Annotated in this window: 40 protein-coding genes, 2 tRNA genes and 1 pseudogene; 18 read left to right on the forward strand and 25 right to left on the reverse strand. The window is 45.2% G+C overall.

Features of this window, described 5'->3' with window-relative positions; translation table 11 throughout:
- Nucleotides 1-878, reverse strand: an 878-nt coding sequence (locus IGQ44_00655; GenBank protein HIK36492.1) for a PRC-barrel domain-containing protein, incomplete at its 3' end; no start/stop codon positions are given.
- A 198-nt stretch (nt 879-1,076) separates the two neighbouring features.
- Here IGQ44_00655 and IGQ44_00660 point away from each other — a divergent pair.
- The 4 genes from IGQ44_00660 (at nt 1,077) to IGQ44_00675 (ending at nt 2,788) form a co-directional block, all read left to right on the forward strand.
- A tRNA-Leu gene (locus IGQ44_00660) sits at nt 1,077-1,157 on the forward strand.
- Nucleotides 1,158-1,478: 321 nt separating this feature from the next.
- Nucleotides 1,479-1,715 carry a hypothetical protein gene (locus tag IGQ44_00665; protein ID HIK36493.1) on the forward strand — a complete coding sequence of 79 codons (237 nt, stop codon included), beginning with the start codon at nt 1,479-1,481 and terminating at the stop codon, nt 1,713-1,715.
- Between the two features lie 571 nt (nt 1,716-2,286).
- A complete protein-coding gene (locus IGQ44_00670; protein ID HIK36494.1) occupies nt 2,287-2,541 on the forward strand; it encodes a hypothetical protein in 255 nt (84 codons plus the stop codon).
- Nucleotides 2,528-2,788, forward strand: coding sequence for a hypothetical protein (locus tag IGQ44_00675; GenBank protein ID HIK36495.1), 261 nt, complete (start codon nt 2,528-2,530; stop codon nt 2,786-2,788). The genes IGQ44_00670 and IGQ44_00675 overlap by 14 nt, the downstream gene beginning before the upstream one ends.
- A gap of 272 nt (nt 2,789-3,060) precedes the next feature.
- On the opposite strand, the gene IGQ44_00680 is transcribed toward IGQ44_00675, so the two are convergent.
- Nucleotides 3,061-4,107, reverse strand: coding sequence for a GTP-binding protein (locus IGQ44_00680; protein HIK36496.1), 1,047 nt, complete (start codon nt 4,105-4,107; stop codon nt 3,061-3,063).
- Between the two features lie 333 nt (nt 4,108-4,440).
- Between IGQ44_00680 and IGQ44_00685 the strand changes: the two genes are divergently transcribed.
- The 3 genes from IGQ44_00685 (at nt 4,441) to IGQ44_00695 (ending at nt 6,608) form a co-directional block, all read left to right on the forward strand.
- A complete protein-coding gene (locus IGQ44_00685; protein ID HIK36497.1) occupies nt 4,441-4,578 on the forward strand; it encodes a hypothetical protein in 138 nt (45 codons plus the stop codon).
- A 168-nt stretch (nt 4,579-4,746) separates the two neighbouring features.
- Nucleotides 4,747-5,115, forward strand: a complete 369-nt coding sequence (locus IGQ44_00690) for a hypothetical protein (protein ID HIK36498.1) — start codon at nt 4,747-4,749, stop codon at nt 5,113-5,115.
- Nucleotides 5,116-6,494: 1,379 nt separating this feature from the next.
- Complete coding sequence (locus IGQ44_00695; protein ID HIK36499.1) at nt 6,495-6,608, forward strand: transposase; 114 nt, start codon at nt 6,495-6,497, stop codon at nt 6,606-6,608.
- Between the two features lie 668 nt (nt 6,609-7,276).
- On the opposite strand, the gene IGQ44_00700 is transcribed toward IGQ44_00695, so the two are convergent.
- From IGQ44_00700 to IGQ44_00730, 7 genes are all read right to left on the reverse strand, one after another.
- Nucleotides 7,277-9,202: a protein kinase gene (locus tag IGQ44_00700; protein HIK36500.1), complete on the reverse strand. Its 1,926-nt coding sequence runs from the start codon at nt 9,200-9,202 to the stop codon at nt 7,277-7,279.
- 121 nt (nt 9,203-9,323) lie between these two features.
- The gene (locus IGQ44_00705; GenBank protein HIK36501.1) at nt 9,324-10,082 is read right to left on the reverse strand and encodes an isoprenyl transferase; all 759 of its coding nucleotides are present in this window, start codon (nt 10,080-10,082) and stop codon (nt 9,324-9,326) included.
- Nucleotides 10,083-10,330: 248 nt separating this feature from the next.
- A tRNA-Glu gene (locus IGQ44_00710) sits at nt 10,331-10,403 on the reverse strand.
- A 125-nt stretch (nt 10,404-10,528) separates the two neighbouring features.
- A complete protein-coding gene (gene glgB, locus IGQ44_00715; protein HIK36502.1) occupies nt 10,529-12,478 on the reverse strand; it encodes a 1,4-alpha-glucan branching protein GlgB in 1,950 nt (649 codons plus the stop codon).
- 138 nt (nt 12,479-12,616) lie between these two features.
- Complete coding sequence (locus IGQ44_00720) at nt 12,617-13,324, reverse strand: hypothetical protein (protein HIK36503.1); 708 nt, start codon at nt 13,322-13,324, stop codon at nt 12,617-12,619.
- Between the two features lie 134 nt (nt 13,325-13,458).
- Nucleotides 13,459-14,796, reverse strand: coding sequence for an AMP-binding protein (locus tag IGQ44_00725; GenBank protein ID HIK36504.1), 1,338 nt, complete (start codon nt 14,794-14,796; stop codon nt 13,459-13,461).
- Between the two features lie 99 nt (nt 14,797-14,895).
- Nucleotides 14,896-15,939 (reverse strand): rod shape-determining protein, encoded by a 1,044-nt coding sequence (locus IGQ44_00730; GenBank protein ID HIK36505.1) that lies wholly within the window; start codon nt 15,937-15,939, stop codon nt 14,896-14,898.
- A gap of 202 nt (nt 15,940-16,141) precedes the next feature.
- On the opposite strand from IGQ44_00730, the gene IGQ44_00735 reads away from it, so the two are divergent.
- Nucleotides 16,142-16,843 (forward strand): magnesium protoporphyrin IX methyltransferase, encoded by a 702-nt coding sequence (locus IGQ44_00735; GenBank protein ID HIK36506.1) that lies wholly within the window; start codon nt 16,142-16,144, stop codon nt 16,841-16,843.
- A 338-nt stretch (nt 16,844-17,181) separates the two neighbouring features.
- Here IGQ44_00735 and IGQ44_00740 read toward each other — a convergent pair whose 3' ends face one another.
- A complete protein-coding gene (locus IGQ44_00740; protein ID HIK36507.1) occupies nt 17,182-18,522 on the reverse strand; it encodes a Mur ligase family protein in 1,341 nt (446 codons plus the stop codon).
- A 63-nt stretch (nt 18,523-18,585) separates the two neighbouring features.
- Nucleotides 18,586-19,575, reverse strand: a complete 990-nt coding sequence (locus IGQ44_00745) for a diguanylate cyclase (GenBank protein HIK36508.1) — start codon at nt 19,573-19,575, stop codon at nt 18,586-18,588.
- A 98-nt stretch (nt 19,576-19,673) separates the two neighbouring features.
- On the opposite strand from IGQ44_00745, the gene IGQ44_00750 reads away from it, so the two are divergent.
- Together IGQ44_00750 and gloA are read left to right on the forward strand one after the other, a co-directional pair.
- Nucleotides 19,674-21,059 carry a recombinase family protein gene (locus IGQ44_00750; GenBank protein ID HIK36509.1) on the forward strand — a complete coding sequence of 462 codons (1,386 nt, stop codon included), beginning with the start codon at nt 19,674-19,676 and terminating at the stop codon, nt 21,057-21,059.
- Nucleotides 21,060-21,113: 54 nt separating this feature from the next.
- Entirely contained in the window at nt 21,114-21,551 is a 438-nt protein-coding gene (gene gloA / locus IGQ44_00755; GenBank protein HIK36510.1) for a lactoylglutathione lyase, read from the forward strand.
- Nucleotides 21,552-21,656: 105 nt separating this feature from the next.
- On the opposite strand, the gene IGQ44_00760 is transcribed toward gloA, so the two are convergent.
- Together IGQ44_00760 and IGQ44_00765 are read right to left on the reverse strand one after the other, a co-directional pair.
- Entirely contained in the window at nt 21,657-22,883 is a 1,227-nt protein-coding gene (locus tag IGQ44_00760; GenBank protein HIK36511.1) for a bifunctional sterol desaturase/short chain dehydrogenase, read from the reverse strand.
- Nucleotides 22,884-23,048: 165 nt separating this feature from the next.
- Nucleotides 23,049-23,984, reverse strand: a complete 936-nt coding sequence (locus tag IGQ44_00765) for a glutathione S-transferase C-terminal domain-containing protein (protein ID HIK36512.1) — start codon at nt 23,982-23,984, stop codon at nt 23,049-23,051.
- 211 nt (nt 23,985-24,195) lie between these two features.
- On the opposite strand from IGQ44_00765, the gene hisA reads away from it, so the two are divergent.
- Nucleotides 24,196-24,960: a 1-(5-phosphoribosyl)-5-[(5-phosphoribosylamino)methylideneamino]imidazole-4-carboxamide isomerase gene (hisA, locus tag IGQ44_00770; GenBank protein ID HIK36513.1), complete on the forward strand. Its 765-nt coding sequence runs from the start codon at nt 24,196-24,198 to the stop codon at nt 24,958-24,960.
- A 9-nt stretch (nt 24,961-24,969) separates the two neighbouring features.
- Here the strand turns inward: hisA and IGQ44_00775 are convergent, their stop codons facing one another.
- Nucleotides 24,970-25,881: a branched-chain amino acid transaminase gene (locus tag IGQ44_00775; protein HIK36514.1), complete on the reverse strand. Its 912-nt coding sequence runs from the start codon at nt 25,879-25,881 to the stop codon at nt 24,970-24,972.
- A gap of 193 nt (nt 25,882-26,074) precedes the next feature.
- Between IGQ44_00775 and IGQ44_00780 the strand changes: the two genes are divergently transcribed.
- Nucleotides 26,075-26,557, forward strand: a complete 483-nt coding sequence (locus IGQ44_00780; GenBank protein HIK36515.1) for a hypothetical protein — start codon at nt 26,075-26,077, stop codon at nt 26,555-26,557.
- A 107-nt stretch (nt 26,558-26,664) separates the two neighbouring features.
- Here the strand turns inward: IGQ44_00780 and IGQ44_00785 are convergent, their stop codons facing one another.
- Both IGQ44_00785 and IGQ44_00790 read right to left on the reverse strand, forming a co-directional pair.
- Entirely contained in the window at nt 26,665-27,903 is a 1,239-nt protein-coding gene (locus IGQ44_00785) for an LL-diaminopimelate aminotransferase (protein ID HIK36516.1), read from the reverse strand.
- On the reverse strand, nt 27,812-28,198 hold the full coding sequence (locus IGQ44_00790) for a hypothetical protein (protein HIK36517.1): 387 nt from the start codon (nt 28,196-28,198) through the stop codon (nt 27,812-27,814). Before IGQ44_00790 ends, IGQ44_00785 begins: the two co-directional genes overlap by 92 nt.
- Nucleotides 28,199-28,493: 295 nt before the next feature.
- Between IGQ44_00790 and IGQ44_00795 the strand changes: the two genes are divergently transcribed.
- Entirely contained in the window at nt 28,494-29,282 is a 789-nt protein-coding gene (locus IGQ44_00795) for an ABC transporter ATP-binding protein (protein ID HIK36518.1), read from the forward strand.
- A gap of 91 nt (nt 29,283-29,373) precedes the next feature.
- Complete coding sequence (locus tag IGQ44_00800; protein ID HIK36519.1) at nt 29,374-29,769, forward strand: hypothetical protein; 396 nt, start codon at nt 29,374-29,376, stop codon at nt 29,767-29,769.
- 63 nt (nt 29,770-29,832) lie between these two features.
- Here IGQ44_00800 and rpiA read toward each other — a convergent pair whose 3' ends face one another.
- Nucleotides 29,833-30,540, reverse strand: coding sequence for a ribose-5-phosphate isomerase RpiA (gene rpiA, locus IGQ44_00805; protein ID HIK36520.1), 708 nt, complete (start codon nt 30,538-30,540; stop codon nt 29,833-29,835).
- 147 nt (nt 30,541-30,687) lie between these two features.
- On the opposite strand from rpiA, the pseudogene recG reads away from it, so the two are divergent.
- Nucleotides 30,688-33,184: pseudogene (gene recG / locus IGQ44_00810) on the forward strand (ATP-dependent DNA helicase RecG).
- Nucleotides 33,185-33,192: 8 nt separating this feature from the next.
- On the opposite strand, the gene clpP reads toward recG, so the two are convergent.
- The 3 genes from clpP to IGQ44_00825 all read right to left on the reverse strand — a co-directional run bounded on the left by clpP (nt 33,193) and on the right by IGQ44_00825 (nt 36,560).
- Nucleotides 33,193-33,786, reverse strand: a complete 594-nt coding sequence (gene clpP / locus IGQ44_00815) for an ATP-dependent Clp endopeptidase proteolytic subunit ClpP (protein HIK36521.1) — start codon at nt 33,784-33,786, stop codon at nt 33,193-33,195.
- 80 nt (nt 33,787-33,866) lie between these two features.
- Nucleotides 33,867-34,181, reverse strand: a complete 315-nt coding sequence (locus tag IGQ44_00820) for a hypothetical protein (GenBank protein ID HIK36522.1) — start codon at nt 34,179-34,181, stop codon at nt 33,867-33,869.
- 1,230 nt (nt 34,182-35,411) lie between these two features.
- A complete protein-coding gene (locus IGQ44_00825) occupies nt 35,412-36,560 on the reverse strand; it encodes an iron-containing alcohol dehydrogenase family protein (GenBank protein HIK36523.1) in 1,149 nt (382 codons plus the stop codon).
- Nucleotides 36,561-36,866: 306 nt separating this feature from the next.
- Here IGQ44_00825 and IGQ44_00830 point away from each other — a divergent pair, with 306 nt between their 5' ends.
- Entirely contained in the window at nt 36,867-38,894 is a 2,028-nt protein-coding gene (locus IGQ44_00830) for a type II/IV secretion system protein (GenBank protein HIK36524.1), read from the forward strand.
- A gap of 111 nt (nt 38,895-39,005) precedes the next feature.
- Nucleotides 39,006-40,634, forward strand: coding sequence for a Ppx/GppA family phosphatase (locus tag IGQ44_00835; protein ID HIK36525.1), 1,629 nt, complete (start codon nt 39,006-39,008; stop codon nt 40,632-40,634).
- Nucleotides 40,635-40,641: 7 nt separating this feature from the next.
- On the opposite strand, the gene IGQ44_00840 is transcribed toward IGQ44_00835, so the two are convergent.
- From IGQ44_00840 to mgtE (IGQ44_00860), 5 genes are all read right to left on the reverse strand, one after another.
- Nucleotides 40,642-42,801: a polyribonucleotide nucleotidyltransferase gene (locus tag IGQ44_00840; protein HIK36526.1), complete on the reverse strand. Its 2,160-nt coding sequence runs from the start codon at nt 42,799-42,801 to the stop codon at nt 40,642-40,644.
- Nucleotides 42,802-42,896: 95 nt separating this feature from the next.
- On the reverse strand, nt 42,897-44,237 hold the full coding sequence (gene dnaB, locus IGQ44_00845; protein HIK36527.1) for a replicative DNA helicase: 1,341 nt from the start codon (nt 44,235-44,237) through the stop codon (nt 42,897-42,899).
- 15 nt (nt 44,238-44,252) lie between these two features.
- The gene (locus tag IGQ44_00850) at nt 44,253-45,728 is read right to left on the reverse strand and encodes a WD40 repeat domain-containing protein (GenBank protein ID HIK36528.1); all 1,476 of its coding nucleotides are present in this window, start codon (nt 45,726-45,728) and stop codon (nt 44,253-44,255) included.
- Between the two features lie 10 nt (nt 45,729-45,738).
- The gene (mgtE, locus tag IGQ44_00855; GenBank protein ID HIK36529.1) at nt 45,739-47,136 is read right to left on the reverse strand and encodes a magnesium transporter; all 1,398 of its coding nucleotides are present in this window, start codon (nt 47,134-47,136) and stop codon (nt 45,739-45,741) included.
- Nucleotides 47,137-47,190: 54 nt separating this feature from the next.
- Entirely contained in the window at nt 47,191-48,588 is a 1,398-nt protein-coding gene (mgtE, locus tag IGQ44_00860) for a magnesium transporter (GenBank protein ID HIK36530.1), read from the reverse strand.
- 244 nt (nt 48,589-48,832) lie between these two features.
- On the opposite strand from mgtE (IGQ44_00860), the gene IGQ44_00865 reads away from it, so the two are divergent.
- A partial coding sequence (locus tag IGQ44_00865) for a glycogen phosphorylase (protein ID HIK36531.1) occupies nt 48,833-49,155 on the forward strand: 323 nt, incomplete at its 3' end.

Consider the following 49,155-nt stretch of genomic DNA (forward strand, 5'->3'; position numbering starts at 1 on the left):
TCCTCCCATACATCATAGGAGTAATCATCATCGTTACGAGGGCGAGACTGGGGGGCGGGGGGGGTATAATCCCGGCTTGATTCCCTTTCTATCCTTTCTGCGCCCCAGTTTTCCTCCTCTGTTTCCTCCTCGTAGGATACGGCTTTGGCTACCTGACGGGGGGGGGGCGTATTAACCACTTCTTCCTCTTCCCACTCCTCCTCTGCCCAATTTTCCTCAATAGCGGGTTTTGGGACTGGCTTAGCCACAGGTTTTACTGGGATAGGGGCAGGCAATTGATTTTCAGGGGGTGTAGTGGGGGCATAGTAGGTTTCCTCCTCGTCCTTTTCCCATGGTGGTCTACCAATCCCCAGTTTCTCCAAAATCCCCACCGTAAGTTGTGTAACACGCTCCTGTGCTCCCTCGAACACAATGATGCGATTGGGGCCACTGCTTACTATTTCATCTACCGAGATTTCATAGGTGCTAATCAACTGCTCGGGTATTTGTGGGTAGCCTATGGCGGCAATAATCAGAGAATGTAATTCTCCCGTTTTCGGGTCAAACTGGAAGTCTCTTACTCTCCCCAGGGGCTCACCGGTTTCTGTTACCACCTCCGAGTTTATAAGAGGCGTGTACAAATCTATATCTATGTCCTCAATCACATCCTCATTTTCCACTAGGATCACATCCCCCATCTGGGCAATACTGTCAAGGTACATATATTTGGGAATTCCTGACAGGGCGAAACGACTACTCCTCAACCCCAGTGCCACTACTTCCCTCCTATCTATGTCTACTAATACTTCCTTGACAACCCCTAATTTCTTGCCCGTATCCCTTGTGATTACTTCTGTGTTAAGTAATTCGTTTCTCAGGCGAGTTTTTGCATCTATCATAATATCTTAAGGCCCTAGCAAGTTTAGCAAAAGCGAAAGTTTCCTCTTTTTTCCCTTAGTCTTTATGATAATAACTTATAATCCGTAACCCGTGAGAGGTCATCCCTTAGTCCCATTCTAACTAATCCCTTTTCCATAGGCCAAAACTATTTTTGCTTGATTGACCCCCCAAAATCTGTTATAATGTAACTGACGTTCGCGGATGTGGCGGAACTGGTAGACGCGCACGTTTGAGGGGCGTGTGGCTTGTCCGTGCGAGTTCGAGTCTCGCCATCCGCATGGCCTAGCCCTAAGGTCGAGACCCCCGGGGTGAAATCTGGAGACTCGGGTGTGGTTGGACTAACTGTTCTACTTCTTCTGCCCCCGGGATTGTGTGTTTTAATTTCTGTCTTATACCCCCTCAGAAGTATTATAAGAGAACAGTATCAGGTAGAATATCCTTTAACTGGTGTAAGAAGGCCTCATTGGAAAGATAGGGATGACTTGACTATAGAGAGCCACAAGAGGCAAATAGGATTTTTTTCAAAGAAATGTCAGAAACAGTGCTCGGCCTCATGGGGGTTTATGGGGGAGATAACATGGCTGCTATAGGCTTTCTCCATGGGAAACACCATCAGAAAAGGGCCTCCACTCAAGGGGTGTGGTCTTAAGGTAAGGAAGAATACAGACAAATACAGGCTTGTTGATGAGAAATCTTTAACCTTTACAGAGGATGCCAGTCCCCAGAGCTATGGCAAGGCATTGGAAGATATAAGGCGGCTCAATGGGGATAAAAAAGTTATAGTGGTAATACTTGATAGTTTCAGGTCCCCCTATAAGGGGTACAGGGGGACTTGATATAGGACTTGTGTGTCTACTACAGCCCCAGTGGGGGGTGATACAGAGATATTTGTCTTTGGTGTTTGTGGCTAGAGTTCACCAGGCCTGTTGCTGATTATGAGCTTTTGTAGAGCCTGAGCCTACAGGCCTCCGCTTGTCGGGACAGTTTTGGTTTAGCCACACCGCCATGGGCTCTTAGGTTGGTTAGGTTTTTTCTTCAAGCCTGTGGTATATGGTTCTTTCTGGCATGTCAGTCAGTTTATACAGTTTACTTACACTACCCATTCCACGAGCTTGACCATGAGAGTTTTGAAGTCCTGGCTTTTTTCCCCCTGCAGCTACTTTCTCTCAAGTTCGTCAATGTCCTTAACCCTTATCCTTTTTGGCATGCTTAACAATCCTTTAATGTACTATACTCGACACCCTCAAAGAAAAAGACTACTGGACTACTAGAGAAGTCAAGGCTCTCATAAATTCAATTAAGAATACTCTCAAGAGGACCACCTTGAGTTTTGGTATTCTGTATATCAGGCCTTATCCACTTGATTACAGAAAACCGGAAAAGGCAAAAAAAAGGGCATAGTATTGTTTGAGGAAACGCCTCCACGGGTGTGGGCTTTCAGGGAAGATAAGCAGGAATACAGACGGGCATGGGCTTAATGCTCTTGGTTATTACTTTACTGAAAAGGCCACCAGAGATATATGTAGAGCTCTTGAGGGCATAAAGAAAACGAACAAGGACAAAAAGACAATGCCACCATACAATCCTGTGAGTTTTGTAAGGTGGATAGCGCAACCAGAGAAAGAGCTTCCTTTTCTCAAACAAGTGGATGGTTTGGCATAAAAATAAACACAACGTTAACAATCCCCTCAGGGTGGATTTTGAGGGAGTAATAATTAGACTGCCGGTTGGGCAGGTGAAGTGCAAGTTCTACCGGAAACAACTATCAGGAAAAAAAAGACTGGTGAGTATTTTGTATTCAGTGCTGGTGGAAGGGGAGGTCGGGGTCTGTGATATGCTACCAGGATGGGTGGAAAGAGTGGAAAATCCAAAGGATTTACGGGCTACCCTTAGAAAGGTCAAAAAATAACGGAGGTCTAAAAACTGGAAAAAAGGCTACATGAAAGGGCACTTTCTGCATAAGCCGTCCAAGAGAATACCAGAAAACCTATCTGTGTCGGCCCTTGTTTCTAACGGTTATCCCCCGACACATGTCAGTGCCTTGCCCACAGGGCTTTGTGGAATGGTTGGGAAGTTATTTTCTTTCATCAAAGCTCTCAGAAAGGGAATGGACATGTATCATGTGTAATTTAAGAAATGTCAATGCCGGCAGAAACCCGCCGAACCCCCCCTCAAGGGAAACTAGTCTACCAAACACTCTTGTAGGTGCTTGATGATACTATCCCCCTCTAGATTTTGCCCGATGAATACTAGTTTGTTCTGTTTGGGTTGGTTAGGTTTCCAAACGTCGTCCTCTATGGTAAACCTTCTGCCACTCAGGTGAAAGATGTGTCTGTCTGGAGATTCTTTAAACCAAAGTATCCCCTTTGCCCTAAACACATTGGCAGGAAGCTGATTATCCAAAAAGTATTGAAGCTTTCGAATGGCAAAGGGCCTGTCAGAAACGAAAGAAACGGAAACAAAACCATCATTTTCTAAGTGGCGAGAATGGTGGTGGTTGTGCTCATGGGCGTGAGCCTGCTCATGGTTATGCTCATGGTGATGGTCATGGCCGTGATGGTGGTGGGTGGTATTATCACCTGCATAGTACTTGTCTGACTCGAACAGGCCAACACTCAAAATTAGCGGCAGGGGTACCTGCCCCCTTGTGGTGCGGAGAAGTCTTGCCCCCGGTTTGATGTTTCTAATTCTCGCCTCCAACAGATCTACATCGGCCTCATCCACTAAGTCTATCTTGTTGAGGAGGATGATGTCACCATAGGCAATCTGGTTGTAGGCGGCCTCACTGTTGAACAAGTCTAGACTAAAATTGGCACAGTCCACTACAGTTATAATCGAGTCTAGTCTTGTCATGTCCCGTAGCTCAGTGCCCAGAAAGGTCAAGGCCACCGGCAGAGGGTCAGCCAATCCTGTAGTCTCCACCACTAGATAGTCTACTTTGTCTTCCCTCTCAAGAATCCTATATACCGCATCCACCAGGTCGGCATTGATATTACAACAGATACAACCATTACTCAACTCTATCATTGAATCATTTGCCGCCACAATCAGCTCATTGTCAATCCCTATCTCCCCAAACTCGTTTACCAACACCGCCGTTTTTAAACCCTGTTGATTAGTTAAGATGTGGTTGAGAAGGGTTGTTTTCCCACTGCCCAGAAACCCAGTAATTATTGTCACAGGCATCCCCCTCTTGGGGGCATCCATTAGAAACTCTACACTAGTCATATCTATTCTACTTGAAATTCATTTTCAACTCCCTAGTATAACCCATCACTCCCATCCTTCCCCACTTCACCCATCACTCCCATCCATTTCTTCTGTGAATTTCCTCCAAAATTTCCCTGGTTCAAAAATTACTTTCCCCCCCCATCATCCCGGGTTTTTTGTATAAAGTTTGCGGTCGCAAGTGGAGAAATTTTGCATTGGGTGAATAGCCTTATGTCTTACTACTTTCTTCCCGGATGTTGTCTTGTTTATATATTAAAATTTATTAAAATGGTTGCCAAAATTTTCTGAAATGGATTACAATGGTGACAGGGTTTAATAAGGGTGAAATTTATGGTTTACACAGAAATTAAAAAAATAGAAAAGAATTACCTAGCAATGGGCGAAAGAAATGGGCAAGGAGGCGTGGGGGCGGAAACAGAAAGAGACGACAGTTATTTTAGATACCAAGATGAGGGGAGCAGGCGATGAGAATAAGACCCGGAAAGTTGCAAAAAAATAAAGGTAGCCGCTCTGCTGTCGGGGGCGATTTTATGGAAGCGTGATAGGGGGAGAGAACGCCTATCATAAATGATGGAATAAATTAGAAAAAAAAACTGCTTAGCACATAAAGTATTATAAGTAAAGAGGAGTAGGAAGATGGCAAAGAAAATATATGAAGGTCTGGACTACAGACAATATCAAAGAAGAAATTCCAGAATCTTCTTCAGTCTGAGCAAACGAGAACAAAAAAAACTGAGGGCAAAAGGGTACTGGAATGTGGGCTGGGATAAGGTTAGGATGTCCTGGGTTATTCTGCAAGAATACCTGGCCTCCTCGCCAGCAAAGTTCGAGGATTGTGAGCTCCAAAAAGAAGCAGAGAGAAATTTTCCACGGGCACGGATGAAAAAGCTAGAATACCTAGTGGCAGTTTTGGGGATGGAGAGAGAGGGTCCACTGGCCGACCTCATAACACTACAATGCTGCCTATTTTTGTTGTCCGAAATTCTATTGAGGCCATTTCTTTGAGTCATCAGGGTTATGAAGGGTTGTCGACTCTCTCAGTCCCCCCTTCTGGCCACAGGGACAATTAGTGCTCATTAAGGTGTAAATGGGACTGGCTCCGAGCTTAGTCTTAAAGGGGCATCCTGTTTCTGACAAAAGAGCAACTAGGGCAGTAGGTTAGTACAGGAAAGATAACCCTGTCGACTCAACAATTCGTCGGAATTCAAGAGTGCGACCGGATAGCGGCCACCAATATGGAACGGGAGAGTTTTTTGGCGAAGCATGGAAGAATTGCAAAGATAGCACTTGAGATTGTTCCTCCAGGGCTCCAGCTCAGGCAAATAACATTGCCAAGCCCCCAACCGTAGGCTCATTTTACAACAGTGCCTGGCATCCCCATCAGTGAATTTTGTGGTTCGTGCCGTCAAAAAGGCAGAAGCAAAGCGGGATAAGAGATGGTATTACACTGGGGAAGGATGAGATGCACCAAGGGGCGAAAGTAAGAATTGTTATGCCAAAGAAAAAGAATCGGATTTGGACAAGTTTATTGCTGACTGCCCCCAGTCACAGCAACACCCCAGGGCGAGTATGTTATACTCTCTCTGTGCCTGTAGCTATCTGATATAGGGGGGTGGGGTGTAGTTGGACTAATTGTTCTACTTCTGCTGTCTTAACCTTATCAGGTAGAATATGGTATGAAACATAACCTCATGTAAAAAGTTCTAAAGCTCTATTGAAGTTCTCAGCAACGGCATCTCCATAAACCTTCTTTAAGGCCTCCCTATCCGCTTTAGCTCTTCGCCTTGCCTTCTTGCTTCTGTGGGACTTAAAATTGTCCTTTTATATTTCTTTGTTTGCTTTATACTTTCAGGGGCTCTACATATCTAGTGACCTTTTCAGAAAAACACATTATATTACAGAGAGGGCAGAAAGAAGGGAAGAAGTATATACGAGGTAAAAAGAGCCCTCATAGTAAAACTGGTAGAAAAAGTCGGCTTCGTGCCAAAGGTGTCAAAACTTACCGATGTTCCAGAATTGAAGACTGGAGTAAAAAACAAACCTAAAAGGTCGTGGTGGTGGTACTAAACCAAAGCTGTCTGAGCAAGACAAAGAACAACCACTGAGCATGTTCAAAGAAAAAGACTAATGGAGTACAACAAATGTTGAATACTCTCAAGTGCACATAAGAAGACCACTAAGGGCTTTTGGTATGCTGTATATCAAGCCCCACCCACTTGACTACAGAAGACCCCAGAAAAGAAGGTAAAGATAAGCAAGAATACAGACAGGCACAGGATAAACGCTTTTGGCTATTATGCATACACAGGGGACAGCCGTTTGACTTTTAGCGAAGATGCTACTGCAGATAGTGTATGTAATACACTTTAAGAGATAAGAAGGTTGTGGTTGTTATTCTTGACAATTTTGCCTCTCACAGGAGTAGTAAGGTGAGGGAGAGGGCTAATGCTCTTGGAATAGTGCTTGTATATTTACCGCCCTATAGTCCTGACCTATAGAGCAGGTGTGGAGGGTGGTCAAGAAAGCTTTGTCTGTGAGTTTTGTCAAGTGCTTGTCTGAGATATGGGAGTGCTGTGAGAAGCTTGGGCTTTTGCCGAGCTTTCTCTAAGAGTTTGGAGTATGCCCTCCGGTTTTCTGCATGAGGTTGTGTTCTATAATAACTGGTGTAAGAAGGCTTCAGTCGAAAGCTCTTCGACCACAACAGACAAGTGAGGTTTTTTTTTTTCAAAGAAATATCAGAAACAGTGCTCGGCCTCGTGCAGGTTTATGGGGGGGTAACATAGCTGTGGGCTTTTTTGATGGGAAACATCTCCAGAAAAGAGCCTCCACTCAAAGGGGTCTGGTATTACAGAAAAATACAGGCTTGTTGATGAGAAATCTTCAACCCCTATAGAGAATACCAGTTCAGCAGGGCGTAGGGAGACATGGGGCGAGAAAACTTCAGGTTCCAGGCCAGGGGCGTCAGAAAGTTTAAAAGAGGGCAGAGGAACTTGGTACAAGGGTTGTGTATTTATCGCCAAAAAGTCCTGAGCCCGAGAAGTGGATAATGTTCACCATGAGGTTGCTTTTAGTCCGACTTCTGCTATCTTTCTGCACGTCTGCCCAGCAGGAGGGTAAAAAAAATGACCCCCCAAAAGGGCTACTCCTAAGGACAACTGTAATTGTATTATCTTCTGGGTTCCAGGACTCGGCGGAATCTGGAATTGACAATCTTGGGCACCCCATCAATGATTTTCATGGTAAAGTCTCTTTCTTCTATTTGTTTTGTGCCATCCGGATAATAGTAAGTATTTGTACCTAGGAGGGTAATGGTATCGCTACCCTCGTAAACCACCCTCAGATTCTCTACCGTAACCCGGGAGAAGCGTTGGAAAAAGCCTGGATCTAAATTGTTGGGGTTAGCGAAGAATATTCTAGCTTGGGGGAATTGTTTTTGGGACACCAGATTATAGAATTGTACCAGTGCCTCCATGGCCTGGGATGGAGCAATGACACTGGTGTTGGCATCAGCGGGGGGGTTGGTGTTACTGTTGGCGGAGTTGGAATTGTCTAGCGTCTCGGCGGCATTGTCAGTGGGGGTGTTATCCTCGGGATTGGCAGAGTCGGTGGGATTGTCAGGCGGAAAAGTTTCTTGATTGTCCTGGGAAACTTCTGGTGGTGAGGAAGGCATGGGGTTATTATTCTCCTGGGCTGGGGGGGTGGGCTGTACTATTATAGTCCTGGTCTGCTCTTTTTGCTGTCTACGCAAAGCCTCTGCCCTAATTCTTTCCAATTCCGCCTGTTGTTGTTGACGCAGTCTTTCTGCCTCCTCTCGTTTCCTGGCCTCTTCTTCCCGTTTTCTTTGTTCCTCTGCCAGACGGGCTTCCATTTCAGCCCGTTGTTGTTCAATGGCCGCCAATTCTGCCCTAGTTTGTTTTACATATTCTAGGACAACGAGACCGCCCCCTACCATTACCCCGGCAACAATGGCAGAGGCAATTATCAGGGGCCAGTTGTTGGAAGGCGTCTCCACCTCAGAGGGGGAGTTAGGAGTTGGCATGGAGGGATGGGGAGGGGTTGGAGATGTATTTGTGTTCTCCTGGGCGTTTGGTGGGGGGGGAGGGGGGGCATAGGATGGTGCGGCACTGGGGATTGTAGAGGGATTATGCTCATAAGTTCGTCTGGCAGAGGGAGTGCTGATGGGGGGCAAGGTTACGGTGGGGGTGGGAACGGTAGAATCGGGGACAGGTTTAGTATTTTCAATATCTCTTTTTGGGGGTACAACCGCAACGGTTTTAATTTCCGAAAGGGTCAGGTCATACAACATCTCCTGGGCGGTTTTGTAGCGTTGACCCAGGTCCACTTTGCTGGCTTTAGTCAAGACTGCCATCAGTTGTGGATCCGTTTGGGGAGCCATAGCTTGCCATTGTAAATCTCCGGTGAGGGTATCCACGGGGAATTCTATAGGGTATTTGCCTGTAATACTGTAAATCATGGTTAGGGCCAGGGCATACAAGTCACTGGCATAAACGGTACGCCCCGCACTTTGTTCTGGTGGCATAAAGCCTTTGGTGCCCACTATCACTGAACTTATCATGCTTCCAGAACTAAGGACCACTGTGCCCATGGCCTCTTTTACTGCCCCAAAGTCGATGAGGATGGGCAGTCTATCCCTCTCCCTGATGATGATATTTTCTGGTTTAATATCCCTGTGGATGATTTTACGACCATGGATATACTCCAGCACCTTCAAAAGGGAACACAGGATTCGCCGGCATTCAAGGGTGTCAATTTTTCCCAAATCTGCCAGACTACAACCTTCTATATACTCTTGTACTAAGTAGTATTGTTCGTTTTCGACAAAATAGGCATATAGGGTAGGAATTTGCGGGCAATTTTGACCCAACTCTTCTAAAACCTGGGCTTCTTTTTTGAACAAATCGGCAATGATTTCCGGGGAAACACGATTGCTGGGGTTGACTTGACGTAGACGTTTGACTACAACAAGTCTTTGGGAGGGCAAATGAGTATCCCTTGCCAAGAAAGTCTCGCCAAAGCCCCCCTTGCCCAAAGTCTTAACGATATGATACCGTCCCGCAATCAATAAGTCCATGTTGGTAGTCATGACACAGGCCAATCCCTCATTCAATATAGCTCAAATCAATATAGCTCAGAGTTTAGTGTAACCTTCCCCGGCGCGGTTTATGGGACTGTCTTTTCCGCCGCAAGTTCCCCTAGTGCTCCTCCTTTATTCTACCAAAGCGTCTTTCTCGTTGTTGATAGCTGAGGAGGGCTTGGTGGAATTCTTCCCTGTCAAAATCTGGCCATAGAGTTGGAGTTACATAGATTTCGCTGTAGGCCACTTGCCAGAGGAGGAAGTTACTGAGTCGCATTTCGCCACTGGTGCGGATGAGTAAATCGGGAGGGCTTATCCCCTGAGTGTAGAGGTGGTTTTCAAACAACTGTTCGTCTATGTCTTCCACATCTATTTCCCCTTGTTTCACCTTAAGGGCGATTTTTTTGCATGCTTGGAGGATTTCCTGACGACTACCATAATTGGTTGCCACATTGAATTGAATCCCCTGATTGTTGCGGGTTTCTTCCATGGCGTGGGCTATTTCTGCCTGTAAAGACTGTGGCAGGGCAGTCAAGTCGCCTATGAAGCGGATTCTGACATTTTTACCCATCATCTCCGCCAACTCCCGCCGCAAAACTCTTTCAAAGAGGGTGAGGAGAAATTCCACCTCATGACTTGGCCTTCCCCAATTTTCTGTGGAAAAGGCATAGGCAGTTAAGACTTTTATCCCCCAGTCATCACAACAACGCAGTAACTCCCTAAGGGCATCCACACCTCTCTGATGGCCGACAATGCGGGGTAAACCACGACGCCTCGCCCAACGCCCATTGCCATCCATAATCACCGCCACATGATGGGGCATTTTTTGGGGGCATAGATCCGAAGGCAACCCTATCAGTGTTTCGTTTGCATTCATTTGAACTACCGACCAGCGCTCACAATTAAAACAACCTTCCTCTGGATTCCACAAATAGAACGGCCACAGCCACAGCCCCACCCTCTCCCACCCTACACCAGCAGTCCACTATTATAATTCTACCGTCAACCTACCGAATCTGCTGCAGTAATTTTAGCCCCCTTAACCCCTGCCCTTTTAAAACTTGCCACACCCCCGGGGGCGGGGGATTATTTGGATGTCCCTCCATACCACTAAAAAAACAAAAGTACCCCCAAGGGAATTCGAATCCCTGTTTCCTCCGTGAAAGGGAGGTGTCCTAGGCCTCTAGACGATGGGGGCTTGTTTATTGGTTTTTGCCTTGAACCGGATTGTTTTTATTGCCTTGGTTCAACGCACATGTATCAGTTTAACGAATCTTTTTTGTCCTGTCAAGGGAGAGGGGGAAAATTTTTGAGAAAGGGGGCTTATTGGATTTTTTTGAACATTACCATGGCCAGGGGGGGCACTGTGATTTCCAGGGCGTGGGGCCAAGGACAAGAATTCCACTGACGGCTGTGCACCTTGCCGTTTACTACCCCACTGCCTCCATATTTCAGGTCATCGGTATTAATGATTTCTTCATATAGGCCGGGTTCGTTGATGCCCAACCAGTAGTGGTGGTAGACATGGGGTTTAAAGTTGCAGGCTATAACCAGTACTTCTTTGCCACTTTTATCCCTACGCATGTAAGTTATTAAACTACGACCAGCATCATGGCAGTCAATCCACTGGAAGCCGTTGGGGGTGAAGTCATCGGTGTAAAGGGCAGGTTCACTCCGGTAGAGGCGGTTTAAGTCTTTGACCAGCTGTTGTAGTTGTTGATGGGGTTGCCATTGTAACAGCCACCAGTCCAAGTCGAGAAAATACTTCCATTCCCGTCGTTGCCCCAATTCCATCCCCATAAAAAGGGTTTTCTTGCCGGGGTGGGTAAACATATAACCGAACAAAACCCGCAGGTTGGCCATTTTTTGCCATTCATCTCCGGGCATTTTCTGCCAAAGATGTCCCTTGCCATGGACTACTTCGTCGTGGGAGAGGGCTAACATGAAGTGTTCGGTGTAGGCATACCACATGCTGAAGGTGAGTTTGTTGTGGCAGTTGGGCCTTTGTTCATGGGGGGTTAGAAGGTATTTTAGGGTGTCATTCATCCAACCCATATTCCACTTGTAGTCAAAGCCTAGGCCTCCATATTGGGTGGGGTGGGACACCTTCTCCCAGGTAGTGGATTCTTCGGCAATGGTAATCACTCCCGGATAGTACTTCTTGATGGCATTGTTTAGTTGACGCAAAAAGTCAATACCTTCTAAGTTTTCCCTCCCCCCGTACTTGTTTCTAACCCACACCTGTCTTTCATAGTCCAGATACAGGATGGCCGCCACTGCATCCACCCTTAAACCGTCGATATGATACTTATCTAGCCAAAACATGGCGCTAGAGATCAGGAAATTACGGACTTCGTTACGCTCGTAGTTGAATACAAGGGTGCCCCATTCTAAGTGTTCCCCTTTACGCCAGTCGGAATACTCGTACAGGTGAGTGCCGTCAAAACGGGCTAAACCGTGTTCGTCTTTGGGGAAGTGTCCTGGCACCCAGTCTAGTATTACACCAATCCCCTCCTGGTGACAACGGTCTACAAAATACATGAAATCCTGGGGGGTGCCATAACGGGAGGTGGGGGCGAAAAAGCCTACAACTTGGTATCCCCATGAGCCATCAAAGGGGTGTTCAGTGATGGGCATTAGCTCGATGTGGGTGTAGCCCATTTCTTTAACGTAGGGGATGAGACGGTCTGCCAATTCCCTGTAGGTTAGAAAACGGGCCCCCGGTTTGTCTGGTACTGGTAAAAGGGGGCCGCTGGTGGGTGGGTTTTCTATGCTATCATGTAACCATGAGCCTAAGTGTACCTCATAGACGGAGATGGGCTTGTCATAAGCTTGTATTTCCTGTCGTTTACTCATCCACTCCTGGTCATGCCATTCATAAGATAAGTCCCAGACGATAGAGGCATTGGCGGGGCGGATTTCTTGTTCAAAGCCATAAGGATCTGTTTTAAAACAGGTATGTCCGTAACAATTCTTAACAGCATACTTGTATTTCTCTCCCTGTTTGAGCCCGGGGATAAATAATTCCCAAATCCCCATAAAATTGCGGCTCATGTTGTGTCTTTCTGGCTGCCAACCGTTGAAATCGCCCACTACGGAGACATTCTGGGCATGAGGCGCCCAAACCGCGAAGTGTACGCCCTTCTCGCCATTTCTTTCTGTAATATGAGCCCCTAGCTGTTCATAAATACGGTAGTGGGTACCTTCCCCAAACAAATATAAATCTACTTCACTAAACCAGCTTTCTTGTTTTGCCTGTTGTGCCTGAGTCATAGTCCCTTTTTATAACAAATTCTTATATGTGGCAGATAGATTCTTTTAGAATTTATTAATAATATTATTCTCCTGTTTTTTTCCCGTGTCTGGTATCCCCTGTTACTTTTTATCACAGGGGGTTAGTCCAAAAATGACTTACAGTTCAATTCCTGTTTCTTTAAATAAAGCTACCAAATCTTGGCTCATGAATTTATCCTGTAACAAGAGGGCAAGACAACGTTTGGCGAAGTAGTCGTCTTGTTTTATTTTCTTGATGAGAAACTCTTTTACGGTGTCGGTGGTTATTTTCGGGGGTATGTATAGTTTTTGTACTTCTTCGTATGAGCGAGCGAGAAAGATATTTGTCTCATCCACCTCATCCTCGTATACTACCTCCTTACTCATCCACTCCCAATCCACCCTCTGAATCCACATCTTCTCGTGGGTGTAGATGGAGTTAATGTTGATTGTCATGTCGTCGGTGACATACCAGTATGTTTCTGGATCATCAAATATGCTTCCTTCTACACTGTTAGGGAGGGTTATATTTCGCCCTGAAAAGGTACGTATGTTTACATTCGCGTTCTCAGTTGTTCGATAGGCCAGTTTGAGACGTAGATACAATCCCTCTTTCTCATATTTGTTTTTACGGGGTAGCAGATGACGGAAACAGATAGCCGCGCCGGCGCCATAGATTTCTACCAAGCCTGACTCCCTATCCAAATACCAGTTATCCCCAAAAATTGCCGCATCCACTGCCCAAGCGGTGCCACTTTGCCCCAATACGTCTGTCTCTTCTAAGGAGTACGGCCGCGGCATTATGGTTTTTCGCACCAGGGGGAAAAATTCTCTTTTTAGCTCCATTTTCCATCTATTATTTTTTAGTCTGGTGTCATATATAATCCCTTAGGGTATTGGTGTCAAGTTATTTTTTCCCCTCAGCCTGTTGTTCAATTCCCTTACCCCATTATGTTACTTTAATCCTGTGGCCCGGCTTTCTAGTTACTGCCATAATACACAGTCAGACTGGGGTGATTATAGTTTATTTTCCCCTGGTCATTTCTGGGAATAAATTCTCTTTTTTCCCAGATTTTTGGAATTTTATAACTGCTAATTTCCCCCTGGATTCTCAGACGTATTTGCTCTGCCGTTATCGTTTCATTTTTTGGCACATAAAAACAGGCTACAATCTCTCCCCAATAGGGGTGTTTTACTCCCCTTACCGCCACATCCTCCACCAAATTCGTAGCCAATATTACTTCTTCTACCTCTTGGGGAAAAATATTCTCTCCCCCGCTAATTATTTTGAAACTATTCCTCCCTAAAACATGTAAATAGCCCTCAGAGTCAAGATGGCCCACATCGTCAGTTACAAATACATGCTGGGGTTTATAGTGAGGATAATATCCCTTAAAAAGGGAAGTTGACTCAACCTTTATCACGCCATTTTCTGTCGTTATTTTAGCATGGGGTAACGGCTTGCCACTGCTTTTATTGTTGCTGGCAAATTCTTCCGGTTTAAGGATTGTAATTCCCCCGGCGGTTTCAGTCATGCCATAGGTTGGGGCTAGGGGTAAAGCATGTTTTCTTGCCAGAAACATTTGCTCGTTTGTGAGTGGAGCCCCCCCCACTAGTATAGCTTTAAACTGCTTTAAAAAATCGGGATTATTCTCCAGGAAAAAATTGAGCTGGGTTGGCACCAAAGAAATGTAAAAACCGGAAAAATTCTCCCGGGGATATTCTCCTTTCTTCAGAAGGCCAAAGGGGTAGAAAAACAGCCTACCTCCAGTAGTGAAACTCCGGATAAAAGGCATTAATCCACTGACATGATAGAGGGGGAGACAAACAAAATAGTTAATGGTTTTACAACCAAAATAATGATAAAAAGCCAGGGCAGAATTCACCAGGGTATCCCAGGTATGGATGGCAAATTTAATCCTACCAGAAGTACCCCCAGTGGGAATCATAACCCCGGCAATTCTAGGACAATTTTCTTCCGGCATGTCGCCCTGGTCAAAGTTTTGTGGTATAGTTCCCAAAACTATATCAGGTTTAGCAATAGTCTTCAGCTGTTGCCATTCTTGTTTTTGCCACAGAGGGTTTATCAAAAATAGACAACCTCTGCCGGCTATGGATGCCAAAAAGGCGCTGACAAATTTTTCTGTTTTTTTTTCCCCCAGGAATATTATTGGGCTTTTGCCTTCTTTATATCTTTCGTTTACTAGGTCTAAATATACCTTAAATAGTTCCAATATCTCGCCATTATCTCTGCCAAAAAAAAACCACCTATCCCGCAGCTCAGACAAGCGCTGGTATATAAAATCAAAAGCTAACATAGCCAAATAAAGGGCATAACTATAGGACTCCAGCATTTGCCAAAGTACAAAAAAGCCGGAAAGGCCAAAGACTCAAACAACAACAAAAGAGGGATATTACTATCTACTAAATCTCTTACGACTAGCCCTTCCTAGACGCTCATATTCTTCTAAAACCTTACCTGTGCCATAGACAACACATTTGAGGGGTTCAGGCGCTACGTGGGTAATAATACCGGTTTTCTCAGAAATAAGTATATCTAAACCCCGCAAAAGGGCACCACCCCCCGCAAGAGTAATTCCCCTGTCGATGATGTCTCCTGCTATTTCCGGGGGAGTTTGTTCTAGAATCCTCTTGATAGACTCTACAATCAAACCAATAGTATCAGTAATACACTCCCGGATTTCCTCGGCAGTGATGGTAATGGTTTTGGGTAAACCGGAAACTACATTCAAACCACGAATTTCCATACTGGGAATCAGGTTTTCTACCGGATAGGCCGAACCAATTTCAATTTTTATCCTTTCTGCGGTACAATCGCCAATAATCAGGTTATACTTGCGTTTAAGATAGAATTTAATGGCCTCACTGATTTCGTCTCCCGCAATCCGAATAGAATCACTCAACACTATACCGTGGAGGCTCAACACTGCTACCTCTGTAGTACCACCACCAATATCTACAATCATACTACCGACAGGCTCGTCCACCGGTAATCCGGCGCCTATGGCAGCGGCGACGGGCTCGTCAATAAATTCTATATTATCAATAGCCCCAGAAGTCTCCATGGCTTCTTCTACTGCCCTTCTCTCCACCGCAGTGATACCACTGGGCACCCCTATGACAATACGAGAGGATTTGGTAAGATTGTTATTGCCCCTTACCTTTCTGATAAACTCTCTTAGCATCATCTCTGTGAGTCTCACATCAGTTATAACCCCGTCTTTGAGGGGGCGGAAGGTTTTGACATTCCTCGGCGCGCGCCCCAGCATTCTTTGTGCCTCCTTCCCCACTGCAATTGCCTCTTGTCTCTCCTCGTCAATGGCAATTACCGAAGGCTCGTCTAATACTATACCTTTGCCGGGCATATAAATGAGAGTATTGGCAGTGCCCAAGTCAATCCCCATGTCTTGAGATTCCGAAGAAAACCCAAACAGGCCCATTTTTTGTATCCTCTTAGAAAATAACAGAAATACGATTGATTGTTTTATAATCCCATTATCTTAATCCACTTCTCCTATTTTGGAAACAGTTGTAGATTTAACCGCCGGTTTTTTCCCCAAAAGAGGGAGAAAGATAAGGAAAGAGGTAAAATCTAAAAGTTGTATTGTCTAATAGTATCCAGTCAATTGAGGCAGAATCCACATGACAAACAGTCTCCGGAAAACCAGGGATGATAAAACAATAGTCAAGGAATATTTTAACGCCACAGGGTTTGAACGTTGGCGTAACATTTACGGGAATGGTAAAGTAAATAGGGTACAGTTGGATATTCGTCAGGGACATCAACGCACTGTAGATACGGTCGTCGCTTGGCTGAGGGAGGGAGGCAACTTATCTAAACTCACCATTTGTGATGCCGGCTGTGGTGTTGGCAGTTTAACTATTCCCCTAGCTAGAGAAGGCGCCAGGGTGTTTGCCTCTGACATCTCTAGCAAGATGATACAGGAGGCGGCAGACAGGATTAGACGGGCTATTCCCAACCCCCACAATGTTAGACTAGCAGTAGCAGATTTGGAGTCTCTTACAGGACAATACGATGTAGTAATCTGTCTAGACGTTTTAATCCATTATCCCACCCCAGATGCCGCCAGAATGCTCAATCACCTCTCTTCCCTAGCTTCATCCCGTCTTATTCTCAGTTTTGCCCCAAAAACCTTCTTTTTGACCATATTAAAGGGTATTGGCAGTCTTTTTCCCGGGGCCAGCAAAACCACTCGTGCCTACCAGCACAGGGAAGAAGACATTATTACTATTGTCCAACAAAATGGCTTTACTGTCCAGCGTAAACAGATGATTAGTACCCGTTTTTATTATTCTTGTGTTTTAGACGCTGTTAGGTGTTAAAGGAGGTTGGGGATTTGGGGGTATATGCTAATGAAGACGCTATTACTGTTATCCAAATCCAACTTTCCCTGTCTTTTCTCTTTTTGTAAGAGAATTCCCCTGCTTGGTGGCAGTATTCTTGTTGGTTAATACCATCTCCCGCCACGCCACCGCATTTCTCTGCCCCGTTTTTCTATCCCATCACTTTTCCCCTTGTCCCAGTGGTGGTTTTTTCACACCATCAATCCCCATCCCATACTACTCTCTTCTTGCTGACAACAGTCTTGTTATCCCCCCACCCTTATTCCTCAAGTCGCGGCATTTTTCTTGTTTCTGACACCATCTTTCTCTCATCAAACTTAAAGAATCCCCCTGCCTACTAGCAGTTTTCGCACCTCCAACATCGCCGAGTAAGTGGGGATTATATATAGGGTTTCCCCAGGCGGTGTCAGACTTAATGCCTTTTCTACAGCAGTTGCCAGTTTTTCCTCTACCACCAAATTTAAATTATTCTCCTCTAGTTTCTCTAGGCTGTATTTTAGTCTTAGGGCCATATCATAAACCCTATCCCCACTCACCACTATATTCCCACCCCTGGCTACTAGTTTTTCCGTATCCACATCCCAAATCCAAGATACATCTGTGCCATCAGGAGTTCGATCATTTAGTACCATCAATATAGTGCTCAAGGGTTGGTATTCCCTCATCTCGTTAACTGTCCTAATTGTCTCATTCATTCCCACTGGATTTTTTGATAGCAGTATTCTCACCTTTTTGTTGCCAATTTTTAATTCCTCTGCCCTCCCAAAAGCAGGTTTAAAATTGTTTATGGCTTCCAGTATTTTTTCCCTGGTGATGCCTATCGACTCCGCTACTGTCGCCGCCGCCAGAGTGTTGTACTTGTTGTAAACCCCCATTAAAATCTGAGGCCATTGCTTACTTTCTATTGCCAGTCTTTCCTTATAAAATCCACAACTCCCACAATGATAATCCCCTAGATGCGAAAGATAAACACCTTTGTAAATTAGTGAACTACCACACCTTGGACAATAAATAGAATCAACAGCATGAGGAATTTCATCTAAATATAAATCCGGCTCATTTAAACCGAAATATAACACTTTCTGTGGCAGATTTTGACCAAGATAGCATAAAGTGGGATCGTCTCCATTCAGAATCACAATTGTTTCTTCTTTTAGACTACTAATTGCCTGTCGCCAGCGGTAACTGATGGTGTCTACCTCCCCATATCTGTCCAGTTGATCTCTGAACAAGTTTAAGGCTAAAATATGACTAGGTTGGCATTCTTTTAATACTAGGGGGAGTACATTTTCGTCCACTTCCAGAATACCATAATCCGCCCTGATTGCACCCCATAAACTGCTATTAGTAACTAAACAGGTGATTAAACCATTCATCAAATTGGCGCCGGTGGCGTTGTGGATTACCCGATACCCCTCATTGGCCAGTATTTGTTTTAATAGTAGAGAAGTTGTTGTTTTCCCATTTGTGCCTGCTACCAGAATTATTCCTTTTTTAAATTGCCTAGACAAGGTGTTAAAAATGCGGGGATAAAGACGAGAGGCAATTTCTCCTGGCAAAACACTTGCGGCACCTAATCTAAAAATTTTTACCAACCCCGTTACAATCTTCGCAACGGCCACCGCTGCCCCTAAACGTATTTTCTCTACTATATCCATATATTCTTTTATTCAGTAATCTTCTTTAGTTAGAAAGTAATTTTACCAAATATAACTCATTTTCTATTCTGATATTGTTAGGTTTTCTTCCAAATCTTTTAAAATCTTGCTATAAGACTCTCCATGACGGGGTATAACACTAGCCACTGAACACAACAAAACACAATCTGTATAATCTTCTCTAGACTTCAGTAAACTTCTTATCTTTCTAACCATGTTATTCTTTACACATGTGGCGCCCTTTTCGTCGGTATTTGGCAACATCACCATGAATTTATTTTCCTTGCAATATGCCCCTAAGTCAGCCGGGCGTTTAGTCTCCTCTAAAATTATGTTCCCTAGGAGGGCTAGTGTAACATCTTCAAGGGTTTTTTCGCAATTTATAACAATTAAAATAAGGGAAAGTGGTTGTCTTTCCCTGGCTAATCTCCTCCATTCATAGTCTATACAATCCATAAAGGAGTTATAATTGGCCAGACCTGTCACTTCATCCAACAGGGAATAAGACTGACAACTCTCTTCTACCATTTTTAGTCTTTCATAAACAAAACTCCTCTCTACTGCCAGAATGATGTATTGTATAATCTCTCCTATTTTCTCAATTTCCTTTTGTTGCCATTTTCTTTGACAATCATAATCATAAATATACAAAAAACCCCATAGTTTATTTTCTAATTTTTTTTCCCCATCCTCCTCCCCATTCAAGGCAACAACCTCCGGGGTTTGTAGCCAAATTGGGAACACTAACTCGGCACGATTTATGGGATGGGTGTCCTCTTCATCGTATATATCTTCATGAGTTAAGTAGTTTTTTTTGTCTCTCTCTATTTTTCTGCTAAGTAGAGAAGTTATAGCTTCATAAGCCCCACCATATAACTCGATATCTTCCCTAGTCTCCCCGCTAATTTCAATTATTTCTCCTTGAGTTTCTTCCCCCTGTATTCTCTCCACAAAAACCTGATCTACCCTCAACTCCTCTTTTATTTTTGCCAAAAGAATTGGGAGAGTCAAATGATAGTCTAGGGAAATAAATAGAGACTCAATTCCGCCCATATATTGTAATAATAATGTAAAAAAATGTTACAGATTAATTATACATTAATAGAGCCGACACCACTGGTGTTAGAATGATAACATCAATTGAGAGGCCTTTGCACAGGGAAGCAGCAGTGACGGCCATGGCCTATTTTTATAAAAACCCCCTAATCAATCAGGAGACAAAATTGGGATGCAATATAGGGCGAATAGAAAAAATATATCAGGATATAGGCGACAGAAGACAGCTGAGAAAACTAATTGAAGATTGCCAGAATGAAAAACCAGACTGTTTAATGGTATCCAGTTTGGCATCTCTGGGTGATAACCTGGAAGAAGTAGAAGGAATAATCACACATTTGGAGTCATTGGGTGTGGAAATTATCGCCGCAAACGAAGGGTATAAAACTAGTGATTTTAAGGTGGTAGATACACCCACAAAAAGGAACAAACTCAGAGAAATTTGGAAACAAATAGAAAAGGAGTTGCAAAGAAGAAAATTAATTCTATCCCACGCAATAAGGAAAATGGAGACTCTGCCACCACCGGGGAGGGCTCCCTTCGGCTATATAAGGGGCAATAAGGGCTATATGATTGACCCCGTAAATGCCCCGATAATCAGGGAGTTTTTTAGGGTTTTTTTACTCTCAGGCAGTCTCAGAAGAAGTGTAAAATATCTGGAAGAAAAATACCAAAAAAAAATCTCACCATCTACTGCCAAAAACTGGCTGAAAAACCCGGTATATAGGGGAGATTTGCTGTATAACAAAAACACCATCGTCTCTGATACCCACCCTCCAATCATAACTAGACAAGAAAGTGCTCAAATTGAGCGCCTTTTGAGAAACAACAAAAAATTTGCCCCGAAAAGTGTCTCCTCAAAACACTGTCTCGCCGGCTTACTAAAATGTAAAAGCTGCCAATGCCCCCTCAGGGTTAATCCTGTAAGTAACAAAACAAAGGGGTATTCTTATTTGTATTTAACTCCCACAAATTGCCCTAAGAATAAACCCTGTAAGTCCCTGTCATACAATTCGGTGTTGACGAGGCTCATTGAAACGATATGTAATTTATTTGAGGCAATTAAAGAAACGGAGACAGAGAGGGATAAAATAGAGGAAACAAGAAACATTGAGAGGGAGGAAATCAAAAAGATAAAAGAAAAATTGGAGGTGATAAGAAGACTAGAAGATGAGGGAGTGTTAGAAGAGGAAGAAGCCAAAAAGATAACTTACCGTCTGAGGGAAAAGATGAGTAAAATGCAACAAAAAATAAACCAAATGCCGCCAAACACCCTAGGGGTGATAGCCAAAAATCTGTCTAACCCCCAGTTATGGCATGACTTGTCAAATTCAGAAAGAAGATTCTATCTAAGGGAGTTTATAGACACCATAGAGGTAAATATGGGGGAGAATCATGATGATAAACTCGAACTGAATCTCGTTTTTGCTAACCCACAAATAGGCAATTCATGGCAGAATAAATTAAACAAACAAGAGTAAAGCCTAACATAAACACTAAACAGAAACAGGGTAGACAGAAATAAGGAGGGGAAAATGCGTATTTTACATACAATGATAAGGGTGGGGGATTTGGAAAAGTCCCTAGACTTTTATTGCAATGTTTTGGGGATGAAACTGTTGAGGAAAAAAGACTACCCCGGCGGCAGATTTACCCTCGCCTTTGTGGGTTATGGAGATGAGGCTAACAATAGTGTAATCGAATTAACCCACAACTGGGACACCGACAGCTATAATCTGGGTGACGGATTTGGACATATAGCAATAGGAGTAGATGACATTTACGCCACTTGTGAACAAATTAGGGCTAAGGGTGGTAAAATAACCAGAGAACCGGGTCCAATGAAGCATGGTAGCACAGTAATAGCCTTCGTAGAAGACCCAGACGGTTATAAAATAGAGTTAATCCAACTATCTAGCCGAGAGAATAGTCCACAACAAGAAGAAAAACAAACATCAGTGGCAAGTGTCTAGTATCTGGGTTTCAGTAGCCACAGGCAGGGGGAGAAAATTAACTCCCCTTTTGCCACTCACTGTCTTCTGGCAGTTTACCCAACGAGGAACTAGTCTTGTTCTATTCTACCTGGTAAACAACTGGAAATAAATGGATGTGACTAACTCCTTAATGGGGAATAGGACATAGGTTAGGGGATTAATAGTCACAATAATGTCACGACAATCCCTAGTGGCAAGATTGACAATTTGTCTGGCAACCCAGTCTGGAGACATTACCCCAATGGGGTTAAGATTACTCTTAAAAGGCCCTAAAATGAGTTTTCGGATGACACAGGGGGCATTTATCCTTTTCAAAGTTACAATATCCCCCATGGTACGTTTACTCATCTCATAAAGAGGACTAAATGCTGGACTTACTTCTGCCTCGGACGTATTAACCCATATTTCTTTTGTAGCCTTGTCCTTATTGGTTTTAACGGTGGCTAGGAATAATTCCATTAATCGCCACTGGGAAAAGGTATTAATTTCAAAAGAATTTTGAATGGCTTCTGCAGTTTTTTCCCCATGCACATTAATACCGTGATTGAGGATAAGAATATCAGTTTTTGCCAGAATTTCGGCCAAATCCGATTCTCTCCCTATCTGCCACTTAATAGTTTTAATGGGGATTTGTTTGTCATCAATGTTTATTGACAATTCCTTATCTCGGGAGGTTAAGGCAGTAACTTGTGCCCCTTTTAAGTATAGCTGTTTAGCCAAGGCCCGTCCCAGGGCTCCATTGGCGCCTGTGATGGCAATCCTCTTGCCCTTTAAAGAAAGAGATGTGCCCATTATCTTATCTACCAATGTAATAGTACCACAAAAGTAGGCATTTTGGTCGTCAAAATGATGACGCCAATGGTAAGGACGATTTACTAACCAGTCCCCCGGAACTTGGGTAAATTCCCCCGGACGATGGGTCACATCTGTAATAACATCCGCACCTGGTATTCCCAACCCACGAGCTATGGCACCCCCTGTAAATGTTAGACTGTAAACAGTCCCACTCCAGGCTAACCATTCTAACCCCTCCCTCAACCACTGTTGTCTTAGCACCGTCAGGGCGTAAATAATGCTAAAACTTAGCATAACCAGGGATTCCGGGAAATCGTTGTACCAGTTGGCCTTTCGGTAAATCTCCTCACTGTATACTGATAAATCCGGTTTAAATACCCTATGGTGCCATCCGTGTAGTTTACATAGTGGCTGCCACACATGTCCCAATACATGGTATATGTCTCTCACCACCTCCACCCATACTATAGACAACAACCCTATTACTCCTCCCCATAGTACGCCGTTTATGCTCATATCCCCTTAAACTCCTTTTTTTCCTCTTCTTTCCTACTGCCCTATCATTATATTCCCCTCCCCTCCCTTTTCACCTCTCCCCTTCTTGACGACAGTTATTCTCTTTTAAATTTTGTACAGCCAAAGGGGATAGGGATGGCAGTGGGGTGTGGTGGGGGAAAAAGTTTACAGGGGGATAATGCCACTGGGATTGAGGGGGAAAAGACTGCTATAGTAGTCTTTCTTAATGGTGTCTAGACAGTAGGTGTTTCTAATGCCGGGTAAATTGTTTATGTCTTGGAGATACCGGGAAATATGCTGGTAAGACTGTAAAGGCCTGATGCTACACTTGAAAAGGGGATAGTAAATGGCATCAAAACGAATAAGGGTGGGAAACAGACGTACATCAGCCAAGGTGAAATTATCCCCACACAGGTAGCGATTAGACTTAAGATGAGAATCAATTTCGTCTAAGGTGGCAAACAAAAGACGACAGGCAGATTCATAAGCCTCCTGGGTTTGGGCAAAACCACACTTATAAACGCCGTTGTTGATATACTCATAAATCTTCTCATTCCAACTGTCAATTTCCCCACGCAAAGAAGCCGGGTATAAGTCTAATTGGGGATTTTTCGCCCACTGGTTAAACTGGCTATTCAAATAGACAATTATTTCCCCACTCTCATTGTTGACTATTCTCTTGCTTTTAGTATCCCATAAGACAGGAACAGTACAACGACCGCGATAACCAGGTGAGGACAATTTATATAATTGGCAAAGGGTGACACAACCCTCAGAGGCGTCTTTCATCACCCAACCGCCACTGGTAACGGAGGGGATTACCACTACTACCTCTATGACGTCTTCTAACCCCTTTAATGCTCTGACTATTGTAGTCCGATGGGCCCAGGGGCAACTCATGCCTACGTACAGGCGATAACGTCCTTTTTCTGGCGGATAATCTCCCTGTTTGCTAATGGCATTGCGAAACTGACTGGATGGCCGTTGATAATCCCCCCTTTCCCCCACGGGCGCCAACCTGGACATCATCAGCCGCCAAAGACTTCTCCATATCCACCTGGCTGCTGCTATCTGCCACGATGCCGGCAACCACTTCCCCATACCTTTTCCCCTCACAAACCCCTCACAACAAGTACACAAAAAACAAAGGCTCACGGGAGTCTTGCCGTGTTTCGACCCCATGAGCCACTCCTTGATTTCCTCACACCCTAATCGGGTCCTCTGACCCCAACTGCCTCCGATTATATACCTTTTTTTTCCCCCTGTCAACTGGTATAATAAAATTCCTTTACAATTACTGTGTGTGTCAGGTATGGAAGTAATACCGGCAATAGACCTTTTGGCAGGACGTTGTGTAAGACTGTATCAGGGAGACTATCAGCAGTCCCAGGTATTCAGTGATAATCCGGTGGAAATGGCGTTGCAATGGCAATCATTGGGCGCGCCACGCCTCCATTTGGTGGACTTGGATGGGGCTAGGGAGGGTAATACAGTTAACCTGGAAATAATTGCCAAAATTGTCAGGAGTCTCAATATTCCCGTACAGGTGGGGGGGGGAATACGCAATAGGGAGGCAGTAGAAAGACTGTTGGATTTGGGGGTGGCAAGGGTAATTCTGGGCACAATGGCAGTAGAAAACCCGGAATTGATGCAACAGTTGTGTGAGGCTTATCCTGGCAAAATAGCAGTGGGAATCGATGCCCGTAATGGCAAGGTGGCTACCAGGGGTTGGTTACAAACTTCCTCCGTGGATGCAGTCCAGTTGGCCAAACAAATCCCCCCCACCGCCTCCGCCATCATCTACACTGATATTACCAAGGACGGCACCCTGGAAGGGCCAAACCTTCCCGCCTTGAGGGAAATAGCAGAGGCCGTTAATATTCCCATTATCGCCTCTGGGGGTATTAGTGGTCTCACTGATATATTAAGTATTGCTAGCCTTGAGCCTCTAGGGGTAACCGGGGTAATCGTGGGGAAGGCTTTATACACTGGCAAGTTATCTTTGCCGGAGGCAGTCAAGGCAGTGGGAGATGGACCTATCCAAGACATCCCCCCCAACCCTTCTGCTTTTGTCTGATTGTCCCTATTAAATGGGGATAACGGTAATCCAGTGTCTATATTTAGGCTCTTTATTTTCGGTGATTGCTGTCAATTTTTCTTTAAGTGTCATGGTAATTTTCCTCTCCGGCGGCAGCAGATAGTTTTCCACCCTCTTCACCGGGGTTATTTTCGCTGCTGTCCCACACAAGAATACCTCGTCTGCTATAAACAATTCTGTCTTGTCTACGGGCCTTTGTTCTACTTCAATCCCCAAATCCTTGGCAATAGTAATAATACTATCTCTAGTAATCCCCTCTAGAATATCTTGATCCACACTGGGGGTAATTAGCTTACCATTTCTTACTAGGAAAATATTCATTCCCGTGGCTTCACACACTTTCCCCTGGGAGTTGAGAAGAATTGCCTCGTCAAAACCACTCTCCACTGCCTCCGTTTTAGCTAAAGCCGAGGTTATATAGGCGCCACTTATTTTCCCCCTCAAAGGCAAACTCCTATCCTCTTGACGATGCCACGAACTTATACGGCAACTAATCCCTTCTGGAGATAGATAATCCCCCATTTCTAAACCATACACGAAAAAGTCCTTCTCTATGTTGTGAAGTCTGGGGGCTATCCCTAAATCCGAGGTGTAGACAAATGGCCTAATGTAAAAAGGCTTACTGGGCCTGTTTTTTACCACAAACTCCTTAATCACCGACTCTATGAAAGCCGCTGGTAAGTCATAGTGCAAATACTTCGCACTGTCACTTAGACGACGACAATGGCGGTCTAAACGGAATAACAACACCTGTTGGGGGTTTTCCGGATCTATTGTACCTCTTAGCCCGCCAAAGGCCCCTGTCCCATAGTGTAAACCATGAGTAGCTATAGAAATCTTTGCTTCAGCAAAGGGGATAAACTCTCCCCGGAAATAGGCAATTGGCAAAAAGTCTGGCATGACTGCAAAAAATTGTCTCGCTTCTGTTCAAGTCACAAACACAGATCTTCCAATATTATCATCAAGCTAAACCCTATTGTGACAAATTGTGACCAACCTTTACATATATCATGGCAATTTCCCCCTCTTAGGCCACCAGGGCTTGAGGCTTTTCTAATAGACTATAATTAGTGACCAACCCTTGACATAGGCCATGAAGGAAACAATACTAATAAAAAAAACAGGGGAACTTTTAATAGATGCTGGTATTGTTAATAGTAACCAAGTTCTGGTGGCCCTTTGGGAACAAAAAAACTACCCCGAATTGCGCATAGGGGAGATTCTGGCGTACCATGGTTGGATTACTCAAAAAACCGCTGATTTCTTTGGAGAAAAAATAAAAGGGTATTTGTCTAGTTGTCTGCCTGGTAAAACCCTTGAAGAATACCTCCTAGAAGCGGGTATCCTCCACGAAAACCAAATAGAGGAAATTAGGGACGAAAAAACCACAAATACCTCTAATTTCGCCACTGTTGCTCTAGAAAAAGGATATATAAAACCTAAGACTATAGACTTTTTTAAAAAATATTTAAATGCTCTAGAATACCCAGATTTGAAGCCAGATTCTCCAAAAGTTATTCATAACCACGAAAACAGTAGCATAGAAGAAATTGAACTCACATGGCTTGATTGTTAGAAGCAGCCAGAGCAAAAAAACTATATAACAAGAAATCCAGAAATAAAGGGGGCTCAGACACTAGACTAAATACAAACACAATAAGTCTAGCCTAGCCCCTCGTGAGGTCAGTTGAAGTTAAAAGTGGAAGTAATGCGATTCATAGCCTCTATGACATTTTCCCGGCTGTTGAAGGCACTAAGACGCAAATAACCCTCGCCGGCGGCACCAAATCCAGCACCGGGAGTGCCCACCACATGTACACTATGTAGTAGTTTGTCAAAAAACTCCCAACTAGATAAACCTTCTGGCGTTTTCACCCACACATAGGGGGCATTCACCCCACCATAAACCTTCAAGCCTGCCCTTGTCAACTCCTCCCTGATAATGCGGGCGTTTTCCATGTAGAATTTTACCAGTGCTGCCACTTGTGCCTTCCCCTCATCCGTGTAAACTGCCTCCGCACCCCTTTGCACAATATAAGACACCCCGTTGAATTTCGTAGACTGACGACGATGCCACAACTGCCATAGGTCCACCTGTTGGCCATCTCTAGTTTTCCCCTTCAGAGTTTTTGGTACTACAGTGAAAGCACAACGAGTCCCAGTAAAGCCGGCATTTTTGGAAAAAGAGCGAAATTCTATGGCACAATCCTTTGCTCCCGGTATTTCATAGATAGAATGGGGGATGCTAGGATCTGTGATAAACGCTTCATAGGCAGCGTCAAAAAGGATGATGGCATCGTTATCCCTAGCATAGTCCACCCAAGCCTGTAAATGCTCCTTAGTTGCCGTTGCACCGGTGGGGTTATTAGGGAAACACAGATAGATCAAGTCTACCTTCTCCTTTGGTATTGCTGCCGTAAAGTTATTTTCTGCTGTTATAGGTAAATATACCAACCCCTCATATTCGCCTTTTTCGTTGGCCTCTCCTGTATGTCCAGCCATTACATTAGTATCTACATATACAGGATAAACGGGGTCTGTTACAGCAATCCTGTTATCATCCCCAAAGATGTCCAAAATATTGCCCGTATCACACTTTGAGCCATCTGAGACGAATATTTCATCGGCAGATATATCACAACCTCGACTTTGATAGTCGTGTATAGCGATTTTCTCCCTTAACCAAGGATACCCTTGTTCTGGCCCATATCCTCTAAAGGTTTGGCGCACACCCATTTCCTCCACTGCCAATTTCATTGCCCTTATGCAGGCTTCCGGTAGTGGCTCTGTCACATCTCCTATACCCAGTCTAATTATTTTTGCTGTGGGGTTAGCCTGGGCAAAGGCATTCACCCTCCTTGCTATTTCCGGAAACAGATACCCCGCCTTCAATTTCAAATAATTCTCGTTTATCCTTGCCATTACTTCTTTTCTCTTGCTCCCTTTTCGTCCTATAACACCATACCACAGAAACACACTCTACGGTATAAAAACAAGCCCTATCCACATTCCCTCCGGGCGCGGGGAGTCTTCTGCCCTTTCCATGACAAATATACTGCCTTCCCACTTGGTGCACCACCCACCGTTTACCTTTCCATCCTGCCACTGGACAATCGGAAATGTGCAAGGGACTACGTTTCCCCCTGGTGTCGTACTGGCCAGTGTTGATAAGATTCCAACTGCCACCCACCAACCCTATTGCCTTTCTTCTCCCCATTCTAGCCTCCCCATTATCTCCAACTTTCTTGTGGTTCAGTTTTCTCCTATACCCCTAGTCTCCCCTCATGTTATCCCATTTTCCCTTGACACTGGGTTTTTTTCTGCTATGATAGTTAGTGTGGGCGGCAGGTAGAGAGACTGTCAAAACACTTGGGCTGAAAATTTAACAAATAAGAATTAATTTCAAAAAGATGGGGGGAAGAATGGAAGGGGGGGAAAGAAAAATGGAATACAAAAACAGAAATTGGATATGATGGGCTAGGAAAGAAAGGAGAAAGGGAGAGAGAGAAAAAATGTTGGAAAAAAGAGAAAAAGAAGAGGAGTTAATACTGCAGGCAATAAACGTATCAAAGAGTTTTGGGAGTTTAAAGGCAGTAGACAGGGCAAGAATAGAAGTAAAAAAGGGGAGCATAACGGGGTTAATAGGGCCAAATGGGGCGGGAAAAAGTACTTTTTTTAATCTACTGTCCAACTTTATAATGCCAGATGAAGGAATAGTGTTATTTGAGGGGAAAGCAATCCAACATCTGCCACCCCATAAAATAGCCCAACTAGGGATGGTAAGGACTTTTCAAGTAGCAAGGGCCCTGTCGCGTTTGACAGTGTTGGAAAATATGTTATTAGGAAGAAAAGGACAAGTGGGGGAGAGTCTGATTTCTGTTTTCCTAAAAGGGGGGAAAATTAGACAACAAGAAAGGGAAAATAAAGAAAAGGCAATGGCAATTCTAGAATCAGTGGGTTTGGCAGAAAAAGCCCATGACTACGCGGGGGCATTATCGGGAGGACAAAGAAAATTATTAGAAATGGCCAGGGCACTAATGACAGAGCCTAAATTAATTTTACTAGATGAACCAGCAGCCGGGGTGAATCCAACCCTCATCAATCAGATTTGCGAACATATAATTCGTTGGAATAAACAGGGAATATCCTTTCTGATCATAGAGCACAACATGGACGTGATCATGTCCCTATGTAGTCATGTATGGGTATTGGCAGAGGGGAAGAATTTAGCAGATGGGACTCCTTCTCAAATACAGGGCAATGAGAAGGTGTTAGAGGCTTATCTAGGAGAATCTTATTAAAAAACCCACTTCCCCGGTTTTTTCCCTTAACTCTGTAAATGAAGAACCAGTAGAATATACTAGGAAAAAACTAGTCCATGGAGAGGAGAATATGAGCGAAAACAACAACAATCAAGAGAAGAAAACCACTGCAACAACCGAATCCCCAGTCACAGCCACCAATAACCCAGCCTCCCCCAACCCCACCCCAGCTGCCTCTGGTAGCGTATTAATGTATGCGGGCGGCGAAAAATCCACCCTATTGCCGTCAAACCGTCCAATTTCCCCATGCAGCCTTCAAATTGTAAAAACTTACTCCTCTGTGGGTAGTATCAGACCAGTGGTTAAAAGTGGTCTTAAAATAAAAAACATGATCACAGTATCGGGAAATCGTCCTATAGTGGCCAGTGGTTTAAAAATCAGTCAAGAATACAAAATCATGGGTAATCGCCCAGTTGCCTCCAATCAAATTGACGATCCTGTATTACTAATGGGTTATCTAGATTAACACCATAAACTAAAATGGCCCCCATGAGGGGCTCATGAGAACATTATAACTGCACCAGTATACTTAGGAAATTTCTCTTACCACTGGTTTGCCGTCTACAATCTCGCCCACCAAAATCACATCGGCTAGCCCTACAAACAAACCATTCTCTACAACCCCTGGTATATTATTGATAGTTTTTTCTAACTCAGCCGGCTCGTCAATAGAGTCAAACTTTACGTCTATCACTAGATTACCTTGATCCGTCACCACCGGGCCTGCCTTTTTCACTCCCATCCTCAACTCTGGCTTTCCCCCCAGTTTTTCTAACTGTCTCATCACCGGGGTTACAGCCATGGGTATCACCTCCACGGGTAGGGCAAAGGTGGTGCCCAATTTTTCCACTAGTTTACTACTATCTACTACAACTATAAATAAGTCGGCCAGACTATCTACCACTTTCTCCCGAGTGTGGGCAGCCCCTCCCCCTTTGATAAGATTTTTATGGGGGTCTACCTCATCAGCACCATCTATGGCAATATCAATATGGTCTACCATGTCCAAAGTAGTTAGAGGGATGCCATACTTTCTCGCCAACACCTCCGCCTGATAGGATGTTGGTATTCCCACCACATTGCTGATTTCACCCTTTGTCAACCTCTTGCCAATATACTCAATGGCATAAGCAGTAGTAGAACCTGTCCCTAGTCCTACTATACAATTGGATTGTACCCTTTGCGCCGCTGCCTTTCCCACCTCTTGCTTCATTAATTCTACAGGGGCTTGATTCATAATTTCCTCCATATTTCTAACTCCAACGTGTCTCCCTATTATCTTGGATTTATGAACATTCCACAATTACTGCCTATAGCCTTTATAGTGGTTTAGGTAGAATCCATTGGTGACTACTAGAAGCCTCTATCACACACGCCAACAGACATGAGTAGGGATTTTGATTGGGATAGGGTAGAATTGGCCCTCAAAATAGAAGAAGAGTCTGGTTATCAAAACCTGAAGGGCAATCAATATCAATTCCATGAATTTTTATGTCTCACCTTTGGACAAACCCCACCAATATCAGTGTCTGCCTCTACCCTCCTACTCAGGCTTCGTTGGCTGGATACTGCCAAAAAATTTGCCCGTTATCCTCAGTTAACCATTCCTGAAAGAAGGCATTTAATTGCCCAAACTCGCGCTTTGATTGCCTCGGTAAAACAAGTACAACAAAATCAGTCCCCACCTTCTCCTCCCAAAGACATTTTCACACAAAAAAACTTCCCCTCCCTGCAGATAAAAAAACCACCCATATTTTTCAACTCTTCCACTATATCTTCTCTTAGATTAGACGACCCAGTTGGGGTTTTAAAAGGCGTTTCTGTCAAATACCAACACTTACTCGCCAAATTGGGCCTAGAAACAGTGCGGGATTTGCTTTTTTATTATCCTAGGGCTCATATTGACTATGCCCGTCAAGTCAATATAAAAGACTTGCAGGCTGGTGAAACCGTTACAGTGGTTGGTAGAGTTAGAAAATGTGAGTGTTTTTCCAGTCCTAAAAATAAAAAACTAACCATCTTCAACCTGGTTTTAAGAGACTCCACAGGGGAAGTTAAAATTACCCGCTTCTATGCCGGTGTTTATTATAGTCACAGAGGCTGGCAAGAGAAGATGAAAAGGATGTATCCCCAAAATGCCATCGTTGCCGCCTCCGGATTAGTCAAAAAAACCCCCTATGGCACCACCCTAGACAATCCCGAATTTGAAGTCCTCGACAGTGACGGCAATACTATCAATTCCCTAAAGATAGGGCGTCTTGTACCCGTTTATCCCCTCACTGAGGGCCTTCCCTCCGACTTCATCAGGAAAACCATAATGGAGGCCATGAAGGCTATTCCCCTTCTTGAGGATCCACTGCCCCATTGTATCAAAAAAGAGTACAATCTAATGGACCTACAAGCTGCCATTGCCCAGATTCACTACCCCCAAAACCAAGAAGAATTGGCCCAGGCTAGGAGAAGACTGGTTTTTGACGAGTTTTTTTACCTGCAATTAGGCTTCCTTAAAAGAAGACAAGAACAAAAACAAAATCAAACCGCTACCCCTTTTTCTGCTAGTGGGCGTTTAATAGAAAGACTACAAGAAATTCTGCCTTTTTCCCTCACAAATGCCCAAAAAAGGGTCATAGAAGCAATTAAAAACGATTTACAGTCCTCCACTCCCATGAATCGTCTCCTCCAAGGGGATGTAGGATCCGGGAAAACAATTGTAGCTGTATTTGCCATTTTGATGGGAATCCAGTCAGGATACCAAGCAGCCTTGATGGCGCCCACAGAGGTATTAGCGGAGCAGCATTATCGTAAAATAGTACAGTGGTTCAACCAGCTTCATCTGCCAGTAGAGTTGCTAACGGGTGCGACAAAACCCTCTAAACGTAAACAAATATATGCACAACTAGAAAGTGGCGAATTACCCCTAGTAATTGGTACTCATGCCCTAATTCAGGATAATGTTAAATTTCGCAATCTAGGCTTAGTAGTTATTGACGAACAACACCGCTTTGGGGTACAACAGAGGGCCAAATTGCTGTCAAAGGGAAAGGCTCCACACGTTTTAAGTATGACAGCAACACCCATCCCCCGCACCCTCGCCCTAACCCTCCATGGAGACTTAGATGTCAGTCAGATAGACGAATTGCCCCCTGGCAGACAACCCATAACTACCAAAGTCTTGACGGGAAAACAGCGTTTACAAGCCTATGAGTTAATAAAAAGAGAAGTAGCTAATGGCAGACAGGCATATATTATCCTTCCCTTGATAGAAGAGTCGGAGAAACTAGAAGTAAAAGCCGCCACTAGGGAATATGAAAGACTAAGCCAAAAAGTCTTCCCTGACTTCCGGGTGGGATTACTCCACGGCAGAATGACATCCCAAGAAAAAGAAGCCTCCCTCAATGCCTTTCGCAATAACGAAACCCAGATAATTGTCTCCACCACCGTCGTCGAGGTGGGAGTGGATGTTCCCAACGCTACAGTGATGTTAATAGAGAATGCCGAAAGATTTGGCCTCTCACAACTACACCAACTAAGAGGGAGAGTCGGCAGGCAAACACAAATCCTATTGTTTCCTAGTTACCAACAGTAAAACCCCCGAAACTGTCCAACGGTTAAACATTTTAGAGCAGTCCCAAGATGGTTTTTTCATTGCCGAAATGGATTTAAGACTAAGGGGGCCCGGAGAAGTATTGGGAAATCGCCAATCGGGATTGCCCGACTTTGCCCTCGCAAGTCTAGCAACAGACCAGGATGTTCTTATGATGGCACGAAATGCCGCCGAAAAGCTAGTCACCCAATGGGCTAACAACAATCCCGAAAACTGGCGGTGGGAGAGGGAATTGGCCAGACGTCATCAAAAACTGATGGGGGGAATTTTAACCTAAGACAATCCCTAACTTTTTTGTTGTTTTGGTGTCCTTGTAATTACCACATCAATTAAACCGTACTCCTTGGCTTCCTCGGCAGACATAAAGAAATCCCTTTCCGTATCCTCCTCTATTTTCTCCAAGGGCTGACCAGTGTGTGCTGCCAAATAGTGATTAAGCTGTTTTTTTAGATACAGAATCTCCTTGGCCTGGATTTCAATATCCGCCGCCTGTCCTCTTGCGCCCCCTAGGGGTTGGTGAATCATGATGCGGGCATTGGGCAGACTCATTCTTTTTCCCTTCGCCCCTGCACTCAGTAGGAATGCCCCCATGCTAGCGGCCAGACCTACACATATAGTACAAACATCTGGTTTAATTTGATTCATGGTATCATATATGCCCAACCCCGCAGAAACTGACCCTCCGGGGGAGTTGATGTAAAGGTAAATATCCTTGTCCGGATCCTCTGCTTCTAATAGTAGCAGTTGGGCGACTATGGAATTTGCCAGTTCATCGGTAACCTCTTCCCCCAGAAATACTATCCTCTCCCGCAATAAACGGGAGTATATGTCAAAGGCGCGCTCCCCACGCCCCAAATTTTCAATTACAGTTGGTATCATTTAGTTTTTCTCTTCCTCTAATGGGATTTTTTTTGTTTGCTTAACCTCTATTTTAACTCATATTAATGAGAGCCCCCACCCTAATAATCCAACTCCAGACTTGCCACCACCACTGCTGTAAAGGCAAAAGCCAACACCAACGGGATGGGGCAATTCCACACCATACTACCAATTGTTCCCAAAACAGTGACCACCAAACTGGCCAGTAGCCACATCTTCTCCTCTGGGGAGAAACCCTTTTCTGCCTTTATCTGCAGCAACACCTCCTTGGGTATTGGCAATGGCATTACTGCCTGTGGGGGAAAAGCCCAATAATTCTTACGTTCTAAAAACCAATCTGTCCATCCGTTTTGTTCACACCACTCTTGTATCCATTCGTCGCAAAAATGCTTCATTTCCCCTCTTTTTTTTCTCTCTTTTCCCTCTTTCAATCCCTTGTCACCAGTCTATCAGAACTCCTCTATTTTCGTTCATTTTCTTTATCAAATTTAATATTCTCTTTTGAGTACTTATACTTATTACCTTATACTTACTGGAAAGGAGAAACACAGAGGGGAAAAGGATACTTATCTGCCAATGGCAAACCTGTTTAAGACAAATAAGCTGTGCCAAAATGCCAAATATTTCCCTGCCATAACCAGTTTTAAAATGTGCTTGGTACACCCAGTCTCTTTTTAGGAGTTTTCCTATTTTATAATCCAGTTAATAGTGGCCTCCCAAGACAGTTAATTATTACTCCCACCCCTGTAACAATTGTTGCCTGAAAGAATGGTTGTCGTTGGCAGGGTTTAAAAGGGTTCAAATTAGAATCAGCCTGTAGACTGCGTCGTTTTAGCCCGGTAGGATACTGAGGAAAATATAGTATAGAATAAAACCCATTGCAGAAAGGGGGTAGGATGTGGGGGGCTATTATTTATGTTATTATCAACGGTTTTCAGCCGTTGGACTAACTGTTCTACTTCTACCTCCAGACTCATGGACTTTAACTTCTGTCTTATACACCTTCAAAGGTCTTATATGAGAACATTATCAAGTAGAGTGTTCTTTAACCCATGTAAGAAGGCCTAAAAGAGGTATAATTACAGTCTAACTACAAAGAACTATAAAGGCCGGTGAGGTTTTTTCAGCAGGTTTACGGGGAATATAACATAGCTATAGGCCTTCCTGATGGGACGGGGCCGCAGACTCAGGTTAATACTCAAAGGGTATGGTATTTTGGAAAGATATAGGGTAAAGAAGAATACAGACAAATACAGGCCTGTTGATAATAAATCTTTAGCCCCCTTTACAGAGGATGCCAGTTCACAGAACTATAGGAAGGCATTGTAAGATATCAGGCGAGCCAATGAGGATAAGAGGGCTATAGTGGTGAGAATTGCTAATTCCAGGCTTCAGGGGCGTCAAAAGGCTTAAACGAGGGCAGAGGAACTTGGTATAGGGCCTACCACCAAAAAGTACCAACCCCAATTTGTGAGTCAGTAATGTTTACAGTAGGTTTACAGGTAGTCTGAGTTTTTGTAGAATGGCCTAAGGGCTTCCGTCTGCCAACTTTCTGCATGGGGTGTTGTTTTACACCACAAGAAAAACCCCCCTTCCTGGGGGGGTGTTATAGGCCAATGATTGCGTCAGTCAATAGTAGTGGAAACCATTGCCATAACGACGTTGTCAACGGTGACGGGGAAGGGGAGACGATGGATGTCTGACTCGGGTTTACAGGCGATTTCCGCACACTGACGTAGTTGGCCAAGGGTAATATTATTTAGGCTCAATTCTTCTAGGGTGGAAGGCAAACCAATAACTTTGTAGAATTTAAGTAATTGTTTTCGGGCAGTGGCGGCTAGTTGACTGTGGCCTATTATTTCTTCCAGTCGCAATTGTACTAAAATACCATAGGCTACTTTTGCACCATGTAAGTGTCTACGGGTTTCGGGGAAATAGGTGAGGGCATTGTGAACTGCATGTGCTCCAACAGTACGACAACTGGCTCCCCCTAAACCACCACTAATTCCCGCCAGCAAGACTGTGGCATCCACTACCTCCTTCCAAGTGGGGGTAAGGGGATGGGCTAAAGCTTCTTCTGCCTTTTGGAATAGAATATCTCTTAAAACCCTAGCCTGTTGTACTGCGGCAATGGTGAGAGAGGCAGTAGAATTGCCACTGCTGACAGAAGATTCATACCACTTGGCCAAAGCATCTCCTATCCCCGCCGCCAGTGTAGCCCTTGGCGCAGTAGCAACAAGGTTGTAATCTAGAATGAGTACATTGGGGCATTGACTAAGGGGCACATCGTATTGAAAGGCACCCTTGTCCGAGTAGATGTTACTTAGGGCTGTCCAAGCTGCACAAGTGGCCGCCGAGGTGGGAATGGTAACCACTGGCAGTTGACACTTTTGGGCTACTAATTTAGCGGCATCTAGGGCCTTTCCCCCCCCTGCCCCAATTACTGCATCCGCCTGGTGGGATTTTACCTCTTGACAAAGACGTTCAATGGTGTGCTCACAACAGTCAGGATAGTAGCTTTGATAGTGGCAATGGCAGTCATACTCGGTTTCTAAGAATTGCAGACGGGGCTTAACTACAGATAGGCTATTTTCCCCCCCCACCACCAGAAAACGTTTTCCCAGGGTGGTAATGACATCCCCACTGACTGCTAAACAGTTTTCCCCTTTTACTATCCTTCCTGGGGCTACCTGTAAATGGAGAATTTGATTCAGTTGACTAGCTTGAGTGGTTTGTTGGCTTTGTTGACTAAAAGCAGACTTGGATTCGGTCATTCTTCTGGGCGAAAAGTGGATTCTGAATTTTTTGAATTACAATAGATGAGGCGCTATTGAATATATTAGCAACTATTACTAATTATCCGTTCAAACTACTCCCCCCGCATTTAGCTTATCATGGAATAAGGGGAAGTGCTCCAGGGGGGAACGCCTGCATACCATTATTGCGCCATTACATTATTGCGCCATTACTGCGCTTTTCCAAATGGGCTAGGTGGTCAATTCCTAGTATATTACAGGAAAAACCCCCGGGAAAACTCCCCTCACTGTCCAGTATTTTCCAGCATTTAAGAAAAAAAGGCCATGACTCAAACACCCACCAGCAGAGAAAAACTGAAAACCGCACTGGTAAGCCCTGACTACTTTAACCCCTTCGGCAACAAGTTGATTCAATCGGGTTACATCGACAAGGAAAGTCTGAAAAGGGCTCTGGCAGAAGTAAGAAAAACTAAACAACCCCTGCTCAAGGTTTTAGAACAAATCACCCATAAGGCTTTATCCCCGGAATTAGTAAGACAATACAAACAACACCAACTGTTCGAGTTGAAAATCCTCTACGGAGTCGACTGTGTCGATCCGGATGCAGAGGATATACCCTGTGAGCAAATGTGTGAGCTTATCGACTCGCTCATTGGGATCAATATATGTCGTAACCGTAAGGTGTTACCAATGCGACGCATAGAAGGGGAACCACCCACCATTGTAGTGGCCATGGTCAACCCCGATGACCTACACGCCCTAGACGACCTAAATAAAATCCTCCGCAGCAGGGGCCTCAACCTACAAAGAATTGTTATTACCGAAGAGGATTACGACCGTCTCCTGCAAGAGTACTACAAGATAGAACAGGCCAAAAAACAAAAAGAAGAAGAGCTGAAAAAACAACAAGAAATGCAAAAAATGGCCGATGTTAGTGAAATCATGGAAGACTTAGACCAGGGTCTGGAGGAGACGGAAGAGGAAACCAGTGATGCTGATTTAAGTGCCGACGATGCTAACCAGGCTCCCATCATCAAACTGGTCAATAAAATTCTCATAAAGGCCCTACAAGAAAAGGCCTCTGATATTCACGTCGAGCCCCAAGAAACCTACCTCCGGGTTCGCCTCCGTAAAGACGGTGTCCTGAGAGAATACTTCAGATTACCCAAGCATATTACAACAGCAGTGGTAGCGCGTTTCAAGATCATGGCGGACCTGGACATCGCCGAAAGACGTTTGCCCCAAGACGGCAGAATACGTCGCGTATTCCAGGGGAGAAATGTAGACTTTCGGGTCAATACTCTTCCCAGCCGTTATGGGGAAAAGGTCTGTCTCCGGATTTTGGACAACTCGGCAACCCAACTGGGGTTAGACTTTTTAATTACCGACAAGGAAATCCTGGCCAAGGTAAGGGAAATCTCCCGTCGCCCCTTCGGTTTGATTCTGGTAACAGGGCCCACCGGAAGTGGTAAGTCTACCACCCTATATTCCATCCTAGCAGAAAGAAACGAGCCGGGGGTAAATATCAGCACGGCAGAAGATCCCATCGAGTATGCCCTGGAGGGGATAACCCAAGTCCAGGTAATCAGGGAAAAAGGTATGGACTTCGCCTCCATACTCCGTGCTTTCCTCCGTCAAGATCCTGATATTATCCTGGTGGGTGAGACGCGAGACAAAGAAACGGCTAAAACCGCTATCGAAGCCGCCTTGACGGGACACCTGGTTTTGACTACCCTCCACACCAACGACGCGGCAGGTGCCATCGCCCGTCTGGACGAAATGGGCATTGAGCCTTTTATGATTTCTGGAGCTTTGCTGGGGGTACTGGCTCAAAGACTACTACGACGAGTATGCACCGAGTGTCGTATCCCCTACACCCCAACCCAAGAAGAACTAGCCCGTTTTGGTTTGTCCTCTTGGGGTAATCAATCTGTGACCTTCTATCGCGCCAACGTCTTATCGGGAGAAGCCCTGCAGAAGGCCCAGGCAGAGGGCACCGTCTGTCCTAAGTGCGGTGGTGCGGGCTACAAGGGACGTGTAGGGGTGTATGAGTTCATGGTGATCACCGAATCCCTGCAAAAACTCATTAACCAAGGGGCCACCACCGACATGATCAAGGAGAAAGCGGTAGAAGAGGGGATGGTAACCATGCTGGCCTACGCCCTAAATCTGGTGCGGGAGGGCTATACTACTCTAGAGGAAGTGGAAAGGGTAGTATTGACGGATTCCGGGTTGGAGGCGGAATTAAAGGCTAAACGCAAATCCAGCCTCACCTGTCGCGGCTGTGGCGCCCAGTTACAACCCGAATGGTTAGACTGTCCCTACTGTATGACTCCTCGTTTCAGCGACTAGCATCTTCTGGGCAGGGGAGAAGACAAATCCAACCCCTGTGCTCATTGACAGCGAGGGGGACATCCCCGACAATAAAATAAACTGAAGTAGGCCAAAAGTGGGTGATTGTCCATGGTTTTTCCCCCTGCCTTGTCCTCACCGCAAATCCAGACAGAGAGGAATCTAAAAGACTGTATCCTCGCCGCTATAGACATAGGCACTAACTCCATTCACATGGTGGTGGTGAGGATTAATGCCCAAATTCCCTCCTTCTCCATCATCACCAGGGAAAAAGAAACTGTTAGATTAGGGGAACGAGATCCAGAAACGGGCAACCTCACCCCGGAGGCTATGGAAAGGGCTATATTTGCCCTGAAAAGATGTAAGCAGTTAGCGGAAACCCTCAAAGCCGAACAAATAATTGCCGTTGCCACCAGTGCCACCAGGGAGGCCCCCAATGGACAAGAGTTTCTGGCGAGAATCGAAGCGGAATTGGGAATAGTAGTGGATTTAATTTCTGGCCAGGAAGAGGCTAGAAGAATCTATCTGGGGGTACTGTCGGGTATGGACTTCGGGGGAAAACCTCACCAGGTGATCGATATTGGCGGGGGTTCCACTGAAATAATCCTGGCTGATAGTGAAGACATTCGTTGTCTTAGCAGCACCAAAGTAGGCGCCGTCCGTCTCACCCGGGAGTTTATTCATACTGACCCCATTAGTGCTAAGGAGTTGATCGCACTTAGGGCCTACATTAGAGGAATGTTAGAAAGGCCAGTAGAAGAGTTACAACAGTTTCTTAAACCGGGGGAAAAGCCAGTTTTGGTGGGCACCTCCGGCACCGTGGAAACTTTGGCAATCCTTCATGCCTCTGGGAAAAAATCAGAGGCCCCCGTAACCCTCAACGGCTATCAGATGTCACGGTGGGAGATTGAAAGCCTTTTCTCCCGTCTGGCCAAAATGAGCTATAGTGAACGGGTGGCCATGGGCATGTCCGAAAAAAGGGCAGAAATTATCATTGCCGGCGCTGCTATCCTAGTAGAAGCTATGAACATGTTAAATGCCGACTCCCTCATCGTCTGTGAAAGAGCCCTAAGGGAAGGTCTCATTGTGGACTGGATGCTACAACACGGCTACATAGAAGACCGTCTAGCATACCAGAGTCAGGTTCGTCCCCGAAATGTATACAAGATAGCTCACAAGTACCATGTAGACCTACCCCATGCCGAGAGGATTGCCCGTTTTGCCCTCAAGATATTCGACAGTTTGAGGGGAAAATTACATTATTGGGGGGAGCTGGAGAGAGAATATCTTTGGAGTGCGGCTATACTCCACAACTGCGGCCTGTATGTCTCCCACTCAGCCCATCACAAACACTCGTACTATCTAATCCGTCACAGCGAGTTGTTGGGCTTTAGTGAGATGGAAATAGAACTGATCGCCCTCATTGCCCGCTATCATCGCAAGAGTAAGCCAAAACGGAAGCATGTGGGTTATGCCACCTTGTCAGAGGGTCACCGGAAAGTGGTGCGCCAACTGAGTGCCATTTTGCGGTTGGCCATAGCCTTAGACCGAAGACAGATCGGGGCGATCAGGGATTTGGAGTGCGAGTACGACCCGGAGTACAGAAGAATACATCTGCATCTGTACCCCCAGAATCCCCAGGACGACTGCGCCCTGGAATTGTGGAATCTGGACTACAAAAAGCCCATTTTCGAACAAGAATACAATGTTAGGGTAATTGCGACACTACACCGGTGCTAATGGAGGGCTACAACTGGAATTGGGCCTCCTGACGTGCCATGGCTGCCTGTTCGGGATGTATCCCCAAACGGGTTAAATTGAGACGCCCCTTGCTGTCGAAACCGCGGATTTTCACTACAATTTGATCCCCCACAGATACCTCGTCTTCCACCCGGCCCACACGGTGTTCCGCCAATTGGGAGATGTGGATCATACCCTCCTTGCCTGGCAACACCTCTACGAAGGCTCCAATGTCAATAATACGGGTGACACGTCCAAGATAGACCTCTCCCTCGTTGAGTTTGCGGGTGATGTTTTGGATAAGCCGTTTGGCCTGTTGCGCCTTTTCTGCCTGGCTGGCACAGATGGTAACAGTGCCATCGTCGGCAATATCAATCTTACAACCAGTTTGCTCAGTAATAGCCTTAATGGTCTTGCCGCCGGGGCCAATTACGGACCCGATCATATCAGGCTCAATCTTCATAGTCAATAGACGAGGCGCATAGGGAGACAGATGTTTACGGGGCTCTTGTATCACCTTCAACATCTCCTGGAGAATATGGAGACGAGCGGCCTTCGCTTGTTCAATAGCTTTGGCAATAATATCAATGGACAGGCCCGTAATCTTCATGTCCATCTGCAGGGCAGTAATTCCCTCATCAGTGCCCGCTACCTTAAAGTCCATATCCCCCAGAAAGTCCTCTATGCCCTGAATGTCAGTGAGGATGCGTACCTCATCCCCTTCCTTAATCAACCCCATGGCGGCACCACTCACCGGCTTGGATATGGGCACCCCCGCATCCATCAACGCCAGGGTAGAGCCACATACAGAGCCCATGGAGGTGGAACCGTTGGATGATAGCACTTCTGATACTACGCGAATCACATAGGGGAATTCCTCTTGGGGAGGCAACACCGGTAGTAGTGCCCTTTCCGCCAAAGCCCCGTGTCCAATTTCCCTACGTCCCGGGGAGCGCAGGGGCCTAGTCTCCCCTACAGAATAGGGTGGGAAGTTATAGTGGTGCAGATAGCGTTTTTCTAGTTCCGGATACAGGTCGTCTGGCAATTCCTGGGCATCGGCTGAAGTGCCTAAAGTTACGATTGATAGTACTTGAGTTAATCCTCTTTGGAAGAGAGCACTACCGTGAACCCTAGGAGGTAATACGCCGACCCGACAGCTGATGGGACGCACCTCATCCAGTTTTCGCCCATCCACTCTCACCCCCTCGTCTAAAATCTGACGGCGCATCAGTTCCTTAGTGAGTTTTTTGTAGAGGGTGGGCACCAGACGGGAATCCTGAGCAGCCGCCAGTTTCACCTCATGGTCGTCAGGAAGGGCCTTGATGGCCTCTTCCACCTGCAATTGAATGTTGTCCAGCGCTTCTTCTCGGCCTTTTTTGCCCAAGTCGAACTGTTTAAGGATTTTTTTCACCTCTTCTTGGGCTCTTTCCCGGATAAACTCATAGACAGTCTCATTAAATTCTTCTCTTTCCTCATACACCCTCTCAATGCCTAACTCTTGGAGCAAATCCTGTTGGGCTTTAATTAACTCCTGGATGGCCTCATAGCCAAACTCGATGGCCTCAATAATGTCTTGTTCGGGCAGTTGGTTGGCACCGGCTTCCACCATTACCACCCCGTCGGGAGTACCAGCCACTACCAAGTCTAAATCTCCCTGTTCGATTTCCCGGAAGGTAGGATTGATGATAAACTCATCGTTCAAAAGTCCCACCCTAACTGCTGCCATGGGTCCTGCAAAGGGGATTTTTGCCAACATGGTGGCTACAGAAGCACCGGTGACGGCTAAAACGTCCGGGGGTACATCCTCATCCATGGAAAGGGTAGTGGCAATGATTTGAATGTCATCCCGCAACCAGGAGGGGAAAAGAGGACGTAGTGGTCTATCTATGAGACGGCTAATGAGGATAGCTCTTTCTGGGGGTTTGCCCTCCCTACGTAGGAAACCGCCAGGTATTCTCCCGGCAGCATATAATCTCTCTTCGTAATCTACTGTGAGGGGTAAGAAGTCTATGCCTTCCCTACCTGGGGTGCGAGTGGCGGTGACTAGTACAGCAGTGTCTCCCGACTGAATTAAAACAGCGCCCCCTGCCTGGGGTGCCAACAAACCCACTTGTATTTTTATGTCTCTCCCTTCAAAAAAAGCTATGGACTTATTATATTCTTCCATTGTTCTACTGGAATCCTTGCACTTGACTTTTCTCTATTCTTTTCTTTATGTAATCGTAACATGAGTGCCGGACTAACTGTAAGGGAAAAAGCAGGTTAGTGTTTAAGATTCAAAAATCGAGTGTATTCTGGGTGGAAAAGAAGTTTAATTTGACCAGTGGGGCCATTTCTGTGTTTAGCTATAATTACCTCCGCTATACCTCTATCGGGGGTATCCGGATGATAATACTCATCTCGGTATAACATTAATACCAGGTCAGCATCCTGTTCAATGGCTCCTGATTCTCTCAAATCCGATAACATCGGTCTTTTGTTAGTCCTTTGTTCTACGGCACGACTGAGTTGGGAGAGGGCTATTACTGGCACATTCACCTCCCGGGCCAAACTCTTGAGGGCGCGGGTAATCCTGGACAATTCCTGTACCCTGTTTTCACTATTACTGCCCTGCATCAGCTGTAAATAGTCCAACAATACCAACCCCAACTCCCCTTTCTTTTCCGCCTGAAGTCGACGCACTTCTGAACGCATCTGCATTACAGTTAAATTTCCCGTGTCGTCTATATAGATGGGTAATTCCGATAAAACCCCCACTGCCCTCATCAACTCCTCCATTTCCTGTTCTGTAATACGCCCCGAGCGGATACGATTACTCTCAATTTTGGCCTCGGAAGACAGCAGCCGCATAACCAGTTGTTCCCTGGACATTTCCAGACTGAAAATAGCTACTGGCAGATGTTGTTTTTGGGCAACATTAAGGGCAATATTGAGAGCAAAGCTGGTTTTCCCCATAGAGGGCCTGGCGGCTATAATGATCAAATCTGACCTTTGCAAACCCCCAGTCATGGCATCCAAGTCATAAAAGTGGGTGGGTATGCCGGGAAGGGCAATCTTGTCCTGGAAAGACTGAATCTCTGTAAAAGTTTCTACTATCGTTTCGGAAAGGGGTAATAATCCCTTTTGTACTCTTGTTTGCGTAAGGTTGAAGAGCTTTTGTTCCGCCTCATCCAACACTGAATCTAAATCCTTGGTGGTGTCATAGGCCAATTCCCCAATTTCCTTGCCCACATTAATGAGTTGTCGCCGAACATACTTGTCTACAAGCAGTGGTACGTATAATTCAATATTGGCGGAAGAAACCGTCCTCTCCAGTAAACTGACGATTTTGGGTGTACCCCCCACCTTATCCAGCAAATTGTGATCCTTCAACCATGTGGAAACGGTAATTACATCAATGGGTTGTCCTTTGAAGTAAAGCTGTACGGCCGCCTCATAAATGTGTCTGTGGGCAGGTACATAGAAGGCCGCCGATGGCAAAAGGTCTACAATTTTCTCCATACAATTGGGATCTAGAAGAATACTGCCCAGGATTATCTCTTCCGCTTCTATGTTTTGTGGGGGGAGAGAAGTTATCGCCAAATCCGGGGTGAATTCAGTCATGACCAAAAAACTCCACTATTTCTGTTCCCAAACCTTGACTGTGCCATCAACACCCCCTGCTGCCAACATTCTGCCATCTTTGCTTAGAGAAAGGCAGAAGATACGATTGGAATCGTTAATTTTCAGATGACCCAATTCCTCCCCACTGGCTGGATACCAGATTTTTATTAATCCATCAGTCCCGGCACTGTACAACAACTGGGAATCGGGGCTCCAGCTCAGATCCATTACCTGGCCATGATGAGCATTGAGTTCCAAAAAGGGTTCTATTTGTAGGAATATACTAAATATGGTGGTGGGGAGTTTCCAGAGTTTAATAGTCCCATCAGCACAAGCCGCGGCAATGATTTCTCCTGTGTGACTAATGGCCACCGCCTCCACCTTGGCCATGTTGCCCACAAGGACACCCAGTTGTTGTTCCGCACCTAGTTGCCAGAGGCTGATAGTGCCATCCGAGGCCCCACAGGCCACATACCCATTTTCCTCATCCACTGCTAGGGCTGACACGGGGGCCTGGTGATAGCAACTACAAACCAGTTTGCTAGTGGTCAGTTCCCATTGTTTTAGGGTTTGATCATAACTGCCACTGAGGAGCAAATTCTGTCCTGTCGCCATAGCCAGACAGTGGATAGAGCCAGTATGATGGGTTAGGGTATATTCTGGTCGGAATTCCAAAGACTTCTTCCCTGGCACTAACGACCAGACTCTTATCAGTTGATCCAAACCTCCCGTAGCTACCCCAAAGTCCTGATAATTATCTTTTCTGACACAGAGACACAAAACCCCTTGAGCCGCTGCCTCTGTCCCACTTACCTCAGTCCCGTCTTTTAACGACCATAGGCGGAGATGTTGATCCCAAGACGTAGTAAGAAGGTATTTCCCGTCGGCAGTAATAGCCAAATCCGTCACTGATTGACTATGAGCCTTTATTATATGAATACAACGCCAGGCAAGTCTGGGAGGTGGCAATATATCTATCTTTTTGCTTTCTTGTAGCACATTTTTGTCGGGTAATTCTAGCCCCTTACGAGGGGCTTGTAACCCCTGGTACAGTTTTTCTAGGTTTTTCAGACGTAATTCTATATTGTGTTCCTTGATGTAACTAATTATACTAGTTATAGACCTGTTGATACTGTCTATGTCTTCCTGCAAAGAGGCAATCACCTCGTCATCTGACTTGGGAGTATTGTGGAGTTTTGGGGGTATGATGGAGGCCTTGTCTTCTGCCAAAAACTGGTGAAGATTCTCCTTTAGTTCGGCCAGTTGTGCAGAAAAACGTTTTAACTGAATATTCAAGGCAGCAGCAATTCTGGCCTTATGACGCAATTCTGCCCTCCAGCGGCCTATGACTCCTAACATCAGATCGACTGTCAACAACAGATAGAATGGGGAATATTGCTGTGTTCTTGAGGCCACCAGTAGGGCAACAAGGGTCAAAAATAGAAATACCCCTTCTATTATTTCCAACCATAATGAATAGATAAATCTCATAAGTATTCCCCTAGATTCCTAGCAGGAAACGAGCAATATAAAAGTAAATTAAAACCCCCAAAACGTCTACAATGGTGGTAATAAAGGGAGCAGACATCAATGCTGGATCTAAACCTAGACGACGGAAAAAAAAAGGCAAAAAAGAACCAGCCACCGTAGAGATCACAGAAATGACTAAAAGACTCAGTCCAACGGCAGCGGCCACAATAGGGTTTTTCCGGGTATGAGGCAGAAAATAAGCCCAAATGGAGGTCAACACTGCCAACATAATTCCCAAAAGGATGCCAGCCACTCCCTCCCTCAGGACTACCTGGACGGAGCCCAATTTGTCCACCTGACCTGTGCTTAAACCCCTGATTACCACAGTAGAAGATTGAGTCCCTATATTGCCCCCCGTGCCGATGAGAAGAGGGATAAAGGCGGCTAACACTGTCACCTTGCTGATTACCTCTTCTTGAGAACCAATAATACTACCGGTGAGAGTGTTAGTGAAAAGAAGTACCAATAACCAGGTTAAACGACGACGGGCAATAGTAAACAAGTTCTGGCGAAAGTAATTGTAGCCATCCCCGGCTGGCACCGCCCCCAGGGCATATATTTCTTCCGTGGCTTCTTGCTCTAAAATATCAATAACATCGTCTACAGTGACAATCCCCACCAGTCTTAATTCTCTGTCCACTACCGGAATAGCCAACAGGTCATATCTTTGAATCAAACGTGCTACTTCCTCCTGAGGGGTATCTGTTTTCACGTAGATTACATCCCTCGTCATGATTTGTTCTAGGGTTTCCTCCGATTGATGTATCACTAAGTCTCTCAAAGAAACTACGCCCATTAAATGACGGGATTCATCGGTAACATAGATGTAATAAACTAGTTCAGTACGTCCAGCCAGGGTATGTAGTCTTTCAATAGTCTCCTCCACAGTGAGATGTTGTTTGAGGGAGACATATTCCGGCGTCATGATCCTGCCGGCAGTACCCTCTTCATAGCCCAGCAGCAGATTTGTAGCCTGTCGTTCTTCCGGACTAAGTTGTTCTAAAATACGACTTACTACACTTGCTGGCAATTCATCAAAAAGACGAGCCCGATCGTCAGGAGACATTTGTCCCACTATGTCAATGACTTCCTGACGTCTGAATTGTTCGATGAGGGATTGTTGACAGGAAGAGTCCAGGTGTTCGTAGACACTGATGGCTATGTCTTTACTGAGGAGACGAAAAACAATCAATTGTAAACCCTCTGGGAGCTGTTCAATAGCCTCGGCAATATCTGCAGGGTGAACAGGTTGTAACAAAGTCTTGATTCCCTCCAGATTGTTATGTTCCAAAAAAAGTTTCAATTGGCCGACTACTAATTCCCGCAACTCCTGACGGGGATCGTTTTTAACAACGGTGGATTCAGACATACTCATTACCTCCTAATTGGACATGGTTAAGACAGGCCCTTTTCCCCGGTGAGACTAGATACTCAACATTGCCTTGGCGATGTTAAAATACACGAAAATACTTACCACATCCACGGCCGTAGTGATAAACGGACCGGACATAAGGGCCGGATCGAGGCCGAAACGACGAAACAGAAAAGGCAAAAGGGCGCCGGCAGTGGAGGCGAGGGCGCAAATTAAAGTGAGGGTCAAACCGACAGTAAAAGCAATAAGAATGTTTCCACGGTTACTGGGGAGAAGGTAGGCCCAAATCATGGCCACAACTCCCAAAAGGACTCCTAAAATCAGTCCTGCTATTGTCTCCTTCAAAATTGCCCCTACTGCCCCTAAATCCTTTATCTCATCAGTGCTAATGCCCCTAATTACCACAGTGGAAGACTGCGCCCCCACATTGCCCCCAGTATCCGCTAACAGGGGCATAAAGGCTGCTAGAATGGCATATTGGCTTAAAAGAGCCTCCTGGGCACCAATGATGGAACCGGTGATACTATTGGTTAGCAGCAGGACTAACAACCATCCTACCCTTCTCCTGGCAATAGTGAACAAATTAGTCTCAAAGTAGTCCTCCTCTTCGGACTGAAGCCCACTGAGTTTGTATATGTCCTCTGTAGTCTCTTGTTCTAAAATATCGATAACGTCATCCACAGTTACTACCCCCACAATTCTCTTTTCCCTATCCACCACCGGTATAGCAAAGAAGTCATAGTGTTTAATTAGTTTGGCCACCTCTTCCTGGTCTGTACTTGTATACACATAAACTACATCCTTCGTCATTATGTCTCTGATCACACTATTCTTGTCATTCATGATCAGCTCTCTAAAAGAGACTACTCCTTGTAGTCTTCTGGTGTCATCAACGACGTAAACGTAGTAGATGAGCTCGGAGGTACGGGCACAGGAGCGGATTTTACTGAGGACTTCTGCGATGGTAAGGTTTTCGCGAACACAAATATACTCCGGCGTCATTATCCGGCCGGCAGTACCCTCTTCATAACCCAGCAGCAAATTGGTGGCCTGTCTCTCTTCAGGACTGAGTTGGGAGATAATTCTGGCAACCACGGCGGCGGGAAGTTCGTCAAATAGACGGGCGCGATCGTCAGGAGACATTTTGTCCACAATGTCGATCACATCCTGGCGTTTAAAGTCCTCGATGAGGGCTTGTTGTACCTTCGAATCCAAATGCTCGTACACCTCTATAGCCTTATCCTTGTCCAAAAGTCTGAAAGCGATAGCCTGTTCGGATTCTGGCAAATCCTCTATGGCCTCGGCAATGTCTACCGGCTTTACGGGGATCAGAAGAGTTTTTGCCCCTTCTAGGTTATTCTGTGCCAATAGCAAGTGTAACTGAGAACGGACCAATTGCCTCAGCTCATGACGGGAATTGTTACTGACAACAGTTGGGTTTCCATTCACCGCCGGATTTCTCCATATGCTCTCATCGACTTATCATTTTAACCCTCACCCATAAGTGTCAGAAAAGTTAACTTTTTTTAAGTGTCTTCCGCAACAAAATTTTGCTAGTAGTAGTACAAAGCTGGAGTTACACTTTAATAGAGACTGGCAGGAGGTTAAGGAAGCTAAAATGAGCCTATTTAATCTTTTTTCTCAAAAAAACATCGAAGAAAAACCGGATACTAACCGTGGTCAAAGAGATAATATGCCACAAGAAGACGAACGCACCGGCACTTCTGTTGCCACCCTGAAAAAAGCTATTGCCAATAACCTGTTTTATGCCCTGGGTAAATTCCCCGCTACAGCCACTGACAATGACTACTACATGGCTCTAGCCTACACTGTTAGAGACAGGATGTTACAACGCTGGCTGGCCTCTGCCAACAGTTACTGGGAAAACAAAAATCGCATGGTTTGTTATCTGTCGGCAGAATATCTTTTAGGCCCTCATTTGGGTAATAATCTGATCAACCTGGGGATATATGAGCCGGTCAAACAAGCAGTAGAAGAGTTAGGATTGAATCTAGA

Origin of the sequence: Geminocystis sp. M7585_C2015_104, assembly GCA_015295805.1 — a bacterium.
GTDB lineage: Bacteria > Cyanobacteriota > Cyanobacteriia > Cyanobacteriales > Cyanobacteriaceae > DVEF01.

Bases quoted from the DNA above. Each gene is read 5' to 3' on its own strand.
- IGQ44_00675 (HIK36495.1), top strand. From the start codon at position 2,528: ATGGTTTGGCATAAAAATAAACACAACGTTAACAATCCCCTCAGGGTG.
- IGQ44_00765 (HIK36512.1), bottom strand. From the start codon at position 23,984: ATGGGGAAGTGGTTGCCGGCATCGTGGCAGATAGCAGCAGCCAGGTGG.
- IGQ44_00835 (HIK36525.1), top strand. From the start codon at position 39,006: ATGGTTTTTCCCCCTGCCTTGTCCTCACCGCAAATCCAGACAGAGAGG.
- IGQ44_00785 (HIK36516.1), bottom strand. From the start codon at position 27,903: ATGGCAAGGATAAACGAGAATTATTTGAAATTGAAGGCGGGGTATCTG.
- IGQ44_00760 (HIK36511.1), bottom strand. From the start codon at position 22,883: ATGAGCATAAACGGCGTACTATGGGGAGGAGTAATAGGGTTGTTGTCT.
- hisA (HIK36513.1), top strand. From the start codon at position 24,196: ATGGAAGTAATACCGGCAATAGACCTTTTGGCAGGACGTTGTGTAAGA.
- rpiA (HIK36520.1), bottom strand. From the start codon at position 30,540: ATGAATCAAGCCCCTGTAGAATTAATGAAGCAAGAGGTGGGAAAGGCA.
- IGQ44_00740 (HIK36507.1), bottom strand. From the start codon at position 18,522: ATGGATATAGTAGAGAAAATACGTTTAGGGGCAGCGGTGGCCGTTGCG.
- IGQ44_00665 (HIK36493.1), top strand. From the start codon at position 1,479: ATGGGAAACACCATCAGAAAAGGGCCTCCACTCAAGGGGTGTGGTCTT.
- IGQ44_00690 (HIK36498.1), top strand. From the start codon at position 4,747: ATGGCAAAGAAAATATATGAAGGTCTGGACTACAGACAATATCAAAGA.
- IGQ44_00705 (HIK36501.1), bottom strand. From the start codon at position 10,082: ATGAATGCAAACGAAACACTGATAGGGTTGCCTTCGGATCTATGCCCC.
- mgtE (HIK36529.1), bottom strand. From the start codon at position 47,136: ATGTCTGAATCCACCGTTGTTAAAAACGATCCCCGTCAGGAGTTGCGG.
- IGQ44_00780 (HIK36515.1), top strand. From the start codon at position 26,075: ATGAAGGAAACAATACTAATAAAAAAAACAGGGGAACTTTTAATAGAT.
- IGQ44_00735 (HIK36506.1), top strand. From the start codon at position 16,142: ATGACAAACAGTCTCCGGAAAACCAGGGATGATAAAACAATAGTCAAG.
- IGQ44_00790 (HIK36517.1), bottom strand. From the start codon at position 28,198: ATGGGGAGAAGAAAGGCAATAGGGTTGGTGGGTGGCAGTTGGAATCTT.
- IGQ44_00840 (HIK36526.1), bottom strand. From the start codon at position 42,801: ATGGAAGAATATAATAAGTCCATAGCTTTTTTTGAAGGGAGAGACATA.
- IGQ44_00745 (HIK36508.1), bottom strand. From the start codon at position 19,575: ATGGGCGGAATTGAGTCTCTATTTATTTCCCTAGACTATCATTTGACT.
- IGQ44_00700 (HIK36500.1), bottom strand. From the start codon at position 9,202: ATGGACTTATTGATTGCGGGACGGTATCATATCGTTAAGACTTTGGGC.
- IGQ44_00775 (HIK36514.1), bottom strand. From the start codon at position 25,881: ATGCCAGACTTTTTGCCAATTGCCTATTTCCGGGGAGAGTTTATCCCC.
- IGQ44_00795 (HIK36518.1), top strand. From the start codon at position 28,494: ATGTTGGAAAAAAGAGAAAAAGAAGAGGAGTTAATACTGCAGGCAATA.
- IGQ44_00820 (HIK36522.1), bottom strand. From the start codon at position 34,181: ATGAAGCATTTTTGCGACGAATGGATACAAGAGTGGTGTGAACAAAAC.
- IGQ44_00725 (HIK36504.1), bottom strand. From the start codon at position 14,796: ATGTTAGCTTTTGATTTTATATACCAGCGCTTGTCTGAGCTGCGGGAT.
- IGQ44_00685 (HIK36497.1), top strand. From the start codon at position 4,441: ATGGTTTACACAGAAATTAAAAAAATAGAAAAGAATTACCTAGCAATG.
- IGQ44_00680 (HIK36496.1), bottom strand. From the start codon at position 4,107: ATGACTAGTGTAGAGTTTCTAATGGATGCCCCCAAGAGGGGGATGCCT.
- IGQ44_00830 (HIK36524.1), top strand. From the start codon at position 36,867: ATGACTCAAACACCCACCAGCAGAGAAAAACTGAAAACCGCACTGGTA.
- IGQ44_00730 (HIK36505.1), bottom strand. From the start codon at position 15,939: ATGGGCCTGTTTGGGTTTTCTTCGGAATCTCAAGACATGGGGATTGAC.
- IGQ44_00800 (HIK36519.1), top strand. From the start codon at position 29,374: ATGAGCGAAAACAACAACAATCAAGAGAAGAAAACCACTGCAACAACC.
- gloA (HIK36510.1), top strand. From the start codon at position 21,114: ATGCGTATTTTACATACAATGATAAGGGTGGGGGATTTGGAAAAGTCC.
- glgB (HIK36502.1), bottom strand. From the start codon at position 12,478: ATGACTCAGGCACAACAGGCAAAACAAGAAAGCTGGTTTAGTGAAGTA.
- dnaB (HIK36527.1), bottom strand. From the start codon at position 44,237: ATGACTGAATTCACCCCGGATTTGGCGATAACTTCTCTCCCCCCACAA.
- IGQ44_00850 (HIK36528.1), bottom strand. From the start codon at position 45,728: ATGAGATTTATCTATTCATTATGGTTGGAAATAATAGAAGGGGTATTT.
- IGQ44_00825 (HIK36523.1), bottom strand. From the start codon at position 36,560: ATGACCGAATCCAAGTCTGCTTTTAGTCAACAAAGCCAACAAACCACT.
- clpP (HIK36521.1), bottom strand. From the start codon at position 33,786: ATGATACCAACTGTAATTGAAAATTTGGGGCGTGGGGAGCGCGCCTTT.
- IGQ44_00720 (HIK36503.1), bottom strand. From the start codon at position 13,324: ATGGAGCTAAAAAGAGAATTTTTCCCCCTGGTGCGAAAAACCATAATG.